51 protein-coding genes and 1 tRNA gene (2 of these 52 cut by a window edge) are annotated in these 56,302 nt (G+C 62.3%); 16 read left to right on the plus strand and 36 right to left on the minus strand.

The window, feature by feature from the left end; genetic code table 11:
* On the plus strand, positions 1-212 hold the final stretch of the coding sequence (locus ACSSVQ_RS10770; RefSeq protein WP_454182971.1) for a ParB/RepB/Spo0J family partition protein. 697 nt of this gene lie to the left of the window's left edge; 212 of the gene's 909 nt are visible here — the last part of the coding sequence; its start codon lies beyond the left edge, outside the window; the stop codon is at positions 210-212.
* A gap of 54 nt (positions 213-266) precedes the next feature.
* Here ACSSVQ_RS10770 and holA read toward each other — a convergent pair whose 3' ends face one another.
* From holA to ACSSVQ_RS10790, 4 genes are all read right to left on the minus strand, one after another.
* Positions 267-1,295, minus strand: a complete 1,029-nt coding sequence (holA, locus tag ACSSVQ_RS10775) for a DNA polymerase III subunit delta (RefSeq protein ID WP_454182973.1) — start codon at positions 1,293-1,295, stop codon at positions 267-269.
* Positions 1,296-1,304: 9 nt separating this feature from the next.
* A complete protein-coding gene (lptE, locus tag ACSSVQ_RS10780) occupies positions 1,305-1,847 on the minus strand; it encodes an LPS assembly lipoprotein LptE (RefSeq protein WP_454182975.1) in 543 nt (180 codons plus the stop codon).
* 13 nt (positions 1,848-1,860) lie between these two features.
* Positions 1,861-4,476: a leucine--tRNA ligase gene (gene leuS / locus ACSSVQ_RS10785; protein ID WP_454182977.1), complete on the minus strand. Its 2,616-nt coding sequence runs from the start codon at positions 4,474-4,476 to the stop codon at positions 1,861-1,863.
* 119 nt (positions 4,477-4,595) lie between these two features.
* Positions 4,596-5,216, minus strand: a complete 621-nt coding sequence (locus ACSSVQ_RS10790) for a DUF3576 domain-containing protein (RefSeq protein ID WP_454182979.1) — start codon at positions 5,214-5,216, stop codon at positions 4,596-4,598.
* A gap of 760 nt (positions 5,217-5,976) precedes the next feature.
* Here ACSSVQ_RS10790 and ACSSVQ_RS10795 point away from each other — a divergent pair.
* The 3 genes from ACSSVQ_RS10795 to ACSSVQ_RS10805 all read left to right on the plus strand — a co-directional run bounded on the left by ACSSVQ_RS10795 (position 5,977) and on the right by ACSSVQ_RS10805 (position 9,012).
* On the plus strand, positions 5,977-7,158 hold the full coding sequence (locus ACSSVQ_RS10795; RefSeq protein ID WP_293324226.1) for a porin: 1,182 nt from the start codon (positions 5,977-5,979) through the stop codon (positions 7,156-7,158).
* A gap of 123 nt (positions 7,159-7,281) precedes the next feature.
* Positions 7,282-8,121 (plus strand): sulfotransferase domain-containing protein, encoded by an 840-nt coding sequence (locus ACSSVQ_RS10800; RefSeq protein ID WP_454182981.1) that lies wholly within the window; start codon positions 7,282-7,284, stop codon positions 8,119-8,121.
* Positions 8,122-8,172: 51 nt separating this feature from the next.
* Positions 8,173-9,012 (plus strand): sulfotransferase domain-containing protein, encoded by an 840-nt coding sequence (locus ACSSVQ_RS10805; protein WP_293324222.1) that lies wholly within the window; start codon positions 8,173-8,175, stop codon positions 9,010-9,012.
* Here ACSSVQ_RS10805 and ACSSVQ_RS10810 read toward each other — a convergent pair.
* The gene (locus tag ACSSVQ_RS10810) at positions 9,003-9,668 is read right to left on the minus strand and encodes a thiamine phosphate synthase (protein ID WP_454182983.1); all 666 of its coding nucleotides are present in this window, start codon (positions 9,666-9,668) and stop codon (positions 9,003-9,005) included. The genes ACSSVQ_RS10805 and ACSSVQ_RS10810 overlap by 10 nt on opposite strands.
* 31 nt (positions 9,669-9,699) lie before the next feature.
* Between ACSSVQ_RS10810 and ACSSVQ_RS10815 the strand changes: the two genes are divergently transcribed.
* On the plus strand, positions 9,700-10,407 hold the full coding sequence (locus tag ACSSVQ_RS10815; RefSeq protein ID WP_454182985.1) for a YggS family pyridoxal phosphate-dependent enzyme: 708 nt from the start codon (positions 9,700-9,702) through the stop codon (positions 10,405-10,407).
* Here ACSSVQ_RS10815 and ACSSVQ_RS10820 read toward each other — a convergent pair.
* Positions 10,394-10,870 carry a L,D-transpeptidase family protein gene (locus ACSSVQ_RS10820; RefSeq protein WP_454182987.1) on the minus strand — a complete coding sequence of 159 codons (477 nt, stop codon included), beginning with the start codon at positions 10,868-10,870 and terminating at the stop codon, positions 10,394-10,396. The two genes, ACSSVQ_RS10815 and ACSSVQ_RS10820, sit on opposite strands and share 14 nt — an antisense overlap.
* A gap of 97 nt (positions 10,871-10,967) precedes the next feature.
* A complete protein-coding gene (locus ACSSVQ_RS10825; protein WP_454182989.1) occupies positions 10,968-11,798 on the minus strand; it encodes a hypothetical protein in 831 nt (276 codons plus the stop codon).
* Positions 11,799-12,176: 378 nt separating this feature from the next.
* Between ACSSVQ_RS10825 and ACSSVQ_RS10830 the strand changes: the two genes are divergently transcribed.
* Positions 12,177-13,976, plus strand: a complete 1,800-nt coding sequence (locus ACSSVQ_RS10830; protein ID WP_454182991.1) for a tetratricopeptide repeat-containing sulfotransferase family protein — start codon at positions 12,177-12,179, stop codon at positions 13,974-13,976.
* A gap of 13 nt (positions 13,977-13,989) precedes the next feature.
* The gene (locus ACSSVQ_RS10835) at positions 13,990-14,676 is read left to right on the plus strand and encodes a response regulator transcription factor (protein ID WP_293324207.1); all 687 of its coding nucleotides are present in this window, start codon (positions 13,990-13,992) and stop codon (positions 14,674-14,676) included.
* A gap of 14 nt (positions 14,677-14,690) precedes the next feature.
* Here the strand turns inward: ACSSVQ_RS10835 and ACSSVQ_RS10840 are convergent, their stop codons facing one another.
* Together ACSSVQ_RS10840 and ACSSVQ_RS10845 are read right to left on the minus strand one after the other, a co-directional pair.
* Complete coding sequence (locus tag ACSSVQ_RS10840; RefSeq protein WP_454182993.1) at positions 14,691-14,855, minus strand: hypothetical protein; 165 nt, start codon at positions 14,853-14,855, stop codon at positions 14,691-14,693.
* A gap of 112 nt (positions 14,856-14,967) precedes the next feature.
* Complete coding sequence (locus ACSSVQ_RS10845; protein ID WP_454182995.1) at positions 14,968-15,441, minus strand: acyl-CoA thioesterase; 474 nt, start codon at positions 15,439-15,441, stop codon at positions 14,968-14,970.
* 149 nt (positions 15,442-15,590) lie between these two features.
* On the opposite strand from ACSSVQ_RS10845, the gene ACSSVQ_RS10850 reads away from it, so the two are divergent.
* A complete protein-coding gene (locus ACSSVQ_RS10850; RefSeq protein WP_454182997.1) occupies positions 15,591-16,118 on the plus strand; it encodes a cyclic nucleotide-binding domain-containing protein in 528 nt (175 codons plus the stop codon).
* A complete protein-coding gene (locus ACSSVQ_RS10855; protein WP_454182999.1) occupies positions 16,105-16,617 on the plus strand; it encodes a PaaI family thioesterase in 513 nt (170 codons plus the stop codon). Before ACSSVQ_RS10850 ends, ACSSVQ_RS10855 begins: the two co-directional genes overlap by 14 nt.
* Here ACSSVQ_RS10855 and ACSSVQ_RS10860 read toward each other — a convergent pair.
* The 14 genes from ACSSVQ_RS10860 to ACSSVQ_RS10925 all read right to left on the minus strand — a co-directional run bounded on the left by ACSSVQ_RS10860 (position 16,608) and on the right by ACSSVQ_RS10925 (position 35,335).
* On the minus strand, positions 16,608-17,231 hold the full coding sequence (locus tag ACSSVQ_RS10860; protein WP_293324194.1) for a TetR/AcrR family transcriptional regulator: 624 nt from the start codon (positions 17,229-17,231) through the stop codon (positions 16,608-16,610). The genes ACSSVQ_RS10855 and ACSSVQ_RS10860 overlap by 10 nt on opposite strands.
* A gap of 302 nt (positions 17,232-17,533) precedes the next feature.
* The gene (locus ACSSVQ_RS10865; RefSeq protein WP_454183001.1) at positions 17,534-18,340 is read right to left on the minus strand and encodes an exodeoxyribonuclease III; all 807 of its coding nucleotides are present in this window, start codon (positions 18,338-18,340) and stop codon (positions 17,534-17,536) included.
* A gap of 36 nt (positions 18,341-18,376) precedes the next feature.
* Complete coding sequence (locus ACSSVQ_RS10870; RefSeq protein WP_454183003.1) at positions 18,377-19,114, minus strand: hypothetical protein; 738 nt, start codon at positions 19,112-19,114, stop codon at positions 18,377-18,379.
* 367 nt (positions 19,115-19,481) lie between these two features.
* A complete protein-coding gene (locus tag ACSSVQ_RS10875; protein ID WP_293324187.1) occupies positions 19,482-20,735 on the minus strand; it encodes a glycosyltransferase family 39 protein in 1,254 nt (417 codons plus the stop codon).
* Positions 20,736-20,884: 149 nt separating this feature from the next.
* The gene (locus ACSSVQ_RS10880) at positions 20,885-22,264 is read right to left on the minus strand and encodes an aspartate aminotransferase family protein (RefSeq protein WP_454183005.1); all 1,380 of its coding nucleotides are present in this window, start codon (positions 22,262-22,264) and stop codon (positions 20,885-20,887) included.
* 236 nt (positions 22,265-22,500) lie between these two features.
* Positions 22,501-23,877 carry a glutamine synthetase family protein gene (locus ACSSVQ_RS10885; protein ID WP_293324181.1) on the minus strand — a complete coding sequence of 459 codons (1,377 nt, stop codon included), beginning with the start codon at positions 23,875-23,877 and terminating at the stop codon, positions 22,501-22,503.
* On the minus strand, positions 23,819-24,730 hold the full coding sequence (locus tag ACSSVQ_RS10890) for a gamma-glutamyl-gamma-aminobutyrate hydrolase family protein (RefSeq protein ID WP_454183007.1): 912 nt from the start codon (positions 24,728-24,730) through the stop codon (positions 23,819-23,821). Before ACSSVQ_RS10890 ends, ACSSVQ_RS10885 begins: the two co-directional genes overlap by 59 nt.
* 191 nt (positions 24,731-24,921) lie before the next feature.
* Positions 24,922-25,659 (minus strand): LolA family protein, encoded by a 738-nt coding sequence (locus ACSSVQ_RS10895; RefSeq protein ID WP_454183009.1) that lies wholly within the window; start codon positions 25,657-25,659, stop codon positions 24,922-24,924.
* 143 nt (positions 25,660-25,802) lie between these two features.
* On the minus strand, positions 25,803-28,394 hold the full coding sequence (locus ACSSVQ_RS10900; protein WP_454183011.1) for a DNA translocase FtsK: 2,592 nt from the start codon (positions 28,392-28,394) through the stop codon (positions 25,803-25,805).
* A gap of 197 nt (positions 28,395-28,591) precedes the next feature.
* Positions 28,592-29,848, minus strand: a complete 1,257-nt coding sequence (locus ACSSVQ_RS10905; RefSeq protein WP_454183013.1) for an aminotransferase class I/II-fold pyridoxal phosphate-dependent enzyme — start codon at positions 29,846-29,848, stop codon at positions 28,592-28,594.
* Between the two features lie 265 nt (positions 29,849-30,113).
* Positions 30,114-31,367, minus strand: coding sequence for an ammonium transporter (locus tag ACSSVQ_RS10910; RefSeq protein ID WP_454183015.1), 1,254 nt, complete (start codon positions 31,365-31,367; stop codon positions 30,114-30,116).
* Between the two features lie 431 nt (positions 31,368-31,798).
* Positions 31,799-33,118 carry an ammonium transporter gene (locus ACSSVQ_RS10915; RefSeq protein WP_293324164.1) on the minus strand — a complete coding sequence of 440 codons (1,320 nt, stop codon included), beginning with the start codon at positions 33,116-33,118 and terminating at the stop codon, positions 31,799-31,801.
* Positions 33,119-33,176: 58 nt separating this feature from the next.
* Positions 33,177-33,515, minus strand: coding sequence for a P-II family nitrogen regulator (locus tag ACSSVQ_RS10920; protein WP_454183017.1), 339 nt, complete (start codon positions 33,513-33,515; stop codon positions 33,177-33,179).
* Between the two features lie 476 nt (positions 33,516-33,991).
* Positions 33,992-35,335, minus strand: coding sequence for an ammonium transporter (locus ACSSVQ_RS10925; protein WP_454183019.1), 1,344 nt, complete (start codon positions 35,333-35,335; stop codon positions 33,992-33,994).
* 626 nt (positions 35,336-35,961) lie between these two features.
* Between ACSSVQ_RS10925 and ACSSVQ_RS10930 the strand changes: the two genes are divergently transcribed.
* Positions 35,962-38,229, plus strand: coding sequence for a PQQ-dependent dehydrogenase, methanol/ethanol family (locus ACSSVQ_RS10930; RefSeq protein ID WP_454183021.1), 2,268 nt, complete (start codon positions 35,962-35,964; stop codon positions 38,227-38,229).
* Between the two features lie 57 nt (positions 38,230-38,286).
* Here the strand turns inward: ACSSVQ_RS10930 and ACSSVQ_RS10935 are convergent, their stop codons facing one another.
* Together ACSSVQ_RS10935 and ACSSVQ_RS10940 are read right to left on the minus strand one after the other, a co-directional pair.
* Positions 38,287-39,693 carry an amidase gene (locus ACSSVQ_RS10935; RefSeq protein WP_454183023.1) on the minus strand — a complete coding sequence of 469 codons (1,407 nt, stop codon included), beginning with the start codon at positions 39,691-39,693 and terminating at the stop codon, positions 38,287-38,289.
* A gap of 28 nt (positions 39,694-39,721) precedes the next feature.
* A complete protein-coding gene (locus ACSSVQ_RS10940) occupies positions 39,722-40,975 on the minus strand; it encodes a cytochrome P450 (RefSeq protein WP_454183025.1) in 1,254 nt (417 codons plus the stop codon).
* Between the two features lie 141 nt (positions 40,976-41,116).
* Between ACSSVQ_RS10940 and ACSSVQ_RS10945 the strand changes: the two genes are divergently transcribed.
* On the plus strand, positions 41,117-42,349 hold the full coding sequence (locus tag ACSSVQ_RS10945; protein ID WP_454183027.1) for an FAD-dependent monooxygenase: 1,233 nt from the start codon (positions 41,117-41,119) through the stop codon (positions 42,347-42,349).
* On the opposite strand, the gene ACSSVQ_RS10950 is transcribed toward ACSSVQ_RS10945, so the two are convergent.
* A complete protein-coding gene (locus ACSSVQ_RS10950; RefSeq protein ID WP_454183029.1) occupies positions 42,346-43,335 on the minus strand; it encodes an aldo/keto reductase in 990 nt (329 codons plus the stop codon). The two genes, ACSSVQ_RS10945 and ACSSVQ_RS10950, sit on opposite strands and share 4 nt — an antisense overlap.
* A 102-nt stretch (positions 43,336-43,437) precedes the next feature.
* Between ACSSVQ_RS10950 and ACSSVQ_RS10955 the strand changes: the two genes are divergently transcribed.
* The gene (locus ACSSVQ_RS10955) at positions 43,438-44,385 is read left to right on the plus strand and encodes a LysR family transcriptional regulator (RefSeq protein ID WP_454183031.1); all 948 of its coding nucleotides are present in this window, start codon (positions 43,438-43,440) and stop codon (positions 44,383-44,385) included.
* A 37-nt stretch (positions 44,386-44,422) separates the two neighbouring features.
* On the opposite strand, the gene ACSSVQ_RS10960 is transcribed toward ACSSVQ_RS10955, so the two are convergent.
* From ACSSVQ_RS10960 to trxA, 4 genes are all read right to left on the minus strand, one after another.
* The gene (locus ACSSVQ_RS10960; RefSeq protein ID WP_454183033.1) at positions 44,423-44,794 is read right to left on the minus strand and encodes a gamma-butyrobetaine hydroxylase-like domain-containing protein; all 372 of its coding nucleotides are present in this window, start codon (positions 44,792-44,794) and stop codon (positions 44,423-44,425) included.
* 5 nt (positions 44,795-44,799) lie between these two features.
* Complete coding sequence (locus ACSSVQ_RS10965) at positions 44,800-45,012, minus strand: Trm112 family protein (RefSeq protein ID WP_167095718.1); 213 nt, start codon at positions 45,010-45,012, stop codon at positions 44,800-44,802.
* A 66-nt stretch (positions 45,013-45,078) separates the two neighbouring features.
* Complete coding sequence (locus ACSSVQ_RS10970; RefSeq protein WP_454183035.1) at positions 45,079-45,753, minus strand: LON peptidase substrate-binding domain-containing protein; 675 nt, start codon at positions 45,751-45,753, stop codon at positions 45,079-45,081.
* 29 nt (positions 45,754-45,782) lie between these two features.
* Complete coding sequence (trxA, locus tag ACSSVQ_RS10975; protein ID WP_454183037.1) at positions 45,783-46,739, minus strand: thioredoxin; 957 nt, start codon at positions 46,737-46,739, stop codon at positions 45,783-45,785.
* A gap of 280 nt (positions 46,740-47,019) precedes the next feature.
* On the opposite strand from trxA, the gene ACSSVQ_RS10980 reads away from it, so the two are divergent.
* Both ACSSVQ_RS10980 and rsgA read left to right on the plus strand, forming a co-directional pair.
* Positions 47,020-47,094: transfer RNA gene (locus tag ACSSVQ_RS10980), tRNA-Gly, on the plus strand.
* 344 nt (positions 47,095-47,438) lie between these two features.
* On the plus strand, positions 47,439-48,500 hold the full coding sequence (gene rsgA, locus ACSSVQ_RS10985) for a ribosome small subunit-dependent GTPase A (protein WP_454183039.1): 1,062 nt from the start codon (positions 47,439-47,441) through the stop codon (positions 48,498-48,500).
* Positions 48,501-48,506: 6 nt separating this feature from the next.
* Here rsgA and ACSSVQ_RS10990 read toward each other — a convergent pair whose 3' ends face one another.
* The 6 genes from ACSSVQ_RS10990 to ACSSVQ_RS11015 form a co-directional block, all read right to left on the minus strand.
* Complete coding sequence (locus ACSSVQ_RS10990; RefSeq protein ID WP_454183041.1) at positions 48,507-49,430, minus strand: LysR family transcriptional regulator; 924 nt, start codon at positions 49,428-49,430, stop codon at positions 48,507-48,509.
* 127 nt (positions 49,431-49,557) lie between these two features.
* The gene (locus ACSSVQ_RS10995) at positions 49,558-50,652 is read right to left on the minus strand and encodes an ABC transporter substrate-binding protein (protein ID WP_293324739.1); all 1,095 of its coding nucleotides are present in this window, start codon (positions 50,650-50,652) and stop codon (positions 49,558-49,560) included.
* 37 nt (positions 50,653-50,689) lie between these two features.
* Entirely contained in the window at positions 50,690-51,493 is an 804-nt protein-coding gene (locus ACSSVQ_RS11000; RefSeq protein WP_454183043.1) for an ABC transporter permease, read from the minus strand.
* A gap of 53 nt (positions 51,494-51,546) precedes the next feature.
* A complete protein-coding gene (locus ACSSVQ_RS11005) occupies positions 51,547-52,578 on the minus strand; it encodes an isopenicillin N synthase family dioxygenase (RefSeq protein ID WP_454183045.1) in 1,032 nt (343 codons plus the stop codon).
* Positions 52,575-53,285, minus strand: coding sequence for a hypothetical protein (locus ACSSVQ_RS11010; protein WP_454183047.1), 711 nt, complete (start codon positions 53,283-53,285; stop codon positions 52,575-52,577). Before ACSSVQ_RS11010 ends, ACSSVQ_RS11005 begins: the two co-directional genes overlap by 4 nt.
* 129 nt (positions 53,286-53,414) lie before the next feature.
* Positions 53,415-54,566, minus strand: a complete 1,152-nt coding sequence (locus ACSSVQ_RS11015) for an acyl-CoA dehydrogenase family protein (RefSeq protein ID WP_454183049.1) — start codon at positions 54,564-54,566, stop codon at positions 53,415-53,417.
* Positions 54,567-54,900: 334 nt separating this feature from the next.
* On the opposite strand from ACSSVQ_RS11015, the gene ACSSVQ_RS11020 reads away from it, so the two are divergent.
* Positions 54,901-56,118 carry a glycosyltransferase family 87 protein gene (locus ACSSVQ_RS11020; RefSeq protein WP_454183051.1) on the plus strand — a complete coding sequence of 406 codons (1,218 nt, stop codon included), beginning with the start codon at positions 54,901-54,903 and terminating at the stop codon, positions 56,116-56,118.
* A gap of 80 nt (positions 56,119-56,198) precedes the next feature.
* A protein-coding gene (locus tag ACSSVQ_RS11025) for a YchJ family protein (RefSeq protein WP_293325702.1) crosses the window boundary here: on the plus strand, positions 56,199-56,302 show its beginning. The gene runs 394 nt beyond the window's last position; 104 of the gene's 498 nt are visible here — the first part of the coding sequence; the start codon lies at positions 56,199-56,201; its stop codon lies beyond the right edge, outside the window.

Raw genomic sequence — 56,302 nt, forward strand, 5'->3', positions numbered from 1 at the left:
GCGGAAAATCGTCGGGATCATCCGCGCGCATGCAGAAGGATGCCGATACGGCCGCGCTGGAACGCAGCGTTTCGGAGCATCTCGGTCTGGCCGTGGAGATCCTCTACAAGGGCGACAAGGGCGGGGAAGTGAAGATTTCCTACAAGACGCTCGAACAGCTCGATGAAGTCTGCCGTCGTCTGGCCGGTCACAAGCCGCAGCCCATGGGCTGACCGGTCCTTTTCGGCCTTTTCCTAAATTTTACGCCTACCGGCTTATATTCCGGCCTAACGCCTGCCGGCCCGGGCTCCTTGTGCGATGCGCAGCAGGGTCTGGCCGCAAACCGAGTTGTCGGGTTGGCCTGTCGTCTTGCAAAGATTTTCCGCATCCAACGCAAGCTCGAGCGCCCGATCGAGCCGCTTGCGCGACCAGAGCTGAAGCTGGCGCTGCACAATCGCCTGGCGGCTGAAATGAACCGGTGGGCGCATGGATTTGAGCGCTGCGGACCGGTCGCCGCCTTTTTCCACCCGCGCCAGCGCCAGATGAAGCTGCTGCAAATGACGGGTCAGGGCATTCAATATGGCAACCGAATTGACATCTGCTGCCCGGGCGCGTGCCAAAGCCGTGTCTAGCGCGCCAAGATCGCCCGATGTCGCGGCGTCGACCAGATCGTCAAGGCTCGAAGCGGCATTGTCGCCGATGCAGGCGCGCGCCTCTTCAAGCGTTACGTCGCCGCCACCGCTCATATAGAGGACGAGTTTTTCGAGTTCGTTGCGCGTGATCCCGCGATCCGCCCCCAGATGGCTCATCAGATAGTCGAGTGCGGCGGGCTCGGCGCGCAGCCCTTCGCGTGAAAGCGTGTCGCGGATGAAGGTTTCGAGAGCCCGTGCATCGTCTGCGTAACAGGGCAGGGCGGCGGCATTCTCCGTCGCTTCAAAGAGTTTTCTGAGGCTCGATCGCGGCCCGAGTTCCCCCGCTTCGACAAGCACAAGCGCGTCGCCCGCGGGATGGGCGAGAAAACTCTCGATAGTTTTAGCGAGGCTGTCGCCGGCTCCGCGCACCCGGATAACGCGCCGGCCGCCCAGCATCGAGATCGCCGCGGCTTCGTCGGACAGACGGGCGGGATCCTGCCGAAGTTCCTGGTCCGTCAGGTCGCAAAGGCGAAAAGGGTCGGAAGGGTCTTCCACCACGGAGGCGGTGAGCTTGTTCATCCGCTCACGGATCAATCCGCTATCGGGGCCGTAGACGAGAACGGCGCGGATAGCCTCGCCGGGTCCGGCGGCAAAACGGTCTGCTTCTGCCGGTCTGATTTTCAAGGATGCGCCTTATTTCGCTGTCGTCTGCTTCGCCGTCCTGTGGCCTTCGAAATAGACGCCTAGCTGCAACTTGATGTCTTCGGCCACCATTTCGGTGCTGCGCTGCAGGCCGTCTTCCGAAGCGATGATATTGGCGAATTCGGAATCCACACGGTTGTAGGAGGTTCGCGAGCGGGCAAGGGAGCTATATAGCGGCTTGTCCTCGCCCTGTCGGGTCAGCGTGAAACTCACCAAAAGCACGATATTCTTGCGAGTGACGGAGGCGTCCTGCTGGATCGCCACGTCTTCCTCATAGGTGCGCGGCGCGAGCTTTACGACATATTGCGGCGCGGCGGATGATTTGCCTGCTGCCCGAAGATTGTCGATCAGCGTGTATTTCAGATCGCGGCCGAGCCTGGTGTCGGGCGCTTCGACGCTCACATTGGCCAGGCTTGCGCCCAGATCCCCGTCGCGCGTGGCGTAAAGCGGACTGAAACCGCAGGCGGTGAGACCGGGCGCCAGCCCGAGAACCAACAGCGCCAGAAGCGGCGCCAGCCTTGTCAGCCTATACACGGGCCGCAGGCGTTCAATTGGCGACGATGTTGACGATCTTGCCCGGTACCACGATGACTTTCCGCACCGTCTTTCCATCGATCGCCCTTTCCACCTTCTCAAGCGCGAGCGCGGCGCGCTCCACGTCTTCTTTTTCTGCGTCGCGGGCCACGGTCAGCTCGTCGCGCCGTTTGCCGTTTACCTGTACCGCCATCGTAACGCGATCATCTACCAGCAGCGCCGGATCGGCAACCGGCCAGGGCGTTTCCACGATCAGCGTCTCGTGCCCGAGGGCCAACCAGCACTCCTCGGCCAGATGCGGCATCATGGGCGCAGTGCAGAGCACCATGAATTCCAGCGCTTCGCGCCGGGCCCATTTCCCGGCCTCGTTTTCCGTCTTGAAGCCTGAAATCGCATTGGCGAGTTCGTAGATACGGGCAACCGCCCGGTTGAAACGCAGATGCTCGATATCCTCGGTGATCGAGGCGAGGGCCTGATGTGCGGTCCGGTGCAGCGCCATGGCCGTGTCGTCGAGCTTCGGCATCGGCGTACCGGCGGGACAAAGCTCGTCCGCGCCTTCCGACGCCAGACGCCAGAAACGCTGGGTGAAACGCCAGGCTCCCTCCGCGCCGGCATCCGTCCACTGGACGTCGCGTTCGGGCGGGCTGTCGGACAGCATGAACCAGCGCGCGGTGTCAGCGCCGTACTGGTCGATGATGTCGGTGGGATCGACCGTGTTTTTCTTCGACTTCGACATCTTCTCGACCGAGCCGATCGAGACGGGCGCGCCGGTTTCGGCGTGTTTTGCGGACCGCTTGCCGTCGACATTGTCCACAACGACGTCCGTTGGCGCGACCCATTTGCCGTCGGCGTCGCGATAGGTTTCGTGGTTCACCATGCCTTGCGTGAAAAGCCCGGCAAAGGGTTCGGCGAGATCGAGCTGTCCGGCTTTCCGCATGGCGCGCGTGAAGAACCGCGAATAGAGCAAGTGCAGGATCGCGTGTTCGATGCCACCGATATACTGATCCACCGGCAGCCAGTGCTCCGCCGCCGCCTTGTCCACCGGACCCTCCGCATGCGGAGAGGTGAAGCGGGCGAAATACCAGGAGCTGTCGACAAAGGTGTCGAAGGTGTCGGTCTCGCGGCGCGCAGGCTTGCCGCATGACGGGCAGTCGACATGTTTCCAGCTCGGGTGGCGGTCGAGCGGGTTGCCCGGCACATCGAAGGTCACATCGTCGGGCAGCGTCACCGGCAGCTGATCCTTCGGCACGGGCAGTGTGCCGCACTCATCGCAATGGATGACGGGAATGGGGCAGCCCCAATAGCGCTGGCGCGACACGCCCCAATCGCGCAGGCGGTAGTTCACCGTGCCTTCGCCGATGTTCAGGCTTTCGAGCTTTTCGATGGCGGCGCGCTTGGCAGCGGTCACGTCGAGGCCGTTCAGGAAGTCGGAATTGACCGCCACGCCGTCGCCGGTGAAAGCCTCCTCCGCCCTGGCGGCAAATTCAGCCAGCCAGGCGTCGAGCTCTTCGCCGGTCTTGTCCTTGGGCGCGACGACGGGAATGACGTCGAGGCCATATTTGCGGGCGAAATCCAGATCGCGCTGATCATGCGCTGGGCAGGCGAAGATAGCGCCTGTGCCATATTCCATCAGGACGAAATTGGCGACATAGACGGGCAGGGTGTGCCCTTCGATGAACGGGTGGCGCGCGGTGAGCCCGGTATCGAAGCCCATTTTCTCCGCCGTCTCGATCGCTTCCTCGGAGGTGCCGAGCTGATCGCATTTGCGGATAAAGGCCTGCAGTTCTTCATTGTCCGCGGCGAGTTTCTGCGCCAGCGGATGATGCGGGGACACGGCGCAGAAGGAAGCGCCATAAAGCGTGTCGGGCCGGGTCGTGAAAATTTCCAGCGCGTAATCCGGTTCGTCCGCCAGTCCCTGGACAGGGAAGAATACGCGGGCGCCTTCCGATTTGCCGATCCAGTTCTTCTGCATCAGCCGGACCTTTTCGGGCCAGCGATCGAGCGTTTCCAGCCCGGCAAGCAGCTCTTCGGCGAAATCGGTGATGGTCAGGAACCATTGCACGAGTTCGCGCCGTTCGACCGGCGCGCCGGAGCGCCAGCCGCGTCCATCGATCACCTGCTCATTGGCCAGCACGGTATTGTCGACCGGATCCCAGTTCACCGTGCTCTTCTTGCGGGTCACGAGACCTGCCTCCAGCAGGTCGAGGAAGAGTGCCTGCTGGCGGCCGTAATATTCGGGATCGCAGGTTGCGAATTCGCGCTCCCAGTCGATGGCGAGGCCGATGGCTTTCAGCTGCTCGCGCATGGCTGCGATGTTGGCGTAGGTCCATTCCTTGGGATGGACGCCCTTTTCCATCGCCGCGTTTTCCGCCGGCATGCCGAAGGCATCCCAGCCCATGGGATGCAGTACGTTGAAACCGCGGGCCCGGCGGTAGCGTGCGATCACATCGCCCATGGTGTAGTTGCGCACATGCCCCATATGGATGCGCCCCGACGGGTAGGGGAACATCTCCAGCACATAGTATTTCGGCTTGTCCCCGCTATCGGCTTCGGTGCGGAAGGCGGCCATTTCGGTCCAGGCCTTCTGCCATTTCGGTTCGCTGGTGCGGGGATTGTAGCGGCTGGACATTGACGGAAATCGATCGCTGGTCGGGTTCAGGGAAAATGGGGCTCAAAAAGCGGACCGCCCGCCCGGCGGAACCGGGCGGGCGGGGAAGGTATAGCTTGCCGCGCGGTGCGGGAAAAGGATCAGTTGTCCGGGTTTTCCACCGAGCGCATACGCAGCTCGCGCGCGCGGACCAGAATGGCGTTTTCGATCTTGGTGGCGGTCACCTGATCGACCGGTGTATCCACCCAGTCGCCCTTCTCATCCTTTTTCTGGCGGAAGACGGCCACTTTCACGCCGTCGGCGCGCAGGCGCTTGTCCAGAATATAGGTCGTGACCTTGAAGCGTTCGCCCTGAGCCTTGGGGTCCTGATACCAGTCGGTGATGATGACGCCGCCAAAGGGGTCGGCCGAGGCAAGCGGCATGAAGCTCAGCGTGTCGAGCGAGGCGCGCCACAGATAGGAGTTCACACCGATACCGCCGCCCGTATTGTCGCCGGAGCCGCCGCCGCCAAAGAGGTTGAGGCCGCCTTCGCCGAAGACCGTCTGGCGGTCGCCTTCCTTGGGCGCGGGGGTGGTCGGGCCGGTGCGACCGGTGGTATCGGGATATTGCCGTTCACCGCCGCTGAAGACGCCGCAGGCGGTCAGGCTCACCGACGCGGTCATCAGAATGGCCGCAGCCAATGCGAAGCGAATGACGTGGCTCAGCTTCCCGCCCGTCGCGGAAATTGCACGCAGCGAGCGTCGTTCAACGGTCTTGGTCATGAGTTCCGGCAAGCCTCTTGTTTACGCCCCCCGGGCCGTCTGATGCGGCCGGTGCCGTGATTATATGTCCGCCGCCTTCGGCCTTGGACCCGTTCTCCCGCCCGCAAGCGCCCTGTTTGCCGTTGCAGGCGGGCCTTTATAGCGAGACATGGCGGTTCTCCGCAATCACGCAGCGCCTTAAGTTTGCGAAATGAGGTGGCACGGGAAGGCGCGGGATACGTTACGCCCACGCCACAGCGGCGCCCGTCTTTTTCGCGCCCGCGCCATCTCGGGTATTCTAGCTCGCCAAGCCCCCCGCGTGTGCCGAGATTTCAGGCAAACTGCCTAGGCATGTCGCCTATATGTTGCGCAATAACCACATGCCATGACGCTTTCTTGACGGCAAAAGGGCCGATTAGGGGTACTGATTCGCGTTGTAAATTGCGCCACGGCGGCAAAACATCCTTGTGGCACAAGCGGTTTGGAGGTGGAGGCGACCCTTTTGCGTTAACGGTTCGTTAACTACCTTGGGCCTGCTTGTGCTGTTTCGGCAACATCTACCGACATTCCATCGTCATAAGGGCGGGTGCGCTTGACCCTGAGGGTTATCGACGGATTAATCAGCCTACGCGCTCGGGGGGCACCTTGTCGGCCCGGCGAATGTTGCGATCCGGTCGGGCGGACTGGGCAAGCGTTGGGGGAAAACTCCTTATCCCGCATGCCTCAGACAACCCCGGCGGTTTGTAAATGGACCAGCACTAGCTGCTACTGCGAGGAACACATGAAAAAGATTCTTCTGGGGACGACCGCTCTCGTCTCTGCCGGCCTGGTGGCCGGTCCGGCTCTCGCCGGCGACCCGCTTTCCGTTTCGGTCAGCGGTTCCGTCGTGACCGGTTTCTACGTCGTTGACGCGGACTCCACCGGCGCCACGTCCTACCAGGACACGAAGGTTGCCGTTGTTGCCCGTAACATCGACATCATCGCCGAAGGCACGCTGGACAACGGCATGACCGCCGGTGTCGACGCCAAGATGATGCTCGGCAGCGACTGGAACACTCTTGCCAATGCCGGTGCGCCGTCTGGCGTGACGTTCCGCCAGCTCTTCGCCTACCTCGAAGGCGGCTTCGGTCGTTTCGAAATCGGTGGCGTGGACGGTGCTGCCTACAAGATGCACTACACCTCTCCGTGGTTCGTGCCGGGTAACGGTGTCGACTCCCCGAACATCTACAACGGTGTCGGCAGCGCGGGTCTTTCACGTAACACGACCTTCTCGCTGATGGCGACGGACGCGAACAAGGTGTCGTACTTCACGCCGCGTTTTGCCGGCTTCCAGCTCGGTGTGTCCTACACGCCTGACGTGACGCAGAGCACCACGGGTGTGAACGCGAACGGTCTGACTGTTCTGCCGAAGCTGACCGGCGGCGGCGGCGTTGGCCCGACGACGGATGTGTTCGAAGTCGCGGCTAACTATGCCGGCACGATCGGTGGCGTCGACCTTGGCGTCGACGGTTTCTACACGGACGGCGACGGCAATGCTTCGAACACCGATCCGAAGGAATACGGCTTCGGCGCAAGCCTCGGCTACATGGGCTTCACGCTTGGCGGTGCCTGGTACCAGAGCGAAGACCTTGCCGGTCCGACCAACTACGGTGCGTTCACGCCGGTCGCTTCGCTGGCCGACGCCGGTGCCGAAGTCAAGACCTGGACCGTCGGTCTGTCCTACGGCACGGGCCCGTGGACGGTTGGCGTTGCCTACCTGGAAAGCCAGGACGACTCTTCCGCGACCTCGACGTTCGGTTCCAATGGTGCCGAGTCGAAGGCTTGGCAGGTTGGTGGCGGCTACTCGCTGGGTTCTGGTGTCGACCTCGGTCTCGACGTCCAGTTCAACAGCAAAAAGGCTGCTGCGGGTGCGCAGACCTTCGACACGACGTCGGGCGGTATCGTGCTTGCCGTTTCGTTCTAATCCGAACGAAACCAAGACTTTTGGAGAGCGGGTTTCGGCCCGCTCTCTTTTTGTTTGTACGGTCCTATTTCGATTTCGATAATGGGCCGGACCACAAACAAGAAGTGAACGGGAGAGAAATCGTTGGGCGCGTTAATTTGGCTCGCCTCCTATCCGAAATCCGGCAACACCTGGATGCGGAGTTTCCTGCATAACTTGCTGAGGGGAGGCTCGACGCCGGTCGATATCAACAGGATGGCGGATTTCTGTTTGGGGGAGTCCGACGCGAGTTGGTATGCGCCACGTGCGCCGAAAACTGTCGGCGATCTAACCCCCGAAGAGCTGGCAGCCATCCGGCCGATTGTCCATCAAGACTTCACGACAGCTTTTCCCGACTCTGTTTTCGTCAAGACGCATAATTTCCTGGGCGAGTCTTTTGGCTATCCCATCCACAATATGGATGTCACCGCCGGCGCTATCTATATCGTCCGTAATCCTCTCGATATTACGCTTTCCGCCGCCAATCATTTTGGTCTTACGACGGACGAAGCAATCGATTTTATGTCCGACCCGGATGCCATGACCGGTGGAAATGATCGTCACGTATTTGAATATCTTTCTTCGTGGTCGTTTCATGTTCAGAGCTGGACGCAAAATCCGAACCCTCAATTGCTCGTGGTGCGGTACGAAGATCTGATCCGCAAACCACGTAAACACTTCAAGCAGGTGGCGGGATTCCTTGGGCTCAAACCGCCCGCTGAAAGACTTGAGCGTGCCATCAAGTTTTCGTCGTTCAAGGTATTGAAAGCTCAGGAAGAAAAGTCGGGTTTTCAGGAGAAATCAAAAGCTTCGGACAAGTTTTTCAGAGAAGGCAAGGCGGAGCAGTGGAAAGAGAAACTGACGCCCAAGCAAATTCGCCGCGTGATAGATAACCACCGGGAGCAGATGGAGCGGTTCGACTATGTACCGAAAGATTATGCCTGACGACCGACTGACTATCGTTCATTGGCGAATGCGGAGGGAAGGAGAAGAAACATGGGAGGGCTAATCTGGCTCGCGTCCTATCCCAAGTCCGGCAACACTTGGATGCGGACTTTTCTTCACAATTTTCTGATGAATGCGGAAAAGCCTGTAAGCCTCAATGAACTGACGCGATTTTGCATCAGTGAGGTTACGTCGACGCATTATCGCCGGCGCATTCAGAAGCCGTGGGAGAAGGTCACGCTCCAGGATGTCATGAAGATCCGGAGCGCTGTTCAGGCAGACTTCACGTTTGCCAGTCCGGACTCCGTGTTCGTCAAGACTCATAACTATATGGGCGATTGGCTTGGGTATCCGCTCGTCAATCTGAACGTGACTGCCGGCGCCATCTATATGGTTCGCAATCCTCTAGATGTGGTCTTGTCGGCGCGCGATCATTTCGCTCGACCTATTGACGAAACAATCGAGATCATGGGTAGCTCGGAGGGTGGCGTCGCAAAGACGGATAGCCATGTTCCCGAACGCTATAATACGTGGTCGGAGAATGTGAGAAGCTGGACAGAGCATCCCAGTCCGCAACTTCTCGTATTGAGATATGAGGATATGCTCGAGAAACCGACTGAGGCATTTGGTTCTGTTGTCCGGTTCCTCGGTTTGAATACGCCGCCGGAGCGGCTGGAACGCGCTATCGCTAATTCGTCCTTCAAAACGCTCAAGGCTCTGGAGAAAGAGGAAGGGTTCAACGAACGGCCGGATCATGCGGAATCGTTTTTCCGCAAGGGGCAGGTCGGCCAGTGGCGCGAAGAGCTGACCGAAAAACAGATCCGCCGGATCATTTCCGATCATCGCGAACAGATGGAACGCTTCGGGTATATCCCGGAAGATTACGCCTGACGGTTTCCCGCCTGCAGAAAGCCGATCCCGGCGATGCCGGTAACGCCGGTTTGCGTCAGCCGCCGAACGTCGCTCTCTGTCGTGATGCCTCCCAATGCGTAGGCAGCAAGGCCAAGGGCCGAGGCATTACGGGCGAGCGACGCTGTGCGGATCACGCCGAGATGGGGCGCGCCCGGATGGCTCTCCGTTGCAAAGACCGGCGAGATCAGAACGGCATCTACTTGCGTATTTGCTGCGCGGCGGATTGCAACTTCGGAATGGGCGGCGGCGGTGACGATGAAATCGGGCCGGTGGCTCCGCCTATCCATCAGATAACCATCTGTGAACGGATCGATAAGCCGGCGCTCGGCGAGATGCATGCCATGGGCATGTATAGCGAGGCGCGGCTGGCCTGCCAGCAGCAGGAGGCAGTTCCTGTTTTCCGCAAGCCGTGCGACATGGCGGACGTCCCGACGGGAAAGGGCTTCACCATAGGCACGCCAGATAAGGATGTTGCCGGGTGGCAGGGCGGCCAGTGCCCGTTCCGGATCGGGCAGGCGGGCGGGATCGGTCATGCCGATCACAGCGGGGGCGCCATGCGCGCCAAAGCGATGCGCCGCGCGCGCGATGAGGGCTGCGCTGGGCGTGGATATCTTGTTTTCGGAGCCTTGCGGCACTAGCTTCGACCTCCTGAACGAGAGGGTATAAATGGCACGGAACGACGCGGCGCATAAAGAGGAAACGGCGGTGACGCGCCTGGCCGGGGTGCGGCAGAAACTGGCTGCGGCAGCGCGCGAGGCCGGACGTGATCCGGCGGCGGTGACGCTGATCGCTGTTTCCAAGACGTTCGATGCGGAAGCCATTCTGCCGGTGCTGGAAGCCGGACAGCGTGTTTTCGGCGAGAACCGTGTGCAGGAAGCGCAGGGCAAGTGGCCGGCACTGAAAGAGCATTTCGCCGATATCGAACTTCACCTGATCGGTCCGCTGCAGACCAACAAGGTGAAAGAGGCGCTGACCCTTTTCGACGTCATGCACACGCTCGATCGCGAAAAGCTTGCGCGTGCGCTGGTGAAGGAGCGCGAGAAGGGCGCGTCGCTTCCTCGGCTCTTCGTTCAGGTGAATACGGGTGAAGAGGAACAGAAGGCCGGGCTGCTGCCTGCCGAGGTCGATGACTTCATCGCGTCCTGCAAGGGCGAATGGCAACTCGAGGTCGAGGGCCTGATGTGCATTCCGCCGGTCGACGAAGAACCGGCGCTGCATTTTGCGTTGTTGGAAAAGATCGCGCGGCGCAACGGGTTGGAGAAACTCTCCATGGGCATGAGCGGCGACTATGAAGCCGCAATTGCCTGCGGCGCGACTCATGTGCGCGTTGGGAGTGCCATTTTCGGCAGCCGGACCGGCCCTAACCGGAAATAGAAATTACAGTCTCGTCGTCAATGCGTGCCAGAAGCGCCAGCATGTCGTCGAGGCGCAGCGAGACACAGCCCTGGGTGGGCTGGAGTTCGCCATTCTCTTCCTTTGCCAGATGAATGAAGATTGCGCTGCCCGCCTCGGGCACGACGGGATCGTCATTATAGCCCACCACGATCACCAGATCGTAGAGGTGGTCATCGCGCCACATCTGTTCGGCGCTGGCGGTATAGGGGAAGTCCACGGGCCGGTTATAGGCAGGATCGGCGGATGCGTCGCACCAGCCATCCTTCGGCCCGATAGGGATCAGGGGCAGGCCGGTTTCCGGCGCGGCCAGGCGGTCCTGCCGGTAGCGGAGCTCGCGAAGCGGAAAGGTGCCGATCGGCGTGCCGCCATCGCCTTCTCGTTTTTCTCCGGCAAGCCCGGTCCTGCCAATGGCACAGGGGAAGTCGTGGTTTCCCGCCGTCAACCGGCCCGTCCTGGCACCCGGTTTTGCCGTTACGTTTATGTCGCTCAGTCTGTCCATGGCGGAAGATTAAGGGCTCGGACGTCGCAAAGCCATATCCCTATTGCGGGGCCGACTGTCGATCCCGGATGTCCATCATGCTGCGGTATTTGTCGAGGCCGTTCGCCATGGCCGCGGCGAAACCCGATGGCGGCACGGGGGCTGGGTCGGCGGCGGCAAGGCGGGCCTCGGCAGGTTCCGACGAGGCTTTCCCTGCGGGTTCGGATTTCGTCGTCGTGTGTACGCTGGTGTCCTCGTTCAGGCTGGCGGTTGCGGTTTTGTCGCCAAAGGCGGAAAGGATGGCATTGAAACCCGCCGGGCTCAGTTGCGGGATCGGCGGATTGCCTTTGCCGGCCGTTCGGTCTTGCGTCGCCTGAGCGGCGGCCTGACGGATGGCTTTGGCCGGCGCTGGGTCCGCAGACGCCTCCCGCCAGGGCGTACCGAGGCGGGAGGCGGTGGCGATTTCCTGTCGTTTGGCGTGAGCTTCGGCCTGTGCCGGTTTCTGCGCGGCCTCCGTTTCGCCGCCCATCGCCGCGACGAGCGCCTGGCCTGGCGAGGTGCCTTCGGCAGTCCGAATGGCGTTGGAAAACACGCCGGATACGAGGCCGAGGGGGCCGCCGTAAAGCGCATCGCCAACGACCTGGGCGCTATCGGAGATGCTGTCGCCGGTCAGCGATCGATAGACCTCCGAGACGAGGGGGATGTGCTGCAGCGGATTGGCGATGTCGAGGAGGTCGCCGAAGTCCAGATCCTGCGTGGCCGACGACATGAGTGCGCTGTCCGACGCGCCATGCTGCGCGCGCAACGCCTCGAAGGCGCGGGAGGCCATATTGTGTTTACCCGTCTGCGGCTGAAAACCGGGTCTGACGGCTGCTGCGGAGAAATCGGTCATGCGCGTTGCGCTCTCGCGGATCAGGGTGTTTATGCCTTTCCCACGCAATAGGCGGGCCATTGGCCGACTGCAGGGAAATTCCCGTATATTCAAGCAATTGTGAATTGTGCGTGTGGTCCGCAGGGCAGTAATTGCCGGGTTGACGTTCGATCTTGCCTATCCCGCCCGGCCGGGGGTTCCGTGCTTTGGCCCTGTGGCGGGCTGTGGCAGATTGGCGGGGCGAACGGCGAAAAGGGTAACGAAGACATGGCAAAGCGTCCGTCCAAATCACTTCCGGGACTTCCCGTCGGCCGGCCGGGGCAGGGGGGTGCCAGCCGCTTCGGCCCTACCGGCTTCGGTGGCGGGACGGTGCCTTTGCCGGGGGCGGCCGGGGGGGCGATGGGCTTTGCACCGCGACCCTCGCAGACGCCGCAAGCCGATCCGCAACAGCTTCTGGCGGCGATCCGGCAGGCGGCAGCACTTTACGGTCAAGGCCGCATGCGTGAGGCCGTGGAAGTGGCGCAGAGCATATTGCAGGCCGATCCGAACTACCCCGATGCGCTGCATCTCCTTGGGCTTATTCTCTATGAGACAGGCAAGGCCGCCGAAGGAGAGAAATTCATTCGGCAGGCGGTGGATGCGGCGCGGAAAAAGAGGACGACCGTGCCCGCCTCGCTCTGGATCAATCTCGGCAATGCCCGGCGCGCGCAAAAAAAATACTCTCTGGCTGAAAAAGCCTATGACGAGGCGCTGAAAATCGATCCGCGTAACCAGGACGCGCGTCTGGAGCGCGGTACGCTCAATCAGCTCTGTTTCGACCATGACGCGGCGCTGGCCGATTTCATGAAAGCGATCGAGATCGATCCGGGTCGTCTTTCCGCTTATCTACAGGCGGCGCAGTCTTCAGTGGATGCCGGACGCTTTCGCAAGGCGCTGGAATTCTGTCACGCCGCGCTGGAACGGATCGACCCTGCACCGGCGGAACTCTCTGCGTTCATCGGCATGGTGCATGAAAGGCTCTCGGAGCTCGATCTTGCCATCGAGTGGACCGAACGTGCCCTGGCAAACGGTAAGCCGAATGCGACGGCATTGAAGAGTTGGGCCAAAGCATCGCGGCGCAAGTTCCGCAAGGATGGGGACAAGCTTCTCGATATCCGGACGCGGCTGGAAGCGGCGGATCTGGACAAGTTCGAGCCGGAGAATCGCAGAGCCCTCTATGCGGAACTGGGGCTGACCTGTGACGAGTTGGGCGATGCGGATGCCGCTGTCGGCTGGTTTGAGAAGCAGAACCGGGAGAGTGCACAATTCGGCAAAACGGTCGGAATCGATCCAGAGGATTATGTCCGTCAGGTCTATGAGCTGCATGAAAGTTTCGTTCCCGATTTCGTTGCGGGATGGCAGTCGATCACGGGTTCTGGCGTGAGAACGGGTCATCGCGCCGCGCCGGTTTTTCTCGTCGGTTTTCCGCGTTCGGGCACGACGCTGCTCGATCAGATTTTCGATGCGCATCCCGAGGTGCAGGCGCTGGAAGAACGACCTACGCTTGTGGCGCTGGTCGAGAATCTTCGCTCGAAGAAAGCAGGCTATCCGGGATCGCTCGCTGATTTGCGCGAACAGGACCGCGACAGGCTTTCAAAGCTCTATTACGAAGAAGCGGAAAAGTACGGCGTGGATTTCACGCGGCATGTGGTGGTGGACAAGATGCCGCTCGACATGGTGCATGCGGGGCTCATCCATCGGGTGTTTCCGGACGCCAAATTCATCTTCGCACTGCGCCATCCCGCAAGCTGTGTCCTGTCCTGTTTCATGCAGGATTTCGTGCCCAACGCTTCCATGCTGAATTTCGTCACGCTGGAAAAAGCGGCGCGGCTCTATGACAAGGTGATGGGGCTGTGGGCCCGCTATCGCGAGATCCTGCCTCTTCAGGTTCAGGAAGTACGCTATGAAAATCTGATCACGGATCTTCGCGGCGAGGTGGAGCCGGCGCTCGATTTCCTCGGGCTCGGATGGCATGAGGCCGTCTCCGATCCGGCAGCGCATGCGCGCCAGCGGGGAAGTATCCGTACCCCCTCTTATGCCCAAGTGACGGAGCCTATCTACAACCGGGCCGCCGAGCGTTGGAGGCGCTACGAGAAATATATGGAGCCGGTCATGCCAATCCTCCAACCGCATATCGAGCGGTTCGGCTATTCCCTCTGACACACGGATGAAGATGAGCGCGACAAAGAAAATACTGATCGTCGATGACGACGATGTGCTGCGTGGATCGCTGATGGAACAGATGGAACTCTATCAAGAGTTTTCCTGCGCCGAAGCAGCGGCGGCCGCGGCGGGGCTGGCGCTCGCCAAGGACGGGCATTTCGATCTCGTGCTGCTTGATGTCGGCCTGCCCGATATGGACGGCCGCGAGCTGTGCCGCCTGATGCGGCGCGCGGGCATCAATGTACCGATCATCATGCTGACCGGCGCCGATACCGATTCCGATACGATCCTGGGGCTCGATGCCGGGGCTAACGACTATGTGACCAAGCCGTTCCGCTTCGGCGTGTTACTGGCGCGTATCCGGGCGCATCTGCGCAGCCATGAGCAAAGCGAAGACGCGGTCTTCACGATCGGCCCCTACAGCTTCCGGCCCAGCGCCAAGATGCTGCTGGACGAGAACGAGAAGAAGGTCCGGCTCACGGAGAAGGAGACCGCGATCCTGAAGTTTCTCTATCGCGCGGGCGCGAAGACGGTCGGACGCGACACGCTGCTGGCCGAAGTGTGGGGGTATAATTCGGGCGTTACGACCCACACGCTCGAAACGCATATTTATCGTTTGCGCCAGAAAATCGAGAAGGATCCGTCCAATGCGGAAATTCTCGTGACCGAGACCGGCGGTTACCGGCTGATGCCGTGAGGGCCTTTGTCAGGTCAGGCCGAAACGGTCAGTGACAGCGTGATGATGATGCCAAGTGCGATGGGCGTGGCGATAAGCGCAAAGACGAGCAGTGCGCTTGCGCCGAAGAAATAGACGGCAATCAATAGTGCCAGCAGAAGATTGACGCAAAAAAGGGTCAGGGAATCGGGACGGTCCATTACTCGTGGGCCTTTCGGAAAACCAGTTGATCGGGTGTTTCCGAGTAAATGACTTTTTCTGCTTCCAATGTGCAGATGGCAATTCGCCGCATGGGGCGGTGGAGAAGGGCGGTCAGAAGGTTTCGCGCGAGGCCTCGTCCACCGTCAGCGCATAGGTGGCGACATAATTTTCCGGCATTCTGGTGGGCCTGCCCGTTTCGATGTTGATGCAGACGAAGTCGGTAAGGCCGCGCAGCAGCGTCTTGCCGGTTTCCGCATGGACCATCTGAAAGCGGCGGCGGAGACGAATTTTGCCATCGTTTCCCGTAATCCATGTTGCGACCCATATCCGGTCGCCCTCATGGCTCGCGCCCAGATATTCGAGTTCATGACGGCGGACCACCATGCCGCGATTGACAGACGCATAGGCCTCGAAGTCGAGCCCCAGTGCCTTGGAGTGTTCCCAGGCGGTCTTGGCCATCCAGGTGAGGTAGACGACATTATTCGTATGCTGAAAATCGTCGATGTGCTGGGGCTGGACCTCCACCTCATGGATGTAGGGCTGAGGCCAGTCCCATCGGATCGTATCGTTCTTGTTTTCTGGCACTGTACCGGGTCCGTGCTGTCGAGCTGAAATCGTTCCCGCTTTCTTAGCCGGGCCCCTGCCGGAGCGCAAACAGGACGGCTCTTGTCCTCTCGTGAGCCTCTGCCGAAAACCGGTATCCACATTCCGCCGCGACGCTTTATGCTCCCCCCATGAGCCTGGAGACCATCGTCAGCAAGCTGCGGCGTCACGCCCTGTTTTCCCGTTTCGACAGGGTGAGACTGGAAGTGATCGCCTTTTCCGCCGAAGCGCTCTCCTTTGCGCCGGGCGCGACCGTTTGCGAGGCGGGAACGCCCGCCGACGGCGCGCTTCTGGTGCTGGAGGGCGAAGCGGTAATGTTTCTCGAGGAACGGGGCGAACGCCGGGCGCTCAGGCTTGACAGCGGAGACCTCATCGGCGAAACGGCCCTGATCGAGCCCAGATCCTGGGAAGCGACGACCCGCGCGGTGACCGCCCTTCAAGCGGTCCGGCTGCGGCGCGACACGTTTCACAGGCTCATTTCGGAATTTCCAGAGATGGGGCAGCTTGTCACGGCGCATATGACCGATCGGCTGGACGAGTTGCAGGACGATCTATGGCGCCTGAAGGCGCGGCTCGGTTCGGCAAAACCGGTCACCCGCGCCTCGCGGGCGGCGGCAAAAGAACAAGGGGAGGGGTGCGGTTCCGATGACGAAGACTGATGCGCCGAAATGGGGTGAACCGGCAGGAGAGCCCAAGGCCGACTGGCCACCGAATATTCAGGCACTCTATAAGCGCCGGGCGCCCGCGAGCGAGTATCTGGGGCTCCACATCATCGATGTGAGCCGGGAGGCGCTGACCGTCGACGTGCTGTTCGAGGCCGGCGAGCAGCTTTGCAATCTCTGGGGCGGCATTCAGGGCGGCATGGTCGCGGCGATGCTGGATGATGTGATGAGCCTGGCTGTCGGTCTCGATCTGGAATGGGGTCAGATCAGCCCGACGCTGGAGCTCAAGGTCTCCATGCTCAATGCCGCGCGGCCGGGCTGCATCTATGGCCGGGGGCGGGTCATCAAGAAAGGCAAGTCGGTCGGTTTTGTGGAAGGCGAGCTTTACGCGCCGGACGGAACGCTGCTGGCGACCGCGAGTTCCACGGCAACATTCGTGACGCTGAAGCGGAAGGAAAAGAAGGCGGGCGAGACGGAAAAAGCCACTCAGGCGTAGCCGTTTTTTTCGAAGAAGTCCCGCGCCTGCTGGCTCAGATGCGTTTCGAACAGTGCGAAATGGTGGCGGATGCCCGCGTTGAGCGCTGCCTTGTCGAGCTTGAGAATATTGCGCGTTTCGCGCAGGAAGCTTGGCCAGTACCGCACCACCATCCAGACATTGTCGGCGAGCGGCACCAGCTCGTCTTCCGGCAGGGTGAGATGTCCCGCCTCGATCATGTCATGCAGAAAGACGATCACCGCCCGGGTGGTCATGTCGTAGATGCTTGAGATGCGGCTTTCGAGATCCGGCGACGCGCGCCCATATTCGGCCTGGTCGCGATAGAGATACTGATAGGCCCAGACCTCCTCGAACATTACGCGATTATAGCGCGCATAGTCCTCCAGGACGGTTTCGGGCGAGCTGTCGATCGCGTTGCGCTTGTCGATCTGGGCGAAGAGCGCAAGCTGGTGCGCACGCACGAGGTCGCGCTTGGTGCGGAAGTGGTACCAGAGATTGCCCTCCGAGATGCCCACCTCCTCTGCGATCCGCGCGGTGGTGACCGCGTCATAGCCCAGCTCGTTGAAGAGCTTGAGGCTGCTGGAAACAATTCTGTCCTTGGTCTTGGGTGCCATGGGGATTTTCTTGCTTTTGTTATCCGCCCTGTGTCCGGTGCGGATCACGCCGCGCGCGGCCGGGCCCGAGCTTCCCTCATTTGTGCCAGTTTCGGCGCTAATTCACAAACTTGTCATTAGCGGAAACCGGCCAAAATCCGGGCTTGCACGTCTAGGGCGAATACCCTACTTTAGGGGCCTCACCCTAATAAGAACCGGGTGGCGCTTTCCCCCTATTTGGCGTCAAAAACCGGCTGGACGTGAGGAACCCCAGGAGCGGGCACCGAGACGGCATCCCCCTATAATAAGGGCTGCCCCACAGCCTAGAGCCGCAGCGTCGCGATTACTGGCGCATGATCGGAGGCCCGCTCCCATCCTCTCGCTTCTTTCAGAACCTGCATGGATGTCGGTGCGTCGGCGAGAGCCGGTGTGACCCAGATGTGGTCGAGGCGGCGGCCGCGGTTGGACGCTTCCCAATCCTTGGCGCGATAGCTCCACCAAGAATAAAGCTTTTCATGCTCCGGCACGAACTGGCGCATGACGTCGACCCAGTTGTGGGACGCCATAACCTCGTTCAGCAGATCGACCTCGACGGGCGTGTGGCTGACGACTTTCAGAAGCTGCTTGTGGCCCCAGACATCGTGCTCGAGCGGTGCGACGTTGAGGTCGCCCACCAGCACCATGCGCGCCTTCGACTTGTTGCGATGGCCTTTGTACCAGTCCCGCATCTCACCCATGAAGTTGAGCTTGTGCGCGAATTTCTCGTTCTTTTCCGGGTCCGGCTCGTCGCCGCCGGCGGGCACATAGTAATTGTGGATCCGCAAGCCGCCCGGCACGTCCAGATCGACCGACACATGGCGGCTGTCGCCCATTTCGCAGAACTCGCGGGAGCTTGTCGCGGTGAAGGGAATGCGGCTCACCGTGGCGACGCCGTGATAGCCCTTCTGGCCGCAAACGGCCATGTGCTCATAGCCCGCCTTTTTAAGCGCCTTGTAGGGGAAGTTGTCGTCGGTGCACTTGATCTCCTGCAGGCACAGCACGTCGGGCGCATGTTCGGCCAGCAGTTTTTCGACGTGATTGATCCGTAGACGGACGGAATTGATATTCCAGGTTACGAGTTTGAACTCCACGGGCGACAGGCTCCGTTTTCGAAATGGATGGGCGTTTCAGAAGAGATTGAGCGTAAGCCCGGCAATGCCGATGGGCCAGCGGCCGCGCGCAAAAAGCGTGAATTTACGTCGGAAGGGGTGGTCGTGATCCTCCTCCGCGATGAGAGCGAGCGCGGCATTATGCGCGGACTGGAGCGCGGCGCCCGCGGCGGCGTTCAACAGTCCCTCGTCGCCGATATCCCAGAAATGGGCGGCGTCGCCGACTGCCTGGCGCATGCGCTGACCCAGAAGTGCGCTCACATGTGTCATGGCGATGGAGAGGCCCTGTTCGCTGACGCGGTCGACGGCTTCCGCCGCGAGCGCTGCCCGCAGGCTTTCCTCCGCTTCCCACTGAAGCGGTTCGATGTCGAAGGTCATGGCCGCGTCGGCCGCCTCCTCCCAGTTCCGGATACGCGCAACCTCGGCATCGGGAAAGCCGAGCCCGTCAAGATAGGAACGCGCAAGCGCCCGCGTTTCCTTGTCCAGCGGCCGTCCGAGATCGGTGAACCAGGGCAGGTTCACGGCTTCTTCGGCAAAGCGCCGAAGGCCCGCCAGGATCGGCAGTTCGGCTTCCAGCGCTTCCAGTTCGGCATCCGAAATGGTGAAGGTCTGGCCCGGCGGCTCATTGTCGTTGGAATAGAAGTCGTCAGACATGGCCTCGCTTATACAGATCGAGGCGGGAAGCGGAAAGCGGCTGGAACCGGTAGCGGCATAAAAGGTGCGCCTTGCAATCGAAACGAGGACGGCGCGGCGCATAAAGTAGCGCCCCGCCGGGGGGAGACGGGGCGCTACCGCGCGTCTTCTTGCGCGGGGGCGCCGGGAGGGGATTCCGACGCCTTGGTCAGGACTTTCGCGTGAGGCATCGGGGGGCTTTGCCAGACGCGAACTTTAGTGTCCCGGCCTTGTAGAGATTATTTAGGCTTCAAGCCTGAGCGTTTCAATGGGGATTTATGGGTAATCGGTAATTTCGAGTTAAAAAGGCCGGTACATGAATTATTGTTAATAACCAACGACTTACGAATTTGTGTGCCACAACGAAAACCCCAGGATTTCCTGAAAGGCCTGTGACAGGGCGTCACACCCAGTGAAAAACTCGGGTATTTGGCGCATCACGATCCGGACTTTACGACCCGGACGGCGAAATCGCCAATATGGCGACGGCCGCCACATTGAGTGCGATCGCATAGGTCGCCAGCAGCCCGAAAACAGGCCGGATCGGCTCTTTCACGGCAAGTGCCAAGGCGAACATCATGACCGGCATCCAGTCCAGCGTGAAACGCTGGGTGTTGTACTGGGAGTAGCCGTTGCCGTGATAGAAGAGCGTGACCCCGGCGATCAGCAGGGCGCAGAGCGCGCCGATGATGACGGGCCTTCTGGCCGGCGCGAAGAAGGCCAGCAGAACGAAGGGGCTTGCTGCGATAATCGAGGTGCCCATCGGATCGAGGCCGACCATGTCGAGAAGATCCGGCCCGCCCCATTGCACATGGAACCCCTGCACGAAGAGATAGAGGGCATTGAAAAGGAAATAATCCTTCGAGAAGAGCCCGATATGCGTCAGCCGATGATTGATCAGGGACCAGGTCTCTGCATCGGGCGAGGCGATGTAGATATAGCCGGTCTCCATCGGATCGCCGAAGCGGACCCAGTTATAGGTGAGGTAGACGGCGACCGCAGCGGCGACGGGCAGGCCCAGTTTCAAGGCTCGCACGATGTGCGCCTTGCCGAAGGAAATAAGCTGTTCCTCCGGTTTCAATGACAGGGCGAAAAGGAATGGCACAAGCAGTATCGACATCTGCCGACAGAGAAAGGCGGCGCCGATGAACAGGCCCGCGCGCACGAGGCTCATCCCTCGCATGACTTCGTGCAATGCCGCCGAGACCAGCAGGAAGTTGATGCTCTGGGCGAAAAACCAGACCTTGTCCGTGCGGAGCGTGACGTAGAAGAGCGGGCTTGCGAAGGCGAGCGCCAGGAGCAGCCAGACAGCGGTTTCCCGCCGAACTTCCATCGTTTCGAGAATGCGCCACCAGAGCCAGAGCGAGGCAAGCGTCGCTGCGAGGCCGATGATCATGAAATGGCTGAAGCCGGGCCCGAATACCGCGACGAAAGGCATGGTGACCAGAGCAGGCACGGGCGGAAAGACGACATAGTTCTTGCCGTTGAAGCTTGCACAGTCGCCGTCGAAACATTTGTCGACATCGAGCCGGCCATGAAGGAAGGCGTCCGCAAGTGCCGCATAGCTGTTGGTATAGCCGGTCTCCACCAGCATCTGGCGGCCGATGGCCATGGCGAGCAGCAGCGCCAGAAGCGCGGCGACAACGAGGAGAAACTTCTCCCGGAACCGCATCGAGGCGGCACCCTGAGCGGAAATTTCGGTCATTCGCGTCACCCCGTTCGCGGTTTTGCCGCCCGGCCTCAATAGCGGGCGGGCAGCCCGGTCATGGGCACGAGAATGCGATGTAAAGGTTTCGGAATGTTTTCCCCGGCGGACAGAAAGGTCCGCCGGGGTTTTTTGAGGCTTTTTGGGCCTTAGAGGACGCCGAGATCCTTCGCCGTCAGGTCGATGCAGCGGCGGGCGAGCTCGAAGAGTTCGTCGATTTCGCCTTTCGAGATGACCAGCGGCGGGCTTAGCACCATGGTGTCGCCGATGGCGCGCATGATGAGACCTTCCCTGAAGCAATGATTGCGGCACTGGCCGCCGACATTGGCGTCATCGGGGAATTTGGTGCGGGTCGCCCTGTCCTTCACCAGCTCGATGGCGCCCAGCATGCCGACGCCGCGCGTCTCGCCCACCAGCGGATGGTCGGCCAGCTCGGCGAGCTTCTTCTGGAAATAGGCGCCGGTTTCGCCGCCCGCCTTCTCCACCAGCTTTTCGCGCTGGATGAGCTCGAGATTGGCGAGCGCCACCGCCGCGCAGACCGGGTGGCCCGAATAGGTGAAACCGTGGGACCATTCCTGCGGCGAGTTGAAGAGCGTGTTGCCGACGCGCTCGCCGAAGCCCAGCGCCGCGATGGGCTGGTAGCCGGACGACAGCCCCTTGGCCATGTTGATCATGTCGGGCTCGATACCGAAGGTGTCGGAGCCGAACCACTGACCGGTGCGTCCGAAGCCGCAGATCACCTCGTCCACATGCAGCAGGATGTCGTATTTGCGGCAGATGCGCTGAATCTCTTCCCAATAGCCCTTGGGCGGAATGATGAGGCCGCCCGCGCCTTGAATGGGTTCGGCGACGAAGGCCGCGACATTTTCCGCGCCGAGTTCGAGGATCTTGTCTTCAAGGCTCTTTGCGGTCTTGAGGCCGTATTCCTCCGGCGTCATGTCGCCGCCCTCGGCGTACCAGTCAGGGCATTCGACATGGACGAAGCCCGGCAGCGGCAGGTCGGCCTGCGGATGCATGGAGGTGAGGCCCGAGAGCGAGGCCGCGGCAAGCGTGACGCCGTGATAGGCCTTTTTGCGGGCGATGAAGATCTTCTTGTTGGGCTTGCCTTCGAGGTTCCAGAAATAGCGGATCGCCTTCACGGCGCTGTCGTTTCCTTCCGAACCGGAATTGGCGAAGAAGAAACGGTCGATGCCCTTGGGCGTGACCTCGGCGAGCTTTTCGGAAAGCTCGGCCACATAGGGCGTCGTGGTCTGGAAGAAGACGTTGTAATACGGCAGCTCTTTCAGAGCCTTGTAGCCGGCTTCGGCCAGTTCCTCGCGGCCATAGCCCGCCTGCACGCACCACAGACCGGCCATGCCGTCAATCAGGCGCTTGCCTTCAGAGTCGTAGAGATAGACGCCTTCGGCGCGGGTGATGACGCGGGCGCCGGTCTGCGCCAGGTCCGCATGGGTGGTGAAGGGATGCAGGTGGTGACGGGCGTCGATTTCCTGCCAGCGCTTGGTCTGGTTGGAGGGGGCTGCTTGAGACATGAGATTGCTCCGGGTCCGAAGAGAATAAGAAATCAGCGGAAAAGAACGCGCGAGCGTGTCCCCGCGCGCCGGAGCGGGCCTATGGGTTGTAGCCGATGCGGGCGCACAGGATCAGCAGGTCGCGCTTGCGCATGAAGCCGGTCCGGCTGCCGATCTGAGTAATGAAACGCTGCATGCGCATGATGTTATCCGAAGCGCCTCAAGGGTGCGAGTCCCGTCCTTCGCCCCGGAATGCCTCACACATTCAGCAGCAGATGCTCGCGCTCCCAGGCGGAGATGACCTGCTGATAGGCTTCATGCTCGGTGTTCTTCACATCCATGTAAACTTGCGAAAAGCGCTGACCGAGGACTTCGCGCAACTCGGTTGCCGTCCGCAAATGGTCGAGCGCGTCGAGCAAATGGCGCGGCAGCGCATAACGCTTCGACTCATATGCATTGCCCTTCATCTCGCGGGTCGGCGTCAGCTCGTTCACCATGCCGAGATAGCCGCAGGCCAGCGTCACCGCGATGGCGAGATAGGGATTGGCGTCGGCGCCGGGTACGCGGTTCTCGACGCGGCGGCCCGAGCGCTTCGCATCCGGAATGCGCAGGCCGACCGTGCGGTTCTCATGGCCCCAATGCGTGTTGATGGGGGCGGCGAGGTCTTTCACGATGCGGCGATAGGAATTCACGTTGGGCGCGATGAGCGGCATGGCGGCGGGCAGGAATTTCTGCAAGCCCGCAATGAAGGAGAGGAAGAGTTTGGTGTCCCTCCCCTGCTTGCTGGCAAACAGGTTGTCGCCCTTTTCCGCATCCACGATCGAGGTGTGGATGTGCATGGCGCTGCCCGGCTCGCCTTCATAGGGCTTGGCCATGAAGGTCGCATAGATGCCGTGGCGCAGCGCCGCCTGGCGCATGGTGCGTTTGAAGAGGAATGCCTGGTCGGCGATTTCCAGCGGGTCGCCATGATCGAAATTGATTTCGACCTGAGCCGCGCCGGATTCGTGAATCAGCGTGTCGATGTCGAGATCCTGCGCCTCGCAGAAATCGTACATGTCTTCGAAGATCGGATCGAACTCGTTCACCGCGTCGATGCCGTAGGACTGTCGTGCGCTTTCCTGACGGCCATTGGCGCCGATGGGCGGCTCCAGCGGATAGTCCGGATCGATATTCTTGGCGGCGAGGAAGAATTCCACCTCAGGCGCGCAGACCGGTTTCCAGCCGCGTTCCTCGTAAAGATCGAGGATGCCTTTCAGCACATTGCGCGGCGCGATGAGTACCGGTGACTGATCCTTGTAGTTCGCATCGCAAATGATCTGCGCAGTGGGCTCGTCATACCAGGGTACGACGCGCACGGTCTTTGCGTCCGGATCGAGCGTGATGTCGGGTTCCAGATCGTCCAGCACGTCGCTGTCGATATAGTCGCCGGTCACGGTCTGGCCGAAAATCGATTCCGGCAGACGAAGCGTGCGGTCTTCGAGGCTGGCGACGAATTTGCGGGTCGGGAGGATCTTGCCCCGGGCGATGCCGGCCATATCCGACACCATGCATTCGACTTCCGTGATCCGGTGGTCTTTAAGCCACTTGATCAGTTCTTCGCGTGTTTCCGGCTTGCTGTTGTTGCTGGCCGCCATACGACACCTGATTTTCCTTTGCGGCGTCCCCCGGATGACTGCCGTGATTTTCGTCGGGCCCGGAAATTCCGGTCCGGGGAGGCTCGGGCGCCATGCCCGCAGCCTCGCGCACCGCATCGCCAAAGGCGCCGAACAGCGCCTGCGATACGGGATTGTCCCAATAGTGCCATTCCGGGTGCCACTGCACGCCCATGGCGAATGTTTTTGCGCCGGCGACACGCATGGCCTCCACCGTGCCGTCGGGCGCGCGGCCTTCGACGAGAAGGCCTTCGCCCACGCGGTTCACGCCCTGGCCGTGCAGCGAGTTCACGTCGATTTCGGTCGTGCCGAGAATGCGCTCGAAGGTGCCGCCCGTTTCCAGCATCACCTTGTGCGCGGCGGCATATTGCTCGTCGAGCGATGCGTTCTTGTCCTCGCGATGGTCGAAGCGTGTCGCATAGCCCTTTTCGGCCTCGCTTTCTTCCAGATGCTGGAAGAGCGTGCCGCCATAGGCGACGTTGAGTTCCTGGAAACCCCGGCAGACCACGAAAAGCGGTACCGCCCTGTCCACGCAGGCGCGGATGAGCGAGAGCGTCAGCGCATCGCGTTGCGGGTCCAGCAGCACGCCTTCGCGCGGATCGGGGCCATCATAATGCGAGGGATGCACGTTGGAGTGCGATCCGGGCAGGAAGATGCCGTCGCACAGGGCGAAAATTTCGTCGAGATCCACGTCCTCATTCAGCGGCGCGCGCGGCAAGGGCAGCAGCACGGGCTGACAATCGGCGGCGCTGTCCACGGCGGCGATGTACTTCTCGCCGACGGCGTGGAACGGATGGGGCCCGAGCATCTTCACGTCGCAGGGTATGCCAACCACTGGACGTTTTTTGGCGGGACGCTTTCGGGCCGGTCTCGATACGGATGAATTCTGGCTCATGAGACGATCAGGTTACCACGGCGGAGCAAGGGCCGGTCAAGCAGGCTCACGACGCGCCGGACCGGAGGTGTCGAGGATATTAGACGATTTCGGGGGCTATAGCCGGGATGACAGCCGAGTCTGGACGGTTGTCAGTTCTTGGAGCCGCCGATGGAGGGACGCTGGTCGTCGCGCAGGACGAAGAGCGCATTGTCGGCTTCCACCCCGGCGCGGACATTGCGCAGCGCCACCGTGGTCTGGAGACCTTGCGCATCCGTCACCACCCATTGGCGAAGCTGAAGGTTCGGCTGGTCGAAAACCAGCGTCACCGTGCCGGGCAGTCCGTCATCCTTGCCGGTCAACTTGATACGCAGCACGCCCGGCGCCTTTTCGACGTCGAGCACGTTGGTCTGGGCCAGGAGATCGACTTTCTCGTCGAGAATGGGTGCGAAAGGCAGAGAACTCAGTGGAATGCGCTGGGCGGGTGCATCGCCCTCCTTCACCGCGACCCAGAAGCCGTCGGCCACCACGAGCTGGTTTGCAGGCGGATCATATTCGAAGCGGGCGCGTCCGGGGCGACGGATAAAGAATTTGCCCTGTGCCATGGAGCCGTCCGCCCCGATCTGGAGAAAGTCACCCTGAAGGCGCTTCATGCCGTTTAGGTAGGCATCGACCTCCTTCACGGCGGCGATATCGGCGGGGCTCAGTTTGCCTGTCGCGGCGGCGGTCTCCTCGCGCGGCGCGTCGGCCCGCGTTTCGGCATTGGCGGAGGCCGTGCCTGCGCTCAGAACGGCAAAAGTCAGTATGCCGAGCCCGATCACGGCGGCAGCATAAAACCAGCCCTGACGGGCGCGGTTGTTTTCACCTGGGATGTGATGCTGCTTCGACATGGGATCAAAGCTAGCAATGGTTTGTGGCAAAATCTGGCTATCCATTGGGCGTTCTATGGGCGATCCGGCGGCTTTCCCGGGAATTTATGATGGAACCCCTAGGATAAAGGTGAGGTAAACCGGCTCGGGAAATATTTGTTTTATCAGTGGTCGCCGACCAGAACTTCGCGTTTGCCCTGATGATTGGGCGGGCTGACCACGCCTTGTTCCTCCATCATTTCGATCAGTCGGGCCGCGCGGTTATAGCCGATCTGCAGACGCCGCTGAATGTAGGAGGTCGAGGCGCGCTTGTCGCGTGCGACGATTGCCACGGCCTTGTCGTACAGCTCGTCGCCCGAGCCGCCGCCCTCGAGCGACAGGCCGTCACCGTCGCCTTCGGGTTCGGCGGTGATGGCATCGAGATATTCCGGCACGCCCTGCCTCTTCAGGAAGTTCACCACCTTCTCCACCTCCTCGTCGGAGACGAAGGGGCCGTGAACGCGGCGAATGCGGCCGCCGCCGGCCATGTAGAGCATGTCGCCCTGACCGAGAAGCTGTTCGGCGCCCTGCTCGCCGAGAATGGTGCGGCTGTCGATCTTGGAAGTCACCTGGAAGGAGATGCGGGTCGGGAAGTTCGCCTTGATGGTGCCGGTGATGACGTCGACCGACGGGCGCTGGGTGGCAGTGATCATGTGGATGCCGGCGGCGCGCGCCATCTGCGCCAGACGCTGGACGGCAGCCTCGATCTCCTTGCCCGCGACCATCATCAGGTCGGCCATTTCATCGACGATGACGACGATGAAGGGCATGGGCTGGAGGTCCATTTCCTCTTCCTCGTAGATCGCCTCGCCGGTTTCCTTGTCGAAGCCGGTCTGGACGGTGCGCACCAGCACCTCGCCCTTGGCGGCGGCCTCGCTCACGCGATTGTTGTAGCCCTCGATGTTGCGGACGCCGACCTTTGACATTTTCCGGTAGCGGTCCTCCATCTCCTTCACCACCCATTTGAGCGCGACCACCGCCTTTTTGGGATCGGTCACCACCGGGGCCAGAAGATGGGGAATGCCGTCATAGACGCTGAGTTCCAGCATCTTGGGATCGACCATGATGAGTTTGCAGCGGTCCGGCGGCAGCTTGTAGAGGAGCGACAGGATCATGGTGTTGATGCCCACCGACTTGCCGGAGCCGGTGGTGCCCGCGATCAGCAGATGCGGCATGCGCGACAGGTCGGAGATGACCGCTTCGCCGCCGATATTCTTGCCGAGTGCGAGGCCCAGCCTGGAATTGTGGCTCTCATATTCCTGCGTTTCGAGCAGCTCACGCAGATAGACCATTTCGCGCTTGGCGTTGGGCAGCTCGATGCCGATGGCGTTGCGGCCCGAGACGACGGCGACGCGAGCGGAGACGGCGCTCATGGAGCGTGCAATGTCGTCGGCGAGCGCGATGACGCGGGAGGATTTGATGCCCGGCGCGGGTTCCAGTTCGTAAAGCGTGACGACGGGGCCGGGACGCACATTGATGATCTCGCCCTTGATACCGAAATCGTCGAGCACGGATTCGAGCAGGCGCGCATTCTGTTCCAGCGCTTCGTCGCTCATTTTTGCGCCGCCGCCCGTTTTCGGCGGGGTCAGAAGCGAAAGCGCTGGCAGCTGATAGGGGCTATCCGGATCGAGTGCGAGCGAGGGCTGCGCTTCGGCTGCGGCGCGCTTGGATGTCTTTCTCTTCTGTGCCGTGCGGCTCACCTTGGGGGCGGTCCTTGAAACGGTCGGCTCTACCCTTTGAGCGTTCGCGGCGCGTTCGCGGCGTGCGGATGCTTTCTTGCGGCGCGGCGGCGTTTCTTCCTCTTCGTCGTCGGCGTCGCGGCGGCCGAAGCCCGTATTGCTGCGCGCAGCCTCGCGTTCCTCTTCGCTCAGAGGCGCAAAATCGCCCCGGCGCAGCAGCCGGTCGGTGAAATCGGTGACGCTGTCCGACAGGGTCCAGATCGCCATGCGCAGACGGCCGGGTTCGAGGTCGGGCCGGTCGAAGATGTTCTCGCCGTCCTCCTCCCCCTCGTCCTCGTCATCCGCTTGCACCACGCGGCGGCGGGGACGGCTGACGGCGCCGGCGCGGTATCCGGCGGGCTCTTCGCGGCGGGTTTGCGCGCGTTCCGACCGCGCATCGGCCAGCCGGCTGAACAGGGCTGCGACATCCTCGCGCCGCATGTCGATTGCGTAGCCGAGCGCCAGCACAGCCACAGGGCCCATAATGATGGCGGTCAGCACGAAGGCGCTGGCTTCGCCGATGAGATTGACGAAAAGGCTCAGGCCCAGAGCGGCGAAGATGTCGCCGAGAAATCCGCCCAGCCCCGACTGGAGCTGCCAGTCGAAAAGACGCGGCATGGTGCCGAAGAAGCAGGCGGCGGTGAGCGTGCCGCCCAGCCAAGCCGCGACGCGGAAAACCGGATGGCCGGGTGCGCGATGCGATAGAAGCCGCCAGCCCCAGGCGATGAGCGGGATCAGGAAGAAAAGCGCGCCCAGGCCCAGCGTCTGCAGCAGCACGTCGGATGCGTAGGCACCCGGCAATCCCATCCAGTTGCCCGGCAGATTGGAGGTTGCGTTGTTGAAGCTCGGATCGTCGATGGAGAAGCTTGCCAGCGCCACAAGGCCGAAAAGCCCCAGTCCGGCGAGGGTGAGGCCGGCCAGTTCCTGCAGCCGCTTCGCGCAAAAATCGCGGATCGCGGGCGGCAGGTAGCTCAGCGGGTTCGCAAGGAAACGTCTCACCAAACCTGTTCCGTTCGTCCTGTTGCGGGCGGACCGGGCTGCGGATCCGCGTGTTGTGCCGGTGCCGCGCGACCGGCTGCCCCGCGCCGCCGCCTTGGCGGTTTTCCCCTTGCCTGCCTTGTTTCGGGCAGTCGCGGGTTTGCGGGAGGCGGATCGGCTTGCGGACTTTGTCTTCTTGCCACGCTCGGAGGAGACGCTCACAACACCTCCGCCATGCGGGTCAGGGCTTCGCCGGTTTTCTCCTCATTGTCGACAAGCGCGACGCGGATATAGGCCGATCCCGGATTCGCGCCTTCATAACCGATTGAATCTTCGCGCGAGAGATAGGCCCCCGGCAATACCTTCACGCCGCCCCGCGCCCAGAGTTCGCGCGCAGCCCGCTCACCATCGCCGACATCGAGCCAGAGAAAGAAGCCGCCGGCAGGGCGATAGAAGCCGAAACGATTGCCCAGAATGCTCTCTGCGAGATCGATCTTGCGGCGATAGAGGTCGCGGTTCGCGGCGGCATGCGCATCATCGTTCCAGGCGGCCGTGGAGGCGGCGAGGATCGGCAGCGGCACCTGCGGGGCGCCGATATTGCGGAAGGCGCGGAAGCGCGTCATGAAGGCCTTGCCGCCCGCGCAAAAACCGGAACGAAGGCCCGGCAGGCTCGACCGCTTTGACAGCGAATGAAAGACAATCAGATTGTCAAATGGGTCTGCGCCGGGTTTTTCCGGGCCCAGCTCAAGTGCGGCCTGAAGAGCGCCGGGCGGCGGGTCGCGGTCATAGATGTCGGCATAGCACTCGTCGAGCGCAAGCAGGATGTCGTATTCGCGGGCCAGTGCGATGAGGCTCTTCAGATAGTCCATATCCGCGACCGCGCCCTGCGGATTGGCCGGGCTGCAGAAATAGATGACCGAGGTGCGTGCGAGGAGGTCCTCCGGGAGCGCGTGGAAATCCGGCAGGAAGCGGTTTTCGGCTGTCGCGGCCAGATAGACCGGTTCCGCGCCCGCGGCCAGCGCGGCGGCGGCGTAGCATTGATAAAAGGGGTTCGGCATCAGCACGGCGGGCCGTTGGCCGTTTTTTTCCGGTGGGGTCGCCACCAGCGCCATGTTGAAGAGCGCTTCGCGCGTGCCGTTGACGGGCAGGATCTGCGTATCCGGGTCGAGTGCGTCGCCTGCGCCGAAGCGGCGCTGCAGCCAGCCCTGCACGGATTTGCGGAAATCCGGCGTCCCCATGATCGGCGGATATTTGCCGAAAAGGGCCGCATTCGCGTTGATCTCGTTCAGCACGAAATCCGGAAACGGGTGTTGAGGCTCGCCCAGCGAAAGGATCAGCGGCGGCTTCCCCGGCTCGATTCCCTCGATCAGCGCGTTGAGGCGCGGAAAGGGGCTGTCGGGCAGCGCGTCGAAGCGCGACCGGCTCTCCGGTCGTTGCTCCGTCCGTTTCTGGCCGTGAATCTCCGTGTCGGTCATGACGCTGCCGGCTCTCAAGCCTGTTGAAAGAGTGCTTCGGTTGCCCTCCCGGTGGCGGGCGGCGGGATTCGGGAGCGCTTCGGGCCGCGAAGCGTGGGCGATCTTAAACAGCCCCGCATCGGCGGTCCAGCGCTACCGACCAACCCTTGAGGTGGAAAACTCTGTGGATTCCTCGTGGGTTATCCACAAAATCCAAAGCAATCTTTTAAAAAGGCGTTAACCGAAGCCCCGAGGCAGCCCGGAGGCAGGTCTGGCGGCGGCCGCGTCAGCGGGCCGCCACTTCCTGTTCCGGGTTGGCGCCGATCATGTGAATGGAGAGATCGGCGCCTCTATGCTCGGCCTCCTGGTCCAGCCGGATGCCGATGGTGGCCCGCAAGACCGCATAGACCGCGAGACCGGCCGCCAGCGCATAGACCGCGCCTGCGAGTGAACCGAAAAGCTGTGCCGTGAAGCTGACGCCGCCCATGCCGCCGAGCTGCTCCAGGCCGAAGATGCCCGCAGCGACGCCGCCCCAGAGACCGCACAGCCCGTGCAGTGGCCAGACGCCGAGCACGTCGTCGATCTTGAGCTTGTCCTGACAGGCCTCGAACATGACAACGAAGATGGCACCGGCCACACCGCCTACCACGAGAGCGCCGATGGGATGCATGATGTCGGAGCCGGCACAGACCGCCACCAGGCCCGCCAGCGCACCGTTGTGAACGAAGCCGGGGTCGTTCCTGCCGGCGATGAGGGCCGCGAGAATGCCGCCGGCCATGGCCATCAGCGAATTCATGGCGACGAGGCCGGAAACGCCTTCGAGCGACTGGGCGGACATGACGTTGAAGCCGAACCAGCCGACACAGAGCATCCAGGAGCCGAGCGCGAGCCAGGGAATGGAGGAAGGCGGGAAGGCATGCAGCTTGCCCGTCCGCGAATAGCGGCCCGAGCGTGCGCCGAGCATCAAAACCGCTCCGAGCGCGATCCAGCCGCCCACGGCATGGACGACGATGGAGCCCGCGAAGTCATGGAAAGGCGCGCCGAAGGCGGTGGTCATCCAGTCCTGAATGCCCAGATTGCCGTTCCAGACGATGCCTTCGAAGAAGGGATAGACCAGCGAGACGAGGATCGCGGTGGCGCCGACTTGCGGCCAGAAGCGGGCGCGTTCGGCGATGCCGCCGGAAATGATCGCTGGAATGGCGGCGGCAAAGGTGAGCAGGAAGAAGAATTTCACGAGATCCTTGCCCTGCGGCGCGAAACTGCCCGTGGAGCCGGAGAGTACATGCGCGGAGGCAAAGAAGTTCACCCCATAGGCGACCATGTAGCCGATGAAGAAATAGGCGATGGTCGAGACGGCGAAATCCACAAGGATCTTCACCAGTGCGTTCACCTGGTTTTTGTGGCGGACCGTACCGACTTCGAGAAAGGCGAAGCCGCCATGCATGGCGAACACCAGAATGGCGCCCATCAGAATGAAAAAGACATCGCCGCCCGACATCGCCCCTGTCAGGGCTGCGGGCGCGCTCTCGACCGGATTCATGAAATGCTCTCCTTCGGTGCCACCGTCGGTCCGAACGGAAATGCCGGACCGTTCTCCCCAAGCCGGTGTTGCGCCCGCCATGCAGCAGGTGCCCAGCCTTTTTATTGGTCGTTCTGCACAATCAAAGGGCATGCCAGCCTGCCCATTTTCCGGGCAAGCGCGGAATTCCGCGGACTTTGGGAGTTTTTCAGATAAAGGGGAGAGGTGGTCGCGAAGTCACGCCTAATAATTGGACCCGATATATAGGCATATCGATCAATTAATATGCATTTGTCCCGGCGGCTCGGGGCGTCGGGAGGCTGTCGTCGTCCTCGGCAGGGCAAATAAAAAGAGCCCGACGGGGACCGTCGGGCTCCAGTGTTGCCGGCGCCACCCGGAGAGTCGGTGGCAGAGGGGTGGGCGACGCCGGCTTCTGTCTTTTCAGCCGCGTGTTACGCCTGGCTGAACTCGGGATAGGCTTCGACGCCGATCTCGGCTTTGTCGAGACCCATGAGTTCTTCCTCTTCCGAGCAGCGGATGCCGATCGTGAAGCGCAGGACCAGCCACAGAACCAGGCTGACCAGCGAAACGAAGATGCCGATCGAGATCACGCCCGTCGCCTGCGTGGCGAAGCTCGCGTCCCCATTGGTGATCGGAACCGCCATCGTGCCCCAGATGCCGCAGAAGAGGTGGACCGGGATCGCACCCACAACGTCGTCGATCTTGAGCTTGTCGAGGAGCGGAACCGTCAGCACCACGATCACGGCGCCGATGCCGCCGATGATGGCAGCCGAGCCGAGGGTCGGGGTGAGGGGTTCAGCCGTGATGGAGACGAGGCCGGCAAGCGCGCCGTTCATCGCCATGGTGATGTCGACCTTCTTGTAGATCAGCTGCGTCAGCACCATCGCCACCACGACGCCGGCAGCAGCCGCCATGTTGGTGTTGATGAAGATGGTCGCAATAGCATTGGCGTCGGCGAAGGTGCCGAGCGCAAGCTGGGAACCGCCGTTGAAGCCAAACCAGCCGAGCCACAGGATGAAGGTACCCAGCGTGGCGAGGGGCATGGAGGAACCCGGAAGGGCGTTTACTTCGCCGTTCGGGCCGTATTTGCCGATACGCGCGCCAAGCACCAGCGCACCCATCAGAGCCGCCCAGCCGCCGCAGGAGTGCACGATCGTCGAGCCGGCGAAATCGGAGAAGCCCATTTCGCTCAGCCAGCCGCCGCCCCACTGCCAGGAGCCCTGGATCGGGTAGATGAAGCCGGTCAGGAACACGGTGAAGATCATGAACGGCCACAGGCGGATACGTTCAGCAAGCGTACCGGACACGATGGACGCGGCGGTTGCCACGAACACCATCTGGAAGAACCAGTCGGAAGCAGAGGCGTAGCCTGCGCCATCCGTCGGCATGCTGTCGGACACGCCCCACAAGGCGATCGAACCGAAATAGCCGCCGTCCACACCCGCGTACATCAGGTTGTAGCCGACGAGGTAGTACATGATGCCGCCGATCGCGTAGATGGCGATGTTCTTTGTGCACTGCATCGCCACGTTCTTGGAACGGACGAGGCCAGCTTCCAGCATGGCAAAGCCGGCTGCCATGAACATGACGAGGAAGCCCGTCATCAGGAAGGACAGCGTATTGAAGATATACGCGGTCTCAGGCGAGGAGAGCGTAAACGGCTCCTCCTGCGCAAAAGCGGGCGATGCCACGGCGATCGACGCGATCGCCGCCACTCCCGCTATTTTCATGAAATTGGTCTTCTTGCTCATAATTCCTCTCGCTTTCGAGGTTGCCTTCCCCAGGGAGTACCCGTCTAACCCGGCACGGTCAGAGGGCTTCCGCGTCGGTTTCGCCGGTGCGGATACGCAGCACCTGTTCCACCGAGCTCACGAAAATCTTGCCGTCGCCGATCTGACCGGTCTTGGCGGCACCGCTGATAGCGGTAACGACCTTGTCGGCCTGATCGGTCGGCACAGCGACTTCAATTTTCAGCTTGGGCAGGAAGTTCACGGCATACTCGGCGCCGCGATAGATTTCCGTCTGACCCTTCTGGCGGCCATACCCTTTTACTTCCGTCACCGTCAGGCCTTGGACCCCAAGCGCGGTGAGCGCCTCGCGGACCTCGTCCAGCTTGAACGGCTTGATGATTGCCATAACGAGCTTCATATCGAGTTTCCTCTTTCTCTCATTTGGCCGGGCAGGTCATACGCGTGACTGATGATGCGTATGTCTGGCCGTGCCGACGTTCCCCTCATGATCCCTGCCGGGCTTCATCTCCCAAGCCCGGCTTACCGGACATTTGCCGCAAGCAAGCGGGAGCGGGTTGCAAAGGCATCTTCAAAAACCGTGCCGGACATGAACTATTTGGTAAGTCTTTGAATCGACGCCTTGAATCCTCGCGGTGAATTGCGAAAGGAAAAACAATCCCCCGCAGAGGCCACGAAACCGGGCTAGGTTGCACAAAAAGTGTGCACCCGGATGACGCCATGAACAACTGACTCCTTTTTCGGCAGCGCAAGAATCGTCTCAATGGATCATGCAATAAGCCGGGCATGAAAAAGGGCGCTCCGAAAAGCGCCCTTTCCCTGTTCTGAATATCCGTGTCCGGAATTATGCGTTCCGCATTGCCGGCCGGACCGGCCTTAGTGGATCGTCTCGCCATGCAGCGTGATGTCGAGGCCTTCGGTCTCTTCCTGCGGCGTGACGCGCAGGCCAAGAACGGCTTTCACGATCATCAGCAGGATGAAGCTGCCGATGCCGGAATAGGCCAGGGTGATCAGCACGCTCTTGATCTGGATCCAGAGCTGGGGCCAGTTGCCTTCCAGGCCGCCCGCCGTGCCGCCGACCGCGGCGGAGGCGAAGACGCCTGTCAGGACCGCGCCGACGATACCGCCCACGCAGTGCACGCCGAAAACGTCCAGCGCATCGTCATACCCCAGCGCGTTCTTCAGGCTGGTCGCGGCAAAAAAGCAGAGCACACCGGAAGCGAGGCCGATCCAGAGTGCCCCGCCCGGGGCCACGAAGCCGGATGCCGGGGTGATGGCGACGAGGCCCGCCACCGCGCCCGAGCACATGCCCAGCAGGGTCGGTTTCTTGTGGACGAGCCATTCGGCGAACATCCAGGACAGCACGCCCGCGGCGGTTGCGATCTGCGTCACGGCCATCGCCATGCCGGCGCGGCCATCGGCGGCGAGCTCGGAGCCGGCGTTGAAGCCGAACCAGCCCACCCACAGAAGCGAGGCGCCGATCATGGTCAGCACCACATTGTGCGGCGCCATGTTGTCATGGCCATAGCCCTTGCGGGGCCCGAGGACGAGGCAGCAAACAAGGCCCGCGATACCGGCATTGATATGCACCACCGTGCCGCCGGCGAAATCGAGCACGCCGTCGGCGCCAAGGAAGCCGCCGCCCCACACCCAGTGGGTGACGGGCGAATAGATGAAGACCAGCCAGAGCGTCATGAAGAGAAGCATGCTGGAAAACTTCATGCGGTCCGCATAGGCGCCGGTAATCAGCGCCGGTGTGATGATTGCAAAGGTCATCTGGAACATCATGAAGACGGTTTCGGGAATGGTGCCCGAAACGGAATTCACGCCGACACCCGACAGGAAAGCCTTGTCGAGGCCGCCGATGATGGCGTTCATGCTGCCGCCATCGGTGAAGGCGAGGGAATAGCCAGCTACCATCCAGACGATGGTCCCGACCGCGGCCATGACGAAGTTCTGCGCGGTCATCGCCACGACGTTCTTCTTGCGGACCATGCCGCCGTAAAAGAGCGCCAGGCCGGGAATGGTCATCAAAAGCACCAGCGCGGTGGCGGTGATCATCCAGGCGGTGTCGCCTGCGCTGATGGTCGGGGCCTCGGCCTCCTGGGCGAAGGCGCTACCCGCGCCGGCAAGCAGTACGAAGGCTCCCGTTCCCGCGGCAAGCGCGGTCCGGGTGGCCGCCTGCCGCAACCCCCTGGCGAGAATCTGAGTTTCTTTCATCGAATTGTGCTCCTTGGCTGCGGCAAGCCTCACCGGGCCTGTCTTTTTGCGCGCCTCTGATCAGAAGGAATGCGCCTCCCGGCGCATTGCCTGTCCGGTCCCTATCTCAAAAAGTGTGCCGAATTGTTGTGCACATCTAACTCACTGTAGGATAAGGGAATTTTCTACATTACCGCTTGATTGCCATTATGTAATCCAGGCAATATTGCCTAATTTTTAGGCCTGTCTCCATGCTGCCCTCCGGAACGGCGAGGAGGCGATAAATCAGCGTCTCCGATGGTCCCAATGGCGGGCTTACCCGAGTGTCCCTTGCTGAGGTTGCAGACAGTGTCCGGCCGCGCTGTCGGGTCCCCTGTTCCGACCGTTTCAGGTAAGCTGTTGAAAAGACAGTCATTATTGCCCTGGCGCGTGTCGGCTTGTGCGGCGGATTGGCTAAATTGGGCGCAATTTGGTCGTTCTGCATAATTTTTGTGCGAAAATTGCTGCGTCAATCTGCCGCCGAACCATTTGCGCCTCCCGGCGGTTGCGCTACTCTCTGGACAAAAGGCGGAGTGCAACTCCGCATAAGAAAAAGCAGCCTGTGCGCCGTCACGGCAGCGGGCGAGGGACAACAGGACGGGGAGACTATGGCGGATTCCACGAAGAAGTGGCCCGTGGCGGTGAATGCTGTCGCAGGGCTGGTGCTGATCGTCGTGATCGGCTGGCTGATTTTCGGCGGCAGCGACGACGCTCCGCAGCAAACCGCGGAACAGACGGCGGCAACGGATACCGATTCAAGCGGCACGGCGGAACAACCGGCCGTGGCGAGTGAGGAGGCCGGCGCGGATGAGACCGCCGGTGATACGGCCGGAAAAATTATCGGCGACATCGACGGCGACACGATCATCAATGCGGACAAGCGTCCGGGCGACTGGCTTGCCTATGGCCGCGACTATAACGAGCAGCGTTTCTCGCCGCTGACCCAGATCAACAAGGACACCGTCAAGGATCTGTCGCTGTCTTGGTCCTATGACACGGGTACGGTGCGCGGTCTCGAGGCCTCGCCCATCGTGGTCGACGGACGCATGTTCATTTCGCTCAGCTGGGGCAAGGTGGCCGCGCTCGACGCCAAGACCGGCGAAGAGCTGTGGACCTTCGATCCGGAAGTCCCGGGTGAATGGGGCCGTTATGGCTGCTGTGATGTGGTCAATCGCGGCGTCGCGGTGTGGAAGGGCAAGGTTTATGTCGCAAGCTTCGACGGCCGCCTCTTCGCGCTCGATGCCCGCGACGGCTCCGTCGTCTGGAAGAAGAACACGGTGCCGGGTGCGCCCTATACCTCCACGGGCGCGCCGCGCATCGTGAAGGGCAAGGTGCTGATCGGCAATGGTGGTGGCGAATATGGCGTACGTGGCTATATCACCGCCTATGACGCCGAAACGGGCGAACAGGCCTGGCGCTTCTATACGGTGCCGGGAGATCCTTCCAAACCGGTGGAAAACCCCGAACTCGAAAAAGCCATTCCCACCTGGAAGGGCGGCGAATGGTGGAAGATCGGCGGCGGCGGTACGGCCTGGGATTCGATGGTCTACGATCCCGACCTCGACACGCTCTATGTCGGCACGGGCAATGGTTCGCCCTGGACGCGGGAAATTCGTTCGCCGGGCGGTGGCGATAATCTCTATCTCGCCTCGATCCTTGCGCTCGATCCCGATACCGGCCGGATGAAGTGGTATTATCAGGAGACGCCCGGCGACAACTGGGACTACACCTCTACCCAGCCGATCATGCTTGCCGATCTCGATATCGACGGCAAGAAGCGCAAGGTCCTCATGCATGCGCCGAAGAACGGTTTCTTCTACGTGCTGGACCGCGAGACGGGCGAGCTTCTATCGGCGAAGAATTTCGTGACGGTGACATGGGCGAGCCATATCGACATGAAGACGGGCCGTCCGGTCGAAACCGACAATGCCCACTACAAGGACAAGACGCAGTTCATCCTGCCGTCCGCGAATGGCGGTCATAACTGGCATCCGATGGCCTACAGCCCGGACACCGGCTACGTCTATCTGCCGACGCAGGACATTGCCGGCATCTATTCGTTGTCTTCGGAGTGGAAGAAGGACAATAAATACACGCCGGAGCAGAACTGGTGGAACACCGGTCTCGACTGGGCGGACTATGTGGACGCGATCAAGTCGCTCGGCGAAATTCCGGAGAGCCATGGCTTCCTGAAGGCATGGGATCCGGTGAAGGGCGAAGTCGCGTGGCAGGTGGAATATCCCGCCCCGCTCAATGGCGGCGTGCTGGCCACCAAGGGCGGTCTTGTCTTCCAGGGTACGGCGGACGGCTATCTCTACGGCTATGACGCGAAGACGGGCGAGAAAGTCTGGACACAGAATATCCAGACCGGCATCGTCGCGCCGCCCGTCACCTATGAGATCGACGGCACGCAGTATCTCGCCGTGCTGGCGGGCTGGGGCGGCGTGAATATCGCCTCGGGCGATGCGCGCACCTCGGCGGCGGCGAAGTATGGTAATGACGGGCGCATGCTCGTCTTCAAGCTGGGTGGCACGAAAGAGCTGCCGAAGCTCGCCATGCGCGACCAGTCCATTCCGGCCTGGCCGGCGCTCACCGCCGACGAGGCGACCGTGCGCGAGGGCGAGGTGTCCTTCGCCCGGCACTGCATGGTCTGTCACGGTGCCCTGGCGATCAGCACCGGCATCACGCCGGACCTTCGCCGGATGAACGAAGTGACGCGCGAGCACTTCCAGGACATCGTGCGAGGCGGCATGCTGAAGGATCGCGGCATGGCAAGCTTTGCCGATCTCATCAGCGAGGAAGAGGCCGACGCCATCAAGGCCTATGTCCAGAAGCGCGCGCTGGAAGACAGGGCGCGGATGCAGCCGACAAACTGACGGTTCGTCTGTTTACGAACGAAACCCCGGAGAGCAATCTCCGGGGTTTTTCTTTGTCTAGTTCAGCGCCTTTTCGATGGCTCTGGCGAGGCGCAGCAGCTTTTCGTCATGGCCGGGCGCGGCCTGCAGCATCAAGCCGACGGGCATGCCTTTCGCGTCGTGGCCAACCGGCAGCGTGACGGCGCAAAGACCGAGCTGATTGCCGATGGTGGTGTTGCGCAGCGCCATGCGGTTTGCCTGTCCATAGGCGTCGCCGCCGGGCTCCAGCTCGGCGATGGGCGGCGGCGCGATGGCGACGGTGGGCATCACCACCGCATCGACGCCGGCGGTACGGGCAAGATAGAGGTTCCGGATGTCCTCGCGCCGGGCATCGGCGCGCATCAGGTCCGCGATTTTCAGGGCTTCGCCGGCCGTCACGCGCTCGAAGACCGGTCGGAAGATCCTGTCCTCATTGGCGCGCAGCATCTCGCCCCACAGCGCATAGGCGTCCGCCACAAGGCGGCTTTCGGTCGGCGACCAGGCCAGCGCGTTGACCTCGTCGAGTTCGGGCAGGTCATGCTCGACGATGCGCACGCCTTTGGCCACGAGTTTGTGGAGCGCGGCATCGACCGCAGCGGCGATGCCGTCTTCGAGGCCTTGCCAGCCGATATCGCCCGCCACGCCTTTGGGCAGCCAGAGCACGGTCCGGCCGAGTTCGTGCCCCTCCAGGTCCGGCGTTCCGGTCCCGGCGAGCAGGCCGAAAAGCGCGGCGGCGTCGGCGACGTCGCGGGTCAGCGGTCCCACCGTGTCGAAGGTGTGAGACAGGGGAACGGTGCCGGCGAGCGGTACGCGGCCATGTGTGGTCTTGAGGCCGACAAGCCCGTTCCAGGCGGCGGGGATGCGCACCGAGCCACCCGTATCCGTGCCGATGGCCGCCGCTGCGAGGCCGGATGCGACCGAGACGCCCGCGCCCGCGGAGGATCCGCCCGGCGCGCGTTCCACCTTGTCGTCCCACGGGTTGGCGGGGGTGCCGAAATTCGGGTTCACGCCGAGGCCGGAAAAGGCAAGCTCCGTCATGGTCGTCTTGCCGAGCGCGACAAGACCCGCCCGGGTCAGGCGTGTCAGGACTTCCGCATCCTGCGCGGGAACACGATCCTTCAGCGGCAGTGAGCCTGCAGCGGTCGGCTCGCCCGCCATATCGAAAAGGTCTTTCCAGGAGAGAGGCACACCGTCGAGCGGGCCGCGCCGAAGTCCCCGTTTCGCGCGGTCGGCGGCGGCAGCGGCTTCCGCGCGGGCGCGCTCTTTCGTCAGCCGCACATAGATGCGGCGATCGGGATCGTTTTCCTCAGCATGGGCGAGGAAGACTTCCGTCACGTCGCGCGGATCGGCGACGCGGTCCTCGAAGAGCGCGCCCAGTTCCAGCGCGCTCATATGGCTCCAGTCATGGGTGACGGCAGCGACGGGCTGCTTGCGGGGGGTCGTCACGTCGGAACTCCTTGGCTTTAACAGGCGGTCAGTGCAAGCGGATGGGCATCTTCTCGAACCCTCGGAAAGAGGGCAAATGCCGCCGCCGGGACTCGCTCGTGCCCGGCTTCATATCCGGGAAGCGTTCAATGAGTTTCGCAATGCCGATCTGCGCTTCGAGACGGGCAAGCGGTGCGCCAAGGCAGATGCGCATGCCGCCCCCGAAGGACTGGTTATGCGTGTCCTCACGCGTCACGTCGAATTTATGCGGTTCAGGATAGACGGACGGATCGTGGTTCGCGGCCGCGAGCGAGGTGGAAATGGAGCGGCCCGGCTCCACGGCTACACCACCGACCTCATAGGGCTCCAGCGGGAAGCGCCCGGAATCCGTAACCGGTGAGTCATAGCGCAGCATTTCCTCCACCGCGTTCTCGATCAGGTCGGGATCGGCTTTCAGCTTTTCGAACTCCGCCGGATGAGCCAGCAGCGCATGAACGCCATTGCCGATAAGGTCGGTGGTGGTGACGTTCCCCGCTGTGAGCAATAGCGTGCACATGGAGAGGATCTCGTCATTGGTGAGTTTCTCGCCTTCCTCCTCGGCCCGGATGAGATCGGAAATGAGATCGTCGCTGCGTTCTTGCCGGCGGCGCGCGATCGTTTCGGTGAAAAAGGCCCGCATGGCTTCGGAGGAGGCCTCGATGCGTTGGCGCGTTTCCGGGCTCGCAATGGGGTCGAAGCCGAGCACGATATCGTCCGACCAGCGTTTGAAGTCGTCGCGCCGGTCGAGCGGCACGCCCAGCATCTCCGCAATCACGATGGTGGGGAGGGGGCCTGCGAAAGCCTTGATGAAATCGACTTCCCCTTTTCCTTCCATTTCATCGAGCAACCCGTCGGCGATTTCGCCGATGCGTATCCGCATGGTTTCGATGGAGCGAGGATTGAAGGCCTGGCTCACCAGACGGCGCAGACGCATATGGTCCGGCTCATCAGAAAAAATCATGGAGGGCTCGAACTCGTCCTCGCGATCTTTGGGCGCGTTGGTGATCAGGCGGATATAGGAGTCGGGCAGCGCGCCCCGCGGATCGACATGGAGCGACTTGTCGCGCAGCACGGCGCGGACATCGTCATGGCGGGTGAGGAAGAGGCGGCCCAGTTCACGGTCGCGGTGGACGGGATCGGCTTGCCGCATCTCGTCCAGCACGCGGTAGAGGTCTTCGCGATAATCGTCGTCTAGCGCGGTCAGGCCGATGCCGGTCTTTGGGGCCGTATGAGGCGCCTTCAGGTCGTCTCGGGTCTCACCCATGGCCGTCTCCTCCCGTTTTTCTTGTTTGTTGGGGAAAGAGTAGCGCCCGGGGAGGGCGCCCGTCCATCGGGGCCTCCCCTGCGACGAGAAGGCACCGGTTAAGCACTGGACATATGGCGGCTTCCGGCCAATCTTGTCGTCATGAGCGAAATGATCGACAGCGATGTGCTGATTGTCGGCGGCGGCCTGTCCGGCCTTCCGCTGGCGCTGGCCCTGGCGCAGGGCGGGCTTCAGGTAACGGCGGTGGACGCGCTGGACCCCGCGACTGCGACGGATGCGAAATTCGACGGGCGGGTTTCCGCCATCGCCTTTGCCTCTTGCCGCATGTTCGACCGGCTGGGGGTGACGCCGCATCTGAAAGGCCGGATGCAGCCCATCAATGACATCGTGGTGTCGGACGGGCGGCTCTCGGAAGGAGCGTCGCCTTTCTTCCTGCATTTCGATCACACGGAAATCGGGGACGAGCCGCTCGGCAATCTGATCGAGAACCGGCATACTCGTATTGCGCTGCAAAAGGCGGTGGCGGCGGAACCCAATATTCGCCTCGTCGCGCCCAATGCGGTGAAGAGCGTCGAATATGGCGCGTCGCATGTGACGGGGCATCTCGCCGACGGCTCGACGGTGAAGGCCAAGGTTTGCCTTGCCTGTGACGGGCGCGGCTCGCCCACGCGCAATGCAGCGGGCATCAAGACCGTCGGCTGGTCCTACAACCAGACCGGTATCGTCTGCACGGTGGAACATGAGCTGCCGCATGAGGGTGTGGCGCAGGAATATTTCCTGCCCGGCGGGCCGTTCGCCATTCTGCCTATGGTCGGAAACCGCTCCTCGCTCGTCTGGACGGAGAGGACGGCGAATGCGAAAGCGATCCTGTCGCTGAACGACGAAGATTTCACCGCGGAGATGCGCGAGCGTTTCGGCGATTATCTGGGCGACTGCGCGCCGGTCGGCCCGCGTTGGTCCTATCCGCTGACACTCCAGCTGTCGCGCGAATATGTGCGGCCGCGCCTGGCGCTGGTCGCCGATGCCGCGCATGGCGTGCACCCGATCGCCGGGCAGGGGCTCAATCTGGGCCTGCGCGATGTGGCGGCGCTGGCCGAAGTGCTGGTGGATGCCGCACGGCTCGGGCTTGATATCGGGCAGATCGATGTGTTGAAGCGCTATGAGCAATGGCGCCGTTTCGACAACACCGCGCTCTCCTTCATGATGGACGGGCTCAACCGGCTGTTCTCCAATGACATCGCGCCCGTGCGTCTTGCGCGCGATCTGGGGCTCGGCGCCGTCAACCAGATCGGCCCGCTCCGCCGGCTCTTCATGCGTCATGCCGGCGGCGCGGTCGGCGATCTGCCGAGGCTTCTGAAGGGTGAGGCGGTTTAGCGCCCAACCCCTTTCATGCCTTCTTCGGTGTAGCGGTCGCCGGCAATTGCCGCGGGATCGAATATGCCGTCAAGCAAGGCGATCTCATCGGCACTCAAGGCGATATCCATCGCAGCGATGTTTTCCATCAGATATTTCTCACGACGCGTCCCGGGGATGGGAATGACGATGTCGTTCTTTTCCACCAGCCAGGCCAGTGCGATCTGCGCCGGGGTTGCGTCCTTGTCTACGGCAAAGGCTTTCAGCCTGTCGACCAGCGCCGTATTACGTTCGGCTGCTTCGCCATTGAAGCGGGGCAGTATGGAGCGGAAATCGTCCTTGCCGAATGCGGTCGGATCGCTGGCGGTGCCGGTCAGGAAAGCGCGGCCGAGCGGCGAATAGGCTACGAAGGAAATGCCCAGTTCGCGACAGGCGTCGAGCACGCCGTTCTCTTCCGGGTCGCGCGTCCAGAGCGAATACTCGCTTTGCAGGGCTGTGATCGGGTGGACCGCATGGGCGCGGCGCAGCGTGTCCTCATTGACTTCCGAGAGCCCGATGGCGCGTACCTTGCCCGCGTCGACCAGCCGCGACATGGCTCCGACGGAGTCTTCCACCGGCACGTCCGGGTTGCGGCGATGCATGTAATAGAGGTCGATATGGTCGGTGCCGAGCCGCTTCAATGAGGCGTCGCAAGCCTCCACGACATATTCGGGGCGGTTGTCGATCTCCCGGGCATATTCGTCGGGCTTGCGGCGGATGCCGAATTTGGTGGCCAGCATCAGTTTGTCCCGCTTGTCGGCGATGAAGCCAGCCAACAGTTTTTCATTGTGGCCGGAGCCGTACATGTCCGCCGTGTCGTAGAAGTCGACGCCTTCCTCGAAGGCTCGCTTCAGCGTGGCGCGGGAGAGGTCGTCATCGGTGGCGCCATAGGCGAAGGACATGCCCATGCAACCCAGTCCCGGCAGTGTCACTTCCATATCCGTCCGTCCAAGCATGCGTTTTTTCATGAGGTCCTCCTATTGGGGCGATTGCGCGGGATGAAGCGTGAAACCTATTTGGGGACGAATAGACCGTTCGATAATCACCAACATTTCGAATATAATGGTGAAATGAATTCACCAAACTTCCGGCCCGGACTCGATCAGTTCACCGTGTTTATCGCCATTGCCGAGCGGCGGAGCTTTCGCGCGGCGGCAAAGGCGCTGGGCCTGTCGCCCTCGGCGGTGAGCCATTCCATCCGTGCGCTGGAAGAACGCCTGGGGGTTAGGCTTTTCGAGCGGACGACGCGCAGCGTGGCGCTGACCGCAGCGGGGCAGGCGCTTTTGAACCGGCTCGGGCCGGCCTTGCGCGAGATCGACCATGCAGTGGATGCGGCTCGCGCTTTTGGCGATGCGCCGCGCGGCGATCTCCGGATCAATACGCCCGCCACCGCGGCGCGGCTCTTTCTCGCGCCGCTTGTGCCGCGTTTCCTCAGGGCCTATCCCGGGGTCCGGCTTGAAATCGTTACAAATGATGCGCTGGCCGACATCGTCGCGGCTGGCTGTCATGCGGGCGTGCGGCTGGGTGAACAGCTTGATGGCGATATGATCGCCGTGCCCCTCAGCGGGGCGCAGCGTTTTGCCGTCGTCGCCGCGCCCGACTATCTGGCAAAGCACGGCGTGCCGCGGTCGCCCGATGAGTTATCGGCGCATGCGCTGCTCGCACGGCGTTTTCCGGGCGGGAATGTCTATGACTGGGAGTTTGAAAAGGATGGCCGCGAGATGCGCGTGCGCCCTGTCGGACCGCTTGTCGTCGACAGGCCCGATACGGCGATCGCGGCGGCGTGCGACGGAGCGGGCATTGCCATCGTCATGGAGGGGCTGGTCGAAGATGAGATCGAGGCAGGACGCCTGACGCGCATTCTGGAAGACTGGTGCGCCCCGTTCGATGGTTTCTATCTCTATTATCCGGGCCGCCGTCAGGTGCCGCCTCAGCTTCGGGCCTTTGTGGATTTTGTGCGGGCCAATGCGGGATCGGCGAACAATGCGGCCCGCCGTTTCGTCGCGCCCGGGGCTTAGCCGTGCACAAGGAGTGCGGGCGGATGGATCGTCGCTGCTAGCTGTCGCGGCTGAGGCCCTTCTGCTCCAGCGCGTAGAGATAGTCGGTCCAGATCTTTTCCTGATCCCTTCCGAGCCGATAAAGCGTTTCCCAGGTGTAGAGGCCGGTGTCGTGGCCGTCGGAAAAGATGAGGCGGACGGCGTAATTGCCGACTGGCTCAAGGCCGTCGATGGCGACATTGCGCTTGCCGCCGAGGGTCACCTTCTGGCTGGTGCCATGGCCCTGTACTTCCGCCGACGGGCTTTCGACGCGCAGATATTCCGCAGGCAGATGGAATGTCGAACCGTCATCGAAGGTAACTTCGAGGGTGCGTTCGGATTTTCTGAGCTTGATGTCGGTCGGCCACGGGGCCGGGGACGCGTCGGCCATGGGGCTTAGTCGTCCAGCGCGCGGGCTTCGTCCACCAGCATGATCGGAATGCCGTCGCGGATCGGGAAGGCGAGCTTCGCTTTTTCCGAGATCAGTTCCTGCTTTTCGCGGTCATAGGTGAGCGTGGATTTGGTCAGCGGGCAGACCAGAATTTCCAGCAGTTTCGGATCCACTTCCGGCCGGGCGCCGCGCGGGGCGGTTTCTGTGTTCTCGCTCATCCTGTTTCCTTTTTGGCGGGCGGTTTTTCGCGCGCCCTTATGCCATGAAACCCATGCGGGGAGAAATTACTGAACGGTGTTGCCGTTATCCGACCCCTGGAGAGCCACCTCGGTGAGGGCGATCAGCATCTGGTTGCGGTCTTCCAGGGTCCGGGCCTCCAGCAGCGCCTGTTTTTCCTTCGGCCCGTAGGGGCTGATGGTGCACAGCGAGTTTACGAGGTTCTCGTTCGACGACGCCTTGATGGCGCGCCAGTCCGCCTGAAGCTCATAGACGTCCAGATATTGTTTCAGCACTTCGATGAGGCGCTCGCGGCTCACCTCCTCCTCGCCCCGGCCGGGGGTGAGGTCGTCGACATACTCGTCCCACGCGACCTCGCATTGCCGGTAGGGCGTCATCGCGTCGAGTTCCCTGACGATGCTGAAACGGGAAATGCCGGTCAGTGTGATGACCAGCCGCCCGTCCGGCGTTTCGGCATAGGAGGTGATGCGGCCCGCGCAGCCCACTTTCAGCAGCGGCGGATTGTCGGAGGGGCGGATCACATCTTCCGATTCCGGCTCGGGCTGGACCATGCCGATGATGCGCTCGCCGCGCATGGCGTCGTCCACCATCTGCAGATAGCGCGGTTCGAAGATATTCAACGGCAATTGCCCGCGCGGCAGCAGCAGCGCGCCGGCCAGCGGAAAGACGGGGACTACCGAGGGCAGGTCCTCAAGGGATCGGTATCGGTCGGTGAGTCCCAAAATGCGTCCTTTGCTGGCTGGCCGGTCGTTCAGCTGAACAGGATGGAAGAAAGGCGGCGGCGGCCGGCAAGCGTTGCCTCGTCGGTCGGGCCATAGGCGTCAAAGAATTCCAGAAGCTGCTTGCGGGCGGCCTCGTCGTTCCAGCCCCTCTCCACCTCGATGATATTGAGAAGTTGTTCCACCGCGCCTTCCCGGTCGCCGCGTCCATTGAGCGCGAGGGCAAGGTCGAAGCGGGCCTGATGGTCTTTCGGGTTTTCGGCGAGTTTCGCCTCCAGCTCGGCCGTGTCGCCTGCTTCATCCGCTTTCTGGGCCAGCGAGAGGGCGGCCTGCGCGGATTTGTAATCGGGATCATTGGTCGCGTCGGGCCGGATGAGCGCCAGTGTCTGGCGGGCGCGCTCCAGATCGCCATTGGCGATATAGCACTGCGCAAGGCCGGAGACGGCGGCCGGGTGGCCCGGCTCCTGCTGTATGACCTCGGCAAAGGCCTGGGCGGCCCGGTTCAGATCGCCGCCTTCGAAGGCGGCCTTGCCGAGCGTGACGAGCTGGTCGGTCTGGGTGGGGCCGGGCTCGGGCGCGCCGAGGCCCTTGATGAATTCCTTGAGCTGGCTTTCCGGGATCGCGCCCATGAAGCCGTCCACCGGCTGGCCGTCGCGGAAGGCATAGACGGCGGGGATCGACTGCACGCGAAGCTGCTGGGCGACTTCCGGGTGGTCGTCGATATTCATCTTTACGAGCTTCACCGCGCCGCGCGCCTCGCGCACCACCTTTTCGAGGATGGGCGTGAGCTGCTTGCAGGGGCCGCACCAGGGTGCCCAGAAATCCACCAGCACGGGCACCTGTTTGGAGGCCTCGACGACATCGGCCATGAAGTTCTGCGTGGTGGTTTCCTTGATGAGGTCGCCATCCGCGCCGCCTGCGCCGCCATTGCCGCCCCCGCTACCCAGGGGGGAGGCGCCCGCGTTTCCGTTGCCGATAATGGGGTCCATGTTTCTCCGGCCTTTCCATCCTGACCTTGCTCCCTAAAAGATGGGGCGAGGCCATGCGAAAACAATGATTTAGCTCATGGTTTAGCGAGAAGCGCGGGCGAGCGAAAGGGGGCGCGGGCGCAACAGGCGGCCCGGGAAGGCGCTCGAGGGCGTCGAGGCGGCGGATTCGGTCGCAAAATTGTCGCCGGGCCTCTTTTTGGCCCTTGCATTGGTTCAAGCGATAGGTCATAAAACCGCCCTCACAGGCAGCCGGTTCCGCCGGATTTTGCCTGACCCGGATGCGGGCGTAGCTCAGGGGTAGAGCACAACCTTGCCAAGGTTGGGGTCGTGAGTTCGAATCTCATCGCCCGCTCCAGTTTTCCTCTCTCGAAAACTTAATTCGTTTCACCGGACCACCGTTGGGTGTGTCCGGGGCTCTGTCGCGGGCTTGTCGGGGCCGTGCGCAGTACCTACGTTCATAAGATCGAACCCCGGAAGAAAAGGAATATTTTGTGATTGTCGTTGTTTCCAGAATGGCTGGAACGGTCGCGTGAGCTATCCGGTTCCGTAAAGGGGCCTGTTTAGGCGCAGAAATTGTTCTGCGCGGACTCACTATTCACCGGCCGAAGCCAGCCTCGGCGAGGGTGCCTGAGCGCGCGCGAGCCTTTTCTGTGCTTTTCGCACCCATGGGTGCGTCTCCAAGACAGCTGGTGAACAACAATGACATCGCAAAATGCCGATCTGGCCGAACTCGGCTGGACGCCTTTCTTTCAATCTCAAAACACAATCGAAGACCTGTCCCGCTTTCTTCCCGTGCGCGTTATGGCGGTCCATCGCGGACAGCTTGCCGTGGCAGGAGACGGGTTCGAGATGACGATCCCCTCCCATATGCCGAACGCCCTCTCGGAAGAGGAATATCCGACGGTGGGCGATTGGCTGCTTGTCGATCGCGACACGTTTCGGCCTGACCGCATCCTGAGCCGGACGAGCCTGTTCAAGAGGCGAGCGCCCGGTACGGGGCGCAAGCTGCAACTCATCGCGGCCAATATCGATACGCTCTTCATCGTTTCGTCCTGCAATCAGGACTTCAATGTCGCGCGGCTGGAGCGCTATCTCGTGCTGGCACGGGAAGCAGGCGTTACGCCTGTCGTGGTGTTGACCAAGGCGGATCTGGCCGATGCGCCGGAAGACTATGCCAGGGCGGCCCGCAGCCTCATGCCGGGGCTGATGGTCGAGACCGTCAATGCGCGCGATCCTGAAAGCGTTGCCGGGATCGCTGCATGGTGCGGCGTAGGCCAGACGGTAGCTCTGCTGGGTTCCTCCGGTGTCGGCAAGTCGACGCTTGTCGGCACGCTGACGGGGGCCGGCGATATCGCGACGCAGGCGATCCGCGATGACGACGACAAGGGGCGGCATACGACAACGGCTCGGTCGCTGCGCCGACTGGAGAAGGGCGGATGGCTGCTCGACACGCCCGGCATGCGCGAACTGCAACTGACCGAGGCGGCTGCGGGGGTCGAAGAGGTTTTCGAAGACATCGTTGCGCTGTCGCGGCAGTGCCGCTTTTCCGATTGCGCGCATGACGCCGAGCCGGGCTGTGCCGTGCAGGCCGCTCTCGATGCGGGGACGCTGGATATGGCGCGCTTCAACCGCTGGCGGAAACTCGCAGCCGAGGAAGCCTACAATAGCGAAACGCTTTCGGAGCGGCGGGCCCGCGACCGTGCGTTCGGTAAAATGGTGCGATCCGTTTCAAGGGAAAAGGCGAAAAGGAAAGAGCAATGATCCGCCTCACTCCCCCTTCTTCGCCGTGAGACGGCGGCGCGCCTCGTCCAGCAATAGCTGGGCGGGGAGGGGGCGTGTCTTCGCAGGCCGCGTGACGAGATAGACCGGGTAGCTTGGCAGCGGGCGGTAGGACAGCAGCGGCCATAGCTCGCGGCGTCTGACCTCGTCCTCCACGATGCAGGTCGGCAGGAAGCCGATGGCTGCGCCTGTGAGGATCAGGCGTTTCAACTCGCCCAGATCCTCCGAGCCGCCGCGCGCATTTTTACCGAGGCCGAACTGGCGGCGGAAATTCATCAGCTCCACCGGCTCGTCGCGGCCCGTCAGGAAGAAATGCTCGTCGGCCAACGCGCGCGGATTGTCGAAGCTCTGGCCGAACAGCGCGTGGTTCGCGCTGCAATAGAGCTGCTGCGTTTCGCTGAAGAGCGGCTCATAGGCGAGTACGGAATCGAGGATCTGCACATAGGCAATGCCCGCATCCGCCTCGCCCGTACGGACCGCATCGAGAATGCTCTGCCAGGGTGCGAGGTCGATCGAGACTTCCAGCAGCGGGTGGCGGCGCGCCATGGCGGCGAGGATCTGGTCGAACTCGCGGTCGCGGATGCTCGACATGATCGCGATGCGCAGATGACCGCGCACGCTGCCCGCGGCCTGTGTCAGCAGGTCGGGCGCCTGGCGCATCAGCTCCACCATCTCAGACGAGATGTCGAAAATGATCCGGCCCTCCGGCGTCAGCGAAAACCCGCCGGGGCCTCGCTCGCATAGCTGAACGCCGAGCTGGTCTTCAAGGCGGGAGAGGGCCTGGCTGGTGGCGGGCTGCTGGCGGCCCAGCGCGCGGGCGGCGGCACTCACACCGCCATGCTGGACGATTTCGTGAAAGAGCCGCATCAGGTTCCAGTCCAGGCGGCGCCAAAGCAGGTCGTGAGGGGTCATGGGGCTCTTCATCGCGGCATATCCCGTTCCCCGACCCTAGCACAAGAACGCCCCTCCCGCGGGCTCCGTGCTCGTCAAACGGAGGGCCGCGAGAGGGGCGACTGCTGCCCCCCGGCAATGTTTCGCGTCAGTCGGCGGTGTAGCCGGAGGCGACGAGTTCCTGCATCGGCTTCAACGAGACGCCGCCCTCGAAGGGAGGCTTCTTGTCGATCAGGCCGAACTTCACCCACCAGTCGGCAGTGAGGTCGAAATGGTCTTTGATCTGACCATGGGTCTGGCCGAGATTGGCCATGGTCGGGTCGCCGTCGATGACGCCCATGAACTGGCCGGCATCCTTCAGGCCATAGACCACGATGCCGCCCTTAAGCGGCTTGCCGTCCGCGCCGATGATCGCTTCCACGTCGGCAACGGTGTAGCCCAATGCCTTGGCGATGATCTTGTTCGACTCCGTCGGATGCTCGCGCCAGTACTTCACGCCGGCGAAATAGGCCTTCATGGCGAGCGCGGCAGCGCCGTTCTTTTGCTCGATGAAGCCTTCGCGCATATACATCGCGTCGCCCAGCAGGCTCGTCTTCGACCAATAGGGCGTGGCGGAGTTCGCCATCACCTTGGCGCCCGGCAGGTTCTCCAGCACGTTCCGGCCATAGGGCTCCCAGAACTCGCCGCCGGCAACCTGGCCGCTCAGCATGGCGGCCATGGCGCTGTCCATGACGAGGTTGACGAATTTCACGTCCTTGATGGAGACGCCGTTGTTTTCAAGCCAGATGCCCATATAGATCTGGGTGAGACCGCCTTCGAGCACGGCGACGCTCTTGCCCTTCAGGTCGGCGGCAGATTTGATCTCGGGGCGGACGATGATCTTGTCCGTACCCCAGGAGGGGTTGGTGTTGGCGACGAGGCGCACCGGGTTGCCCTCGGCGGAGGCCAGCGGCGCATATTCCGCCGTGCTGGATGCAACATCGAGTTTGCCCGCCGACATCAGCGCGAAGCTCTGATAGGGGTCCTCGATGATCTGAATGTCGAGATTGACCTCGGGAACGAGGTTCTTTTCCTTGGCGACATACCAGAAGGCATAGCCCGGCCAGGAAAAGAGCGACACGCGCGCCGTGACGGGTTCGGCGGCGCGGGCGATGCCGGAGGCGGCGAAGACCGCCAGCAGGGCGACGGTCATACCCAGCCGAAAAGCTCGGCCCGGCATATAGCCCCTGATCGAGTAAGTCATAATCATACTCCTTGCTCGGCGGGTACTCGTCCGCCGCTCAGTTGCGTTCCCGCTCGAAGCGTTCATAGGGGAACAGGATGTTTCCGGCGAAGCGGAAGAGAAGATCGAAGATGACGCCCAGCACGCCGATGGTCAGGATGCCTGCCATGACGTCGTCGACGCGCACGAAGCGCTGGGCGCGCATCATCATCGCGCCGATGCCGTCTGTGGCGGCGACGATTTCGGCGATGACGAGATAGGTCCAGCTCACCGCCAGCATCTGGCGCAATCCATCCCAGACGCGGGGCAGCGAGGCGGGCGCAATAATCCGTAGAAAGACGAGAGGTGTGTTGGCGCCGAGCGTGCGGGCGGACTCCACGAGTTCGCGGGGCACGCTGCGCACATGGTCTGCGATGATGGTGATGAGGAACCAGATTACGCCGAGGAAGAGAAGCGCGATCTTCTGTTCGTCGCCCGGGCCGAACCACATCAGGAGAAGCGGGACGAAGGCGGGCGCGGGCAGATAGCGGAAGGCGGAAACGACCGGCGAAAAGAATGCGGAGACCGCGGCCAGCGTGCCGATGAGCAGCCCCAGCGGATAGGCGATCGCGGTGGCGACCAGAAAACTCAGAGCGATGCGGTAGATGCTCACCATCACATCGTCGGCGAAGCCGTGCGCCAGCAAGTCGATGAGTGCGCTGCCGACCTGAAGGGGGGGAGGCAGAAGCCGGGGCGACGTCAGCCCCAGTACGGATGTCAGTTGCCAGCAGAGCAGAAAGGCGCCTGCGCCCAGAACGCCAAGCACAAATCTGCGCCGGCGGGAGATCGTCCCGTAGATCTCGAACAAGCTCCTTTTCGGCATCGGGGAAGACCTGCGTCGGGGCTGGACGGATGTTTCGAGGACCGGTTCTGCTGTCATGTACCCCTCACACGGGCTTCGCGCCCGAAGGAGGAAAGACCGAGGCTTCCTTCCGGCATGTCGATCTCGCCGCGGGCGAGACGTTCCTTCAGATAGGTGAAAGTCTGAACGGTCTGTGCATGGAGATGCTCGCCCGCGATGACGGGCGGATAGGCCGCCGGACGCTCAGCTGAGACAAAGGCGGGAAGCGGTTCCACCTTCGTCCAGTAGTCGCAGGAAAAGAAGAGCGGGAAGGAATAGCGTTCCTCCTGCACCTTGCGCACGCGATGCGAGGTGGCGGTGAAGACGCCGTTCGACCAGACTTCCAGCATGTCGCCGATATTGACGACGAACGCTCCTTCGACGGGCGGGGCGTCGATCCACTCGCCCTTGCCGTTCATCACTTCCAGTCCCGGTGCGGTCGGCAGCAGCAGGGTGAAAACCTCATAATCGGTATGCGCGCCTATGCCCTGAACATCGGGAGCGGGATCGTAAGGATAGTGAATGAGGCGAAGCTGCGATGGCGGCTTGGCGAAATATTCGTCGAGTGCCGTCGGCTCGAGCCCCAGCGCTTCGGCAAAACCGTGCAGCAGGCGATGGCCGAGCGCGAAGATTGCGTCGTAATAGGCGGAAACGGCATCGTGGAATTCGGGCATGTCTTCCGGCCATTGATTGGGGCCGAGAAGCGGATTGCCGCTTACATAATCCGGGTCGTCCGCAGGCAGGTCGATAGAAAGGTCGAAGGCTTCCTTCTTGTCCTTGCTGCCGCCATAGAAGACTTCCTCGCCTTCCGGCACATAGCCGCGATGATTTCGCGAGTTGCCGATATAGACCTTCATCTTTTCGTCCTGCGGGCGCGCGAAGAAGGCTTCGGTGGCGGCGCGCAGGCGGGCAATGGTTTCCGCAGGGATGCCGTGGCCGCTCACATAGAGGAAGCCGACTTGCGATGCCGCCTTGCGGATATCCTCGACCGTTTTGGCATGGCGCGCGGCGTCGGTATCGCCAAGACCGGAAATGTCGACGAGTGGAATTTCCCGGAAGGCCATCATGGCGCCACCTCGTTGCGGACAGGCATTCGCTCGAAGGTGACGACGCTGCTCTCGCCGAATTTGCAGCCCGCCAGGCCGGGCGCGCTCGCAATGGTGCGGGCGATCTCGGGCCAGACGAAAGGCTGACCGGGATGGAGGGTTTCGGAGAGTGCCTCCGCGACGGCCCACCCCTTGGCCGTTGCCCGCAGGAGCGCGAAACAAGGGGAGGCGCCGCTCCTTGGCCGACAGGCGTAGAACCCGAAGTCGGCGATGCGAATGAGATAGCCGTCCAGGCATTCGCGGTCGTCGTGGAAGCGCAGCGCGTAATCCTCAGGGGAAGGCGTTGCTGCGCACTGCCAGTGCTCGAGATAGGGGCGGCGCACGCCGTCTTCGCGCAATATGCCGCCCTCCCATTTGAGGGTGCCCTCATCGGGGTCGGCGTCGGCGGGAATGCCCTGGGCGATTTCCGGGCTCCAGCGGAAGATGCCGTCGCGCTCGCTCAGGGACCCGGCAAAGGCGGACGTGCCGTTTGCCGCGCGGTCGGCCGTCAGGCGGATATCGCCGCAGATCGAGCCGAGCTGGAGCCAGTAGACGGTGCTGGTGTCATCGCGGCTGCCGTCGGCTTCGACGAGCAGCGTCCGCTTCCAGACGCCGGCGAGGCTTTCCAGCGTTACCGGAGAGACGGAAGTCGTTTCCGCAAGCGGCGATGGGTCGAGGGTCTGCATCATGCCTTGAGTCATAGACCCGGGCAGTAATGTGTAAAAAAGACATTATTTGCATGAAAAGCATTGACGAGAACGATGATGTGGCGAAATCACCAGGATTTCCGAGGCTTTTGAGCCCCAGCCACGGTCGTCTCACCGCGAATACTGCTTTTTGATGCGTTTGGCGAGGCTCCAGCGATGCACTTCGCTGGGGCCGTCATAGATGCGGAAGGCACGGATTTCGCGGAAGGCCTGTTCGACGACCGTGTCGCGGGTGACGCCCGTGCCGCCCATTACCTGCACGCAACGATCAGCGACGCGCCAGAGCGCTTCGGAGACGGCGACTTTGGCCATGGAGCTTTCTTCCGTGCCTTGCGCGCCTGTGTCGAGGACGCCCGCGCACCAGTCGATCATCAGTTCGGCCTGTTTGAGGTCGATCTTGTTATCGGCGAGCTGATAGCCGACGCCCTCATGATCGATGATCGGCTTGCCGAAAGCGTGGCGCTTGCACGCATAGTCGGCGGCGATGTCATGGGCGCGGTTCGCCGTACCCCACCAGCGCATGCAATGGGTGAGGCGGGCGGGCGCAAGCCGCACCTGCGCATATTTGAAGCCCTGATGCGCCTCGCCGAGGATCTGGTCGGAGGTGAGGCGCACATTGTCGAGCGCCACCACGGCATGGCCGCCGGGCATGGAGCTGTCCAGCGTGTCGAGAATGCGTTCGATGCGGATGCCCGGCGTCTTCATGTCGGCAAGGAACAGTGTCGCGCCTTCATCCGTTTTCGCCATGATGATGGCCGCCGTTGCGCCCTCGCCGCCGGTGATGAACGATTTGCGCCCGTTCACCACCCAGTGATTGCCGTCCTGCTTCGCGACCGTCTTCATCATGGACGGATCGGAGCCGGCCCCGCCATCGGGTTCGGTCATCAGGAAGGCGGAGCGCGTTTCGCCGGCGGCGAGCGGGCGCAGATAGCGTTCCTTCTGTTCGGTGGAGGCGACCTTTTCCAGCAGGTGCATATTGCCTTCGTCGGGCGCCATGCAATTGAGCGCGATGGGGCCGAGCGGCGAATAGCCGGCAGCACGGAAGACGAGCGCGATTTCGGAATGGGTGAGGCCGAGACCGCCCCATTCCTCGCCGACATGCGGTGCGATCAGGCCCGCCGCGCGGGCCTTCGCCTTCAGCTCATTGGCGAGATCGTCGGTCGGGCCATGCCCGCCATTGCGCGGATCCTTCTCGAAGGGGATCACTTCTTCGCGAATGAATGTCTCCACAGCGGCGACCAGTGCGCGTGCCCGTTCCGTCATTTTCAGGTCCTCAGGTTTCATTGCTTGCCCGACCGGTTAGACCGAAGCGACGGGGGCGGCAAGCGTTAAGTCGGCGCGGGGTAACGGCGTCCCGCGCAAGCATTTGATGACGCTGCGTCTGGGTCCTTCGCCATATTGCCGCCCTATCGACCCGAGCACTCGCAGGTATGGCGGCGACGGACGGATTGATGGTGCTCATCGGGTTCGTCCTGTCGGCAGGCTCCGCAGTCGGCGCGGTCTGGTATATCCTGCCGCATCTCAGACTTCGTGTAAGTCTCCCTTAAGTTTGGGTTCCTATGCTTGGCCGGACCGAGCGACAGATCCGGGAATGTCCATGTCCACAGCGCCCGCGCAGCAGGAAATCGAGGAGGCGGCGGTCTCCGCGCCCGCTCTTTTCGACCTGGAGCGGATGCGCAACTATCCGCGCATCGTCCTGGGGATCTTTCTCCTGTCCGCGATCCTGCTGGTGGTCACCTCGCATGACGGGCTCGATCTGAAGGACCGCCCGCTGGGGTATGACTTCATCACTTTCTGGGGCGCGTCGGAGCTGACGCTCGACGGACGGCCCGAGGCTGCTTTCGATATGGATCAGGCGCATGAAGCGCAGCAGAAGGCGGTCCCGGCCACGCAGGCCGCCTATCTGTGGCACTATCCGCCGACCTTCCAGCTTCTCGTCGCGCCCTTGGCCCTGCTGCCTTATGCGCTTTCCTTCTTCGTTTTCACCGCGCTGGGTTTCGGCGCCTATCTCTATGCCTGCCGCCCATTGCTCAACCAGCCGACCCCCTACTGGTTGCTGGCGGCTTTTCCGGCGACGCTGCTCTGCCTTTATCACGGGCAGAACTCGCTCTATTCGGCCGCGCTATTCGCGGGCGCGGCGCTGGCGAGCGAAAGGCGCGCGCGGGGTGCCCTCTGGGCGGGCCTCTTTATCGGGCTTCTGGCCTTCAAGCCGCAATTCGGTCTGCTCATTCCATTCGCTCTCATTGCCGCCGGGCAGTGGCGTATCTTTTTTGCCGCCGCTGTGGCGACGCTCGGCTTTTGCGGGCTGGCCACCGCGATCTTCGGTTTCGGCCTCTGGCAGGTCTTTTTCGGCAATCTGGAATTGGTCCGGACGATTTTCGAGGACGGGTTGCTGCCCTGGGCGAAGATGCCGAGCGCATGGGTCTTTTTCCGCTATCTGGGGGTGGGCGCGGATACGGCCTATGCCCTGCAGGCACTGGCGGCGCTGGGCGCCGCGACGGTTGTCGTCATCGTCTGGCGGCGCATCGGCATGACAAGAGCCAGCTGGGCGGTGCTCGTATCGGCGAGCCTGCTCGTGCCGCCCTATCTCTTCGATTACGAGATGGCGCTGCTGGCGGTACCGCTGGCGATTATCGCGAGCGACATGGCGGTGAACGGGGCCTCGCGAGGCGAAAAGCTGTGGCTGCTGGCGCTGGTGCTGATCCCGCCGCTGACCAGCTTTCTTGCCAACGCGACCCATCTGCAACTTGGATTTCCGCTGCTGCTGGCCGCGCTCTGGCTCGCCGTGCGGCGAAGCCTGCGCGAAACGGCCTGATCCCGGGTTTTGCATTTTTTCACGCCGGGCCTTATGAGGATGGCCGATCCATCGCACCTACCTGCCGAGGCCACGCCCCGATGATTTCCGATACCGATGCCTGCCCCTGCCGTTCCGGCAAGATTTTCGGCGAATGCTGCGGTCCTTTCCTTTCCGGCGCGGCGCTGCCGCCGACGGCCGAGGC

Source organism: Parvibaculum sp. MBR-TMA-1.3b-4.2, assembly GCF_053628815.1.

What these genes read in the sequence shown, in the direction of transcription:
- trxA (WP_454183037.1), bottom strand. Translation starts at nt 46,739, where the DNA reads ATGGACCCCATTATCGGCAACGGAAACGCGGGCGCCTCCCCCCTGGGT.
- ACSSVQ_RS10990 (WP_454183041.1), bottom strand. Translation starts at nt 49,430, where the DNA reads ATGACCCCTCACGACCTGCTTTGGCGCCGCCTGGACTGGAACCTGATG.
- ACSSVQ_RS10875 (WP_293324187.1), bottom strand. Translation starts at nt 20,735, where the DNA reads ATGACCGAAATTTCCGCTCAGGGTGCCGCCTCGATGCGGTTCCGGGAG.
- ACSSVQ_RS10960 (WP_454183033.1), bottom strand. Translation starts at nt 44,794, where the DNA reads ATGGCCGACGCGTCCCCGGCCCCGTGGCCGACCGACATCAAGCTCAGA.
- ACSSVQ_RS10940 (WP_454183025.1), bottom strand. Translation starts at nt 40,975, where the DNA reads ATGGGTGAGACCCGAGACGACCTGAAGGCGCCTCATACGGCCCCAAAG.
- ACSSVQ_RS10910 (WP_454183015.1), bottom strand. Translation starts at nt 31,367, where the DNA reads ATGAATCCGGTCGAGAGCGCGCCCGCAGCCCTGACAGGGGCGATGTCG.
- ACSSVQ_RS10795 (WP_293324226.1), top strand. Translation starts at nt 5,977, where the DNA reads ATGAAAAAGATTCTTCTGGGGACGACCGCTCTCGTCTCTGCCGGCCTG.
- ACSSVQ_RS10905 (WP_454183013.1), bottom strand. Translation starts at nt 29,848, where the DNA reads ATGACCGACACGGAGATTCACGGCCAGAAACGGACGGAGCAACGACCG.
- ACSSVQ_RS11005 (WP_454183045.1), bottom strand. Translation starts at nt 52,578, where the DNA reads ATGATGGCCTTCCGGGAAATTCCACTCGTCGACATTTCCGGTCTTGGC.
- ACSSVQ_RS10915 (WP_293324164.1), bottom strand. Translation starts at nt 33,118, where the DNA reads ATGAGCAAGAAGACCAATTTCATGAAAATAGCGGGAGTGGCGGCGATC.
- ACSSVQ_RS10790 (WP_454182979.1), bottom strand. Translation starts at nt 5,216, where the DNA reads ATGACCAAGACCGTTGAACGACGCTCGCTGCGTGCAATTTCCGCGACG.
- ACSSVQ_RS11010 (WP_454183047.1), bottom strand. Translation starts at nt 53,285, where the DNA reads ATGATGCAGACCCTCGACCCATCGCCGCTTGCGGAAACGACTTCCGTC.
- ACSSVQ_RS10885 (WP_293324181.1), bottom strand. Translation starts at nt 23,877, where the DNA reads ATGGCGGCCAGCAACAACAGCAAGCCGGAAACACGCGAAGAACTGATC.
- ACSSVQ_RS10945 (WP_454183027.1), top strand. Translation starts at nt 41,117, where the DNA reads ATGAGCGAAATGATCGACAGCGATGTGCTGATTGTCGGCGGCGGCCTG.
- ACSSVQ_RS10920 (WP_454183017.1), bottom strand. Translation starts at nt 33,515, where the DNA reads ATGAAGCTCGTTATGGCAATCATCAAGCCGTTCAAGCTGGACGAGGTC.
- ACSSVQ_RS10995 (WP_293324739.1), bottom strand. Translation starts at nt 50,652, where the DNA reads ATGACTTACTCGATCAGGGGCTATATGCCGGGCCGAGCTTTTCGGCTG.
- ACSSVQ_RS10925 (WP_454183019.1), bottom strand. Translation starts at nt 35,335, where the DNA reads ATGAAAGAAACTCAGATTCTCGCCAGGGGGTTGCGGCAGGCGGCCACC.
- ACSSVQ_RS11015 (WP_454183049.1), bottom strand. Translation starts at nt 54,566, where the DNA reads ATGACGGAACGGGCACGCGCACTGGTCGCCGCTGTGGAGACATTCATT.
- rsgA (WP_454183039.1), top strand. Translation starts at nt 47,439, where the DNA reads ATGACATCGCAAAATGCCGATCTGGCCGAACTCGGCTGGACGCCTTTC.
- ACSSVQ_RS10965 (WP_167095718.1), bottom strand. Translation starts at nt 45,012, where the DNA reads ATGAGCGAGAACACAGAAACCGCCCCGCGCGGCGCCCGGCCGGAAGTG.
- ACSSVQ_RS10830 (WP_454182991.1), top strand. Translation starts at nt 12,177, where the DNA reads ATGGGCTTTGCACCGCGACCCTCGCAGACGCCGCAAGCCGATCCGCAA.
- ACSSVQ_RS10950 (WP_454183029.1), bottom strand. Translation starts at nt 43,335, where the DNA reads ATGAAAAAACGCATGCTTGGACGGACGGATATGGAAGTGACACTGCCG.
- ACSSVQ_RS10835 (WP_293324207.1), top strand. Translation starts at nt 13,990, where the DNA reads ATGAGCGCGACAAAGAAAATACTGATCGTCGATGACGACGATGTGCTG.
- ACSSVQ_RS10805 (WP_293324222.1), top strand. Translation starts at nt 8,173, where the DNA reads ATGGGAGGGCTAATCTGGCTCGCGTCCTATCCCAAGTCCGGCAACACT.
- ACSSVQ_RS10840 (WP_454182993.1), bottom strand. Translation starts at nt 14,855, where the DNA reads ATGGACCGTCCCGATTCCCTGACCCTTTTTTGCGTCAATCTTCTGCTG.
- ACSSVQ_RS10860 (WP_293324194.1), bottom strand. Translation starts at nt 17,231, where the DNA reads ATGGCACCCAAGACCAAGGACAGAATTGTTTCCAGCAGCCTCAAGCTC.
- ACSSVQ_RS10870 (WP_454183003.1), bottom strand. Translation starts at nt 19,114, where the DNA reads ATGCGCCGCGCCGTCCTCGTTTCGATTGCAAGGCGCACCTTTTATGCC.
- ACSSVQ_RS10880 (WP_454183005.1), bottom strand. Translation starts at nt 22,264, where the DNA reads ATGTCTCAAGCAGCCCCCTCCAACCAGACCAAGCGCTGGCAGGAAATC.
- ACSSVQ_RS11000 (WP_454183043.1), bottom strand. Translation starts at nt 51,493, where the DNA reads ATGCCGAAAAGGAGCTTGTTCGAGATCTACGGGACGATCTCCCGCCGG.
- leuS (WP_454182977.1), bottom strand. Translation starts at nt 4,476, where the DNA reads ATGTCCAGCCGCTACAATCCCCGCACCAGCGAACCGAAATGGCAGAAG.
- ACSSVQ_RS10930 (WP_454183021.1), top strand. Translation starts at nt 35,962, where the DNA reads ATGGCGGATTCCACGAAGAAGTGGCCCGTGGCGGTGAATGCTGTCGCA.
- ACSSVQ_RS10955 (WP_454183031.1), top strand. Translation starts at nt 43,438, where the DNA reads ATGAATTCACCAAACTTCCGGCCCGGACTCGATCAGTTCACCGTGTTT.
- ACSSVQ_RS10855 (WP_454182999.1), top strand. Translation starts at nt 16,105, where the DNA reads ATGACGAAGACTGATGCGCCGAAATGGGGTGAACCGGCAGGAGAGCCC.
- ACSSVQ_RS10895 (WP_454183009.1), bottom strand. Translation starts at nt 25,659, where the DNA reads ATGTCGAAGCAGCATCACATCCCAGGTGAAAACAACCGCGCCCGTCAG.
- ACSSVQ_RS11020 (WP_454183051.1), top strand. Translation starts at nt 54,901, where the DNA reads ATGTCCACAGCGCCCGCGCAGCAGGAAATCGAGGAGGCGGCGGTCTCC.
- ACSSVQ_RS10825 (WP_454182989.1), bottom strand. Translation starts at nt 11,798, where the DNA reads ATGACCGATTTCTCCGCAGCAGCCGTCAGACCCGGTTTTCAGCCGCAG.
- ACSSVQ_RS10850 (WP_454182997.1), top strand. Translation starts at nt 15,591, where the DNA reads ATGAGCCTGGAGACCATCGTCAGCAAGCTGCGGCGTCACGCCCTGTTT.
- ACSSVQ_RS10815 (WP_454182985.1), top strand. Translation starts at nt 9,700, where the DNA reads ATGGCACGGAACGACGCGGCGCATAAAGAGGAAACGGCGGTGACGCGC.